The following is a 56253-nucleotide window of genomic DNA, read 5'->3' as shown; positions in this document are numbered from 1 at the left end:
CGTCGCGTTCCGCGATCCAGAACTCCTGGATGTCCTCGTAAAGCGTGACGGTCGCTTTGTCGAGCAGGATGCCTTCGCGTACGTAGCCGTCGAGGAGGCGGCGGACCGATGCCACATCGCTGGTCCTGGCACGTCGGACGGTGACGGCGGTGTTTATGGCCGGCGGTTCGGTGCGGGAATCGGCGTGCGGGAGCTCTGAGGACATACCCCGACGCTATCGCCCGGCCCCCGGGCCCGTCCCATCGGCCGGATCTCCGGCACGATCTCCGGCCGGGCCCCCGGCTTCTTCTCCGGCCGGTTCTCCGGTCACCGCTCCGGCCCGTTCCGCGGCCCCTTCGATGGGCTGTTCCCCGGCCTGTTCGGCGGGCGGGGTCTCGGCGGACCCGGACAGCTTGGGCTGAACGACCCGCATGGCATCCTGGAGCGCTTCGCGCTGCTCCGCGGACATCATGCCGAAGAAGGCGACAAGTGCGGCCGCGGGGTTGTCGCTGCGCGACCATGCTTCGTTCATCAGTGCGGCCGAGTAGGCGGCGCGGGTGGAGACCGCCGTATATCTATATGCGCGGCCGTCGACTTCCCTGCGCACCCAGCCCTTCTGATGGAGATTGTCCATTACCGTCATGACGGTGGTGTAGGCGATGGAGCGTTCCTGCTGAAGGTCCTCAAGGACTTCCCGCACGGTCACCGGACGGTTCCATTGCCAGACCCGTGTCATCACGGCGTCTTCCAGATCTCCCAATGGGCGGGGCACAATGTCACTTTAGTGCCAGATGCCTGGAATGACCGGCTTATTCGAGCGACAAAAGGGCGTACGGCTCCGGGGAGCCGTACGCCCTTCGTGTGCGGTGGGTGCCGGGGTCAGGCGCCGTCGGTCCGCGGCGACTGCTGGACCGACTCGGCGCGGCCGATCGCCAGGTCCACGGCCGCGTCCTCCTTGGCCTTGTTGGGACCGCCCTGGCTCTTGACGATCGTCACGACGAGGCCGATGAAGAAGGCGGCCATCACCACGGGGGGCACGAGCGCGGATACGTAGTCCATGGCGTCCAGAGTAGCGAGGCCGGTGCGGACTTCCGCGTTGCCCCTCCGCTATCCGGCGGCGCGCTGCTGCGGCGGGGGCACCGGGCGCCGACGGGGCGGGAAGACCTCCGAGGGCTTCGGCGCGGGGCGCCCGGACGGGCGGCCGGGCCGGGCGGGCGCCGGCGGGGTCCTGGGCTGTTCGGGTTCCTCGTCCGCGGCGGCCCGGCCGCCTGGCAGGGCCAGGAGGCGGCTGCGCGGCGCGGGGGCCTTCGCCGACGCGGCGCGTCCGGCGAGGCGGGCCCGTACCGACCGTTCCGCGAGCATCCGACAGCGCTCCAGCAGCGCCGCGGCCACCGGTCTGTGGCGTAGGGCGCGCAGCGCCGCGAGGTCGTCGGGGCCGGGGTCGTATCCGCCCGCCAGGGCGTCCTGGAGCAGTTCCAGGTAGCCGGCGACGGAGCCGGGGAGGGCGTTGCGGTAGCGGACGAGGTCGGCGAGGAGGAACGCGCGCAGCCGTCCCGCCTCGCCGACCGCCTCGTCCACGGCGCCGGCCAGTCGCAGGCAGTCCTGGACGTCCTCGTCCGGCAGGGGCATCGGGTGAAGGGCGATGGCGAGGGCGCGTCGGAGCACACGCAGCTCGTCCGCGCTGAAAGCCATACCGCCGCGTGATCCGTAAGGCGTGGGCATGACGCGACAATACGTGCTAAATGGACAAAATCGGCTTAACTGGCCGTCGGCGGCGCGGCGGCGGGCGGCCTCCCCGGGGGCCGTTCCCGCAGGTACGCCGCCTGTCCGCTACAGCCGGGACACGTTCCGCTCGTACACCAGGCGCAGCCCGATGAGGGTCAGCCAGGGCTCGTGCTCGTCGATGACGGAGGACTCCCCCAACACCATCGGCGCAAGGCCGCCCGTCGCGATGACGGTGACGTCGTCGGGGTCGGCCGCCAGCTCCCGCTTCATCCGCGCGACGACGCCGTCGACCTGGCCCGCGAAGCCGTAGATGATGCCCGACTGCATCGCCTCGACCGTGTTCTTGCCGATCACGCTGCGCGGCCGGGCCAGCTCGATCTTGCGGAGCTGGGCGCCCTTGACGCCGAGCGCCTCGACCGAGATCTCGATGCCGGGCGCGATGACCCCGCCGGTGTACTCGCCGCGCGCGGAGACCGCGTCGAAGGTGGTGGCCGTGCCGAAGTCGACGACGATCGCCGGGCCCCCGTACAGCTCGGCGGCGGCGGCCGCGTTGATGATGCGGTCCGTGCCGACCTCCTTCGGGTTGTCCATCAGGATCGGCACGCCGGTCTTGATGCCCGGCTCGACGAGGACGGCGGGGACGTCGCCGTAGTAGCGGCGGGTCACCTCGCGCAGCTCGTGCAGGACGGCCGGGACCGTGGAGCAGATCGCGATGCCCTCGATGCCGTCGCCCAGCTCCATGCCCAGCAGCGGGTGCATGCCCATCAGGCCCTGGAGCAGCACGGCGAGTTCGTCGGCGGTGCGGCGGGCGTCGGTGGAGATCCGCCAGTGCTCGACGATCTCCTCGCCGTCGAACAGGCCGAGGACGGTGTGGGTGTTTCCGACGTCGATGGTGAGCAGCATCAGACGTCGGCCCCGTCGGTGTCGCGGAAGTCCAGGCCGATGTCGAGGATCGGCGAGGAGTGGGTGAGCGCGCCGACGGCCAGGTAGTCGACGCCCGCCTCGGCGTAGGCGCGGGCGGTGTCGAGGGAGAGCCGGCCGGAGGACTCCAGGACCGCGCGGCCGCCGACCAGGGCGACCGCCTCGGCCGTCTGCATCGGGGTGAAGTTGTCCAGCAGGATCAGGTCGGCGCCCGCGTCGATCACCTCGCGGACCTGCTGGAGGGTGTCGACCTCGACCTCGATCGGTACGTCCGGGAACGCGTCGCGCACCCGCTCGAAGGCCTCGGCCACCCCGCCCGCCGCGATCACGTGGTTGTCCTTGACCAGCGCCGCGTCCGACAGCGACATGCGGTGGTTGACGCCGCCGCCGCAGCGCACCGCGTACTTCTCCATGGCGCGCAGGCCCGGGGTGGTCTTGCGGGTGTCGCGGACCTTGGCCTTCGTGCCTTCGAGCACATCGGCCCAGGCGCGGGTGGCGGTCGCGATGCCGGAGAGCCTGCACAGCAGGTTGAGCGCGCTGCGCTCGCCGGTGAGCAGGTCGCGGGTGCGGGTGGTGACGGTCAGCAGCTTCTGGCCGGGGGCGACCCGGTCGCCGTCCTCCACATGGCGCTCGACCTCGAACTCGTCCGTGCAGACGATGGACAGGACGGCCTCGGCGATGCGGAGACCGGCCACGACGCCCGCCTCGCGCGCGGTGAAGTCACCGGTGGCCACGGCGTCCTCGGCGACGGTCGCGACCGTGGTGACGTCGACCCCGCCGTCGAGATCCTCCTCGATGGCGACGTGCGCGACGTCCTCGACCTGGACCGGGTCCAGGCCCGCCTCGGCGAGGAGCTGGGCCAGGGCGGGGTCGAGGCCGCACTCCAGCGCGTCGGCGTCGTAGAAGTCGTCGCCACCGCAGCCGCAGCCGTCCCCGCAGCCGCCCGCGGACGGTGCGGGCGCGCCGATCTGGATCAGCGGTACGTCCACGGGTGTGGGGCGCGGATTCTCTTCGGGCGTGCTCACGGTTACGGCTCCTCGGTGACGTCGGCGGGGTGGGTCGGGGGTGCTGCTGCGCAGTCTGGCGCCTGCGCGGGGCGTACGGGCCCGAATGCCTCGGTCTCCGTCCGACGGAGGACCGGTCGGCGCTCCGGGGTGAGCCGGACGACGAGGTGGCGGCGCCAGTTCTCGTCGTCGCGCTCGGGCCGGTCCTCGCGCCAGTGGCAGCCGCGGGTCTCCTCGCGCCGACGGGCCGCGGCGACCAGGACGCGCGAGACGAGCAGCAGGTTGGTGACCTCCCACGCCTCGACGCCGGGCACCGCGACCTTGGGCTCGTCCGCCTCGACGGCCAGGGCGGCGCTGTTGTGCAGGGCCTCCAGCGCGTCGGCGGCGGTGGCCAGGGACTCGGCGGAGCGGAGCACCCCGGCGCCCCGGGTCATGATGCGCTGGATCGTGGACCGGGCCTCCGGGGCGATCAGCGGGGAGGGCTCGCCCGGGGCGCCGGCCTCCGCCGCGAGCCGGGGGGAGTGCGTATGCGGGGCGCCGGCCTCCGCGGCGAGCAGCGGAGAAGACGCGCCCGAGGCACCGGCCTCCGGGTCCCCCGCGCGCGGGCGGTCCTCGACGATGTCCGCCGCGATGCGCTCGGCGAAGACGAGGCCCTCCAGGAGGGAGTTGGACGCCAGCCGGTTCGCGCCGTGCACGCCGGTGCAGGCGGCCTCGCCGCAGGCGTACAGGCCGGGCACCGTCGTGCGCCCGCGCAGGTCGGTGCGGATGCCGCCGGAGGCGTAGTGCGCGGCGGGGGCGACCGGGATCGGTTCGGTGACCGGGTCGATGTCGTGGGCGCGGCAGGCCGCCAGGATCGTGGGGAAGCGCTGCTCCCACATCTCGGCGCCGAAGTGGCGGGCGTCGAGGTACATGTGCTCGGTGCCGTGCAGTTCCATCTGCCGGGTGATGGCCTTGGCGACGATGTCGCGCGGGGCCAGCTCGGCCAGCTCGTGCTGCCCGACCATGAAGCGGGTGCCGGAGGCGTCGACGAGGTGGGCGCCCTCGCCCCGTACCGCTTCCGAGACCAGGGGCTGCTGGCCCTCGGCGCCCGCGCCCAGGAAGAGGACCGTCGGGTGGAACTGGACGAACTCCAGGTCGGAGACCTCCGCTCCGGCCCGCAGCGCCAGCGCCACGCCGTCGCCGGTGGAGACGGCGGGGTTGGTGGTGGCGGAGAAGACCTGGCCCATGCCGCCGGTGGCGAGGACCACCGCGGGGGCGCGGACCGCGCCGACCCCGTCGTGCTGGCCCTCGCCCATGACGTGCAGGGTGACGCCCGCGGTACGTCCCTCGGCGTCGGTGAGGAGGTCCAGGACCAGCGCGTTCTCGATGGTGTGCAGGGCGGCCTCGCGGACCGCCCCGACCAGGGCGCGGGAGATCTCGGCGCCGGTGGCGTCGCCGCCCGCGTGGGCGATGCGGCGGCGGTGGTGGCCGCCCTCGCGGGTCAGCGCGATGTCGCCGCTCTCCGTGGTGTCGAAGTGGGCGCCGGTCCCGATCAGCCGGCGCACCGCGTCGGGGCCCTCGGTCACCAGCGTCCGGACCGCGGCCTCGTCGCAGAGACCGGCGCCCGCGACCAGGGTGTCGTCGAGGTGCTGCTCGGGGGTGTCGCCCTCGCCCAGCGCGGCCGCGATGCCGCCCTGCGCCCAGCGGGTGGAGCCGTCGTCGAGACGGGCCTTGGTGACGACGACGGTGGCGAGGCCCGCCGCCGCGCAGCGCAGTGCGGTGGTGAGACCGGCCACGCCGGAGCCGACCACCACGACGTCGGCGTCGAGGGACCAGCCGGGGGCGGGGGCGGTCAGCCGTATTCCGGTCACGTGGTGGCTCCGAAGGTCAGCGGGATGTTGTCGATGAGGCGGGTCCTGCCGACCCTCGCGGCGACGGCGAGGACCGCCTCGCCGGTGGTGCGGTCGTCAGGGATCTCGGTGAAGTCGGCCGGGTCCACGAGCGCGAGGTAGTCCAGGGCGAGCGGGGGCTGTCCGGCCGCCGCGTCGTCGAGGACCAGGAGCGCGGCGGCGCGGACCGCCGAGGGCCCGTCGACCGGCCGGGCCAGGGCCACCGCCTGGGTGTCGGCGGCCGCGCGGGCCTCGCCGAGCGCGGTGAGCGCGGCGGCCCGGCCGGTGGTGGCCGCGGTGGTCCGTGCGCGGGCGTGCAGCGCCTGCTGGGCGGCGAGCCGGTCGCGGGCGGCGAACAGGGCCCTGGACAGGGCGAGGGCGGTGTGCCGCTCCTCCGCGTCCAGGAAGCGGTTGCGGCTGGAGAGCGCCAGGCCGTCCGGCTCACGGACCGTCTCCACGCCGACGATCTCCACGGGGAAGTTCAGATCGCGCACCATGCGGCGGATCAGCGCCAGCTGCTGGGCGTCCTTCTGCCCGAAGAACGCGGCGTCGGGGCGGGTGAGGTGGAGGAGCTTGGCGACGACGGTGAGCATGCCGTCGAAATGCCCGGGGCGCGAGGCGCCTTCGAGCCGCTCGCCCATGGGGCCCGCGGAGATCCGGACCTGCGGCTCGCCGCCGGGGTAGACCTCGTCGACGGACGGCGCGAAGACCGCGTCCGCCCCGGCGGCGCCCGCCACGGCGAGGTCGGCGTCGAGCGTACGGGGGTAGCGCTCCAGGTCGGCGGCCTCGCCGAACTGGAGCGGGTTGACGAAGAGGGTGACGACGACCTGGCCACCGGGGCCCGCGGCCGCGCGCGCGGCGCGGATCAGGGTGGCGTGGCCCTCGTGCAGGGCACCCATGGTCATGACGACGGCCCGCGCCCCGTCGAACGGAGCGAACGCGGCGAGCGCGGCGGCGGTACGGAGCAGGGGGGCGACGGGGGTGGGGGCGGGGGCCGTGGGGGCGGGGGCGGCCGTTACGGCGCCGGTCGGGCCGGTTGCGCCGTCGGCCGGGTTGGTTGCGCTGGTCGGGGCGGGTGAGGCGGACGGGGCGGTTGCGGCGCTGGTCGGGCCGGTTGCGCTGGTCGGGGCGGGTGAGGCGGACGGGGCGGCAGCGGCGCCGGTCGGGCCGGTTGCGCCGAACGAGGCAGCAGCAGCGCCGGTCGGGCCGGTTGCGCCGACCGGGCTGCTTGCGTCGTTCGTCCTGGCCGTGGTGCCGACGTCGTTCGCGTTGCCCACGTTGCCCGCACCCTTCGCGTTGCCCGCACCCTTCGCGTCGTTCGCGTTGCCCGCGTCGTTCACCTCGGTCATGTCGCCCGCGTCGTTCGCCTCGGTCATGGAGTCGACGTCGTTCGCGTGGCCCGCGTCGTCCACACCGTTCGTGTCGGTCATCGGGGCTCCTGCGATCCGGTGCCGCCGATGCCCGTGCCGCCGGTGCCCGTGCCGTCGGCCAGGACGCCGAGCAGGGCCTCGGCCGGCTCCGGCTTGAGCATGCCGTGGGCGAGGGCGCGGTCGGCGGTGGCGCGGGCCATCGCGAGGTAACCGGCCACCGTCTGCGGGGCGTGCCTGCGCAGCTCGTCGATGTGCGCGGCGACCGTACCGGCGTCGCCGCGGGCCACTGGGCCGGTGAGCGCGGCGTCTCCGGAGCGCAGGGCGTTGTCGAGCGCGGCGCCGAGGAGGGGGCCCAGCATCCGGTCCGGGGCGGTGACCCCGGCCGTGCGCAGCAGCTCCATCGACTGGGCGACCAGGGTGACCAGGTGGTTCGCGCCGAGGGCGAGCGCCGCGTGGTAGAGCGGGCGGGACTCCTCCGCGATCCATTCGGGCTCGCCGCCCATCTCGATGACCAGCGCCTCGGCGGCGAGCCGCAGCTCCTCGGGGGCGGTCACGCCGAAGGAGCAGCCGGCCAGCCGCTGGACGTCGACCGTGGTGCCGGTGAACGTCATCGCCGGGTGCAGGGCGAGCGGCAGCGCGCCGGCCCGCAGCGCCGGGTCCAGGACCTTCGTCCCGTACCGCCCGGAGGTGTGGACGATCAGCTGTCCCGGCCGCACCGCGCCGGTCTCGGCGAGGCCCTCGACCAGGCCGGGCAGGGTGTCGTCGGGGACGGTCAGGAGCACCAGCTCGGCGCGCGCCAGGACCTCGGCGGGCTCCACCAGCGGTACGTCGGGCAGCAGTGCGGCAGCCCGGCGCACGGAGGCGTCGGACACACCCGACACGGCGACCGGACGGTGCCCGGCGAGCTGGAGGGACGCCGCCAGCGCGGGGCCGACGCGGCCCGCGCCCACGACGCCGACCGTGAGGCGGGCGGGGCGGTCCCTCACGTCGAGGGGATCATGGGGGGCTGTTGCATTCACGGGCGATGGCCTTCCGTTCCAGTCCGCGGGGGGTACCGGACGACTTCTCTGCATGCTACGCCAGCGTTTCGCACACACTCCCGGCCGTCCACAGCCTGTGGGAAAAGTCCGGGTGGTGGCGCGGCCCGGAGCCGGGGCGGCCCGGAAAACCCCTGCGGGCCGAGCCGCGCGCCGGGCGATGATCGTCCCATGACAGACAGCACAGGCACGGACCAGCAGACGCGGGACGCGGACGGGACGAACGGGCCGCAGCCGCCCGAGGACGCGCAACGACTGCGCAGGATCAACGCCTGGCGCGCGGCCGAACGGGTTCTGATCAGGCCGCCCATGAACCTCTCGCTCGGGGAGCGGCTGGCCGCCCTGACGGCCGGGGCGGGTTCCGTCACCGACCTCGACCAGCCCGCGGACATCTACGGCGACGGCGTCGTCGCCGAGCTGGAGGAGCGGATCGCGGGCCTGCTGGGCATGGAGGCCGCCGTGTTCTTCCCGACCGGGACGATGGCGCAGCAGGTCGCGCTGCGCTGCTGGGCCGGGCGGACCGGAAACACCACCGTGGCGCTGCATCCCCTCGCCCACCCCGAGGTGCACGAGCGGGGCGCGCTGGGGGCGCTGAGCGGGCTGCGTACCGTCCACCCGACGCACGGCCCCCGGCTGCCCACGGCGCAGGAGGTCCGCGACTTCGACGAGCCGTTCGGCACGCTGATGCTGGAACTTCCGTTGCGCGACGCCGGTTTCGTCCTGCCGACGTGGGAGGAGCTGGAGGACGTGGTGGCGGCCGCGCGGGAACGCGATGCGGTGGTGCACATCGACGGCGCGCGGCTGTGGGAGTGCGCCCCTCACTTCGGGCGGGAGCTGCCGGAGATCGCGGCGCTCGCGGACAGCGTGTACGTGTCGTTCTACAAGACCCTGGGCGGGATCTCGGGGGCCGCGCTGGCCGGTCCCGCCTCGCTGATGGAGGAGGCCCGCACCTGGCGCCACCGGTACGGCGGACAGGTCTTCCAGCAGTTCCCGGCCGCGCTCGCCGCCCTGATCGGCCTCGACGAGGAGCTGCCGCGGCTCCCGTCGTACGTGGCGCAGGCGAGGGTGGTGGCCCGTGCGATGACCGAGGGCTTCGCGGCGGCCGGCACCGGCTGGTTCCGGGTGCACCCGGAGCCGCCGCACACGCACCAGTTCCAGGTGTGGCTGCCGTACGGGCCGGACGAGCTGACGGAGGCGGCGGTGCGGCAGGCGGAGGAGACGGGCGTGTCCCTCTTCCGCAAGTGGTACCCCGCGGCCGCCGGACCGCCCGGGGTGTCGTTGACCGAGGTGACGGTGGGGCGCGAAGGGCTGGAGTGGACCGCCGGAGACGTACGGGATGCCGTACGGGAGTTCGTGGCGCGGCTGGGCTAGGCCCTGTCTTCGAACTGCGGTCGTCCGGCCGGAGGCCGGGCCGTGCGGCGTCCGGCGCGTGCGATCGCAAGGCGGAGGGTCGCCTCGATACTGGATGTATCGGGGCGATCCCAGCATCGCGGCGAGCGTGCGTGCCGGACGTCGCACGGCAGACGGCCGTTCGAAGACGGGGCCTAGGGCGCCCGCGCCCTCCCGTCGTACGCCGGGGGGCCCGCAAGTCGGAGAACGACCACCCTCGTACGTCCCGTACGCGGGTGGTCCGACAGCACCGCGCACCGGTCCGGACCCTGCGGACACCACCCCGGGCCCTACGCCCGGACCAGGCCCTTGCGCCCGGACCGGGCGGGGAGCCGGACCGGCGGGGAGCCGGACCGGCGGGGCAGGGGCCGGACCAGGTAGGCCGCACCAGGAAGCGGGGCGGTCCTGCCCGACGCCGTGCACGCGGGACGGAGGAAGGGCCCGGCGAGCCATGGCGGCCGGCGGCACTGCGCCACAGGACGAGGCCCCGTCACGGAACGAGGCCGGAGCCCGGCGGTCGGCGGCTGTCGTCGTCCGCCCTGGGGCACGGGACCAGTCCTCAGCAGGCCCCCACGGGCGGGCCGGACTCCTCGCACCGGCCGGTGCCGGGGCTCCGGGTGAACCGGGACCGCAACACCGACCGCCACCGGCCGGACCGCAGCGCCGACCGCCACCGGCCGCGTGCCGGGCGGCCCGCGATCACCGCGTCGAAGCGGCGGCGGTCACGCACCTCGCGCACCGCCGCCCAGTCGTGGCGGCCGGGCAGCGGCGGTGGCAGTTCGCCCCGCTGCGCCGAGCGGTAGCTGTCGATCATGTGCTGCTGGAAGGCGTCCATGGCCTCAGCGTGGGCCGGGGTCGGCCGCCCGGCCCGTCGATTGACGACCACCGTCAAATGGGGCGCTGCCGTCCGCGGGCACCCCGCACTATGGAAGGGTGAGCGTGCACATCGACATCGCCGGGCTGACCCCCGACCGCATCGTCTTCGAGACCTCCCCCCTCGCCGAGCTGGGGCTGGCGCTGCACGCCCTCTCGGAGCCGGGACACCACCCCGGACTGCACGGCTGGGCGACGGCGACCGCCAGCGCACTTGACCCGGACCTCGCCGACCGGCTGCACGAGGCCGACTTCCTGTGGCGGCACACGTTCTCGGACGTCTTCATGCCGTTCGCCGGTGTTCGCGGCGGCAACGGCCGGACCGGCGCGAACCTCGCCGAGGACCTGGACATCCTCGACCGGCTGGACGACGAGCGGTTCGTCGCCGCCGCCCTGGAGTTCACCTGCACCAGCCTGTACGGGGTCGGCGCGCCCTCTCCGCTCGGCGACCCGACGATGCGCGCCCGCGCCCTGGACATGGCGGCGGCGCGCGGGCCCCGGCAGGTGGAGTTCGCCCAGCAGCTGCTGGCCGATCCGGCGCCGCTGCGCCGCTGGGTGCGGCGCCTGTTCGAGGACTGCGACCGGGCGTTCTTCGCGGACACCTGGCGCCGGGTCCAGGTCCAGCTGGTCGCCGACGCCCGGCACAAGACCGACCTGCTGCGGCGCAAGGGGGTCGGCGAGGCGATGGGCGCGGTGTCCACGGCGCTGAGCGTCGACGAGGCCGGGACCCGGATCAGCGCCGACAAGCTGACCGAGGGCCGCACCAGCGCCACCGGCTCCGGGCTCACCCTCATCCCGTCCACCTTCGGCTGGCCGCACCTCAACCTGCTGCACGCGGCGGGCTGGCGTCCGGTGATCCACTACCCGGTCCACCAGCCGGAGCTGCCCTCCCCCGCCTCCGTGGAACTGCTCCAGCTGCGCATGGAGGCGCTGGCCCACCCGATGCGGATGCGTCTCTGCCGCCACCTCGCCCGTTCCCCGCACACGACCGGTCAGCTCGCCGATACGCACGGCATCACGGCGCCCGAGGTCTCCCGGCACCTCGCGGTCCTGAAGAAGGCGGGCCTGGTCGCCACCCGGCGGCGCGGCCGGTACGTGCTGCACCAGCTCGACCTGACCTCGGTGGCCCGGCTCGGCAGCGACTTCCTGGAAGGCATCCTGCGCTGAACGGGACCGCCCCGCACCCGGCCCCCACGCTCCTGCGCCGAACGGGACCGCCCCGCGCGCGGACCCGCCCGCCCCGCCCGCCCCTGTCGGCTCAGCCGGAGCGGCGGTGTCCGGCGCCCATCCGGACTCCCGTCGGGTCCGGCGCCGGTCCGGACTCCCGTCGCGGTCGGTCCGGGTCCGGACGGGCCCATCGGTCGGTCGTCAGACCGCCCCGCCACCGGCCCGGACCAGCCCCGTCTCGTACGCGAGGACCACGACCTGCACCCGGTCGCGCAGGCTCAGCTTGGTGAGGATGCGGCCCACGTGCGTCTTCACGGTCGCCTCGGAGAGCACCAGGCGGGCCGCGATCTCGCCGTTCGACAGGCCCTGGGCGACCAGCAGCATCACCTCGCGCTCGCGTTCGGTGAGCTTGGCGATGTCCTTGTGCTGCGGTTCCCCGGTGCCGCTCGGCAGCATGGGGGAGAAGCGGTCGAGCAGCCGCCGGGTGGTGGACGGGGCGACGACGGCGTCGCCGCTGTGCACGGAGCGGATCGCGGCGAGCAGCTCGGCGGGCGGCACGTCCTTGAGCATGAAGCCGCTGGCCCCGGCCTTCAGCCCGGAGAAGGCGTACTCGTCGAGGTCGAACGTGGTCAGGATGAGCACCTTGGGCGCGTTCGGCTGCGCGCAGATGCGCCGGGTGGCCTCGACCCCGTCCAGCCTCGGCATCCGCACGTCCATCAGCACCACGTCGACGGCGGTGGCACGGAGGATCTCGATCGCCTCGGCGCCGTCACCGGCCTCGGCCACGACCTCCATGTCCGGCTGGGCGGCGAGCACCATCCGGAAGCCGGTGCGCAGCAGCACCTGGTCGTCGACGAGCATCACGCGGATCGCCATGAGGGTCCTGTCTCCTGTCCGAAACGTCTGGTGGCCCGAACATCTGGTGGGCTCGAACATCTGGTGGGCTCGAACATCTGGTGCGCCTGAACTTCTGGTGCGCCTGATCACCTGATCACCTGTGCGCCCGAACGGCTAATGGGCGGCCTTGAGCGGCAGCAGCGCGCTGATCCGGAAGCCGCCGCCTGGACGCGGCCCGGCGTCCAGCGTGCCGCCGACCATGCCGACACGCTCCCGCATACCGATCATCCCGTGGCCCGCGCCGTCGGCGCCGCCGTCCTCGTACAGCTCGTGCGCGGCGCCCCGCCCGTCGTCCTCGACGAGCAGCCCGAGCCCGTCGTCGAAGTAGACCAGACGCACGCTGGCCCCCGCGTCCGGGCCGCCGTGCTTGCGGGTGTTGGTCAGGGCCTCCTGCACGATGCGGTACGCGGTCAGCTCGACCCCGCTGGGCAGCGGGCGCGGGGTTCCCTCGATCTTGAAGTCGACGGCCAGACCGGTCTGCCTGACCTGTTCGATCAGGTCCTCGATCTGGCCCACATCGGGCTGCGGGACGTACTCCCCGCTCTCCTGCGCGTCGCCCGTGCGCAGCACCCCGAGCAGCCGCCGCATCTCGGCGAGCGCCTGCCGGCCGGTGCTGGAGATGGTCTCCAGGGCCTGCTTGGCCTGGTCGGGCGCCGCGTCCATGACGTACGCCGCGCCATCGGCCTGCACCACCATCACCGACACGTTGTGCGCGACGACGTCGTGCAGCTCACGGGCGATACGGGCGCGCTCGGCCGCCACCGCGACCTTCGACTGCGCCTCGCGCTCCCGCTCCAGCCGGGCGGCCCGTTCCTCCAGCTGGCTGAAGTAGGCCCGCCGGGTCCGCATCGAGTCGCCGAGCACCCAGGCCAGTACGAACGGCACCGTGAGCACGACGACGATGAAGATCTCCTCGGCCCAGCCGGACCGCGGTGCCTCCGCCGGCCAGCGCAGCTTGGACAGACTTGCCGCGCACAGGCTGCAGATCAGCGCGAGCCGGGACGCCCAGCGCTCCCCGACGGTGGCCACGGTGAAGACGATCACCAGCATGGCGAAGTTCATGACGCCGGGGCCCACCCCGGTGACCAGCTGCGCCACCCCCATCGCGATGGTGAGCAGCAGCATCTTCTCCGGCGCGCGCCGCCGCAGGGCGACGACGAGACAGAAGCCGAGGATGATCAGAGCGGCAGCGAGCCGCCGCAGGCCGCTCTCCGGGACATCCGCCATGGACACGCCGGAGAGCCCGAGGAGTACGACGGCCCAGAAGCTGTCGACGCCCGTCGGGTGTCTGCGGAGGAAGTCGTAGAGACGCTGCACGTGACCCAGCGTAGGGACAGGCGAGGGGCGGTCGGGTCAGCCGAAGGGCCGATCCGGCCTCGGGGGCCGTACTCCCCAAGGTGGAGACTTGGGGATGTGGCGGATGAGTGGCGTGGGTGGCGGGAGGCGGCGGAGACCGCTTTGTACGGGGACGGGGGGTTCTACCGGAGCCCCGAGGGACCGGCGGGCCACTTCCGTACCTCCGTGCACGCCTCCCCGCTCTTCGCCGCCGCCGTCGCCCGGCTGCTGGTCGGGACGGCACGGGAGCTGGGGACCGGTTCGGTCGACCTGGTGGATCTGGGGGCCGGCCGGGGCGAGCTGCTGACGGGGGTGCTGGCGGCGCTGCCGGCCGCGGGCGCCGACGGTCTCGACGTACGGGCGTACGCCGTGGAGCTGGCCGACCGGCCGCCCGGCCTGGATCCCCGGATCGAGTGGTGCGCCGAACCGCCGCCGCGCACGCACGGGCTGCTGTTCGCCAACGAGTGGCTGGACAACGTCCCGGCCGAGGTCGCCGAGACCGACGCGGACGGCGTGGACCGGTACGTCCTGGTCCGGACGGCGGACGGTGCGGAACGGCTCGGCGAGCCGGTGACCGGGGCGGACGCCGCATGGCTGCGCCGCTGGTGGCCGTCGGCCGGGCCGGGCGGCCGCGCGGAGATCGGGCGCCCCCGCGACGAGGCCTGGGCACGGGCGGTGGCCACGCTGGCCGGGGGGCTCGCCGTGGCGGTGGACTACGCCCATGTGCGGGGGGCCCGGCCGCCCTTCGGCACCCTGACCGGTTTCCGGGCCGGACGCGAGGTCCGGCCGGTCCCGGACGGCAGCTGCGACCTCACCGCGCACGTGGCGCTGGACGCGTGCGCGGCGGCCGGGGCGACGGCGGGCGCGCCGCCGCCCGAACTGCTGAGCCAGCGCGAGGCGCTGGGCCGCCTCGGCGTCAGCGGCGGACGCCCGCCGCTGGCCCTGGCGTCCACCGACCCGGCGGGCTACGTACGGGCGCTCGCCTCGGCGGGCGAGGCGGCGGAACTGACGGCCCGGGGCGGCCTCGGCGATTTCGGCTGGCTGACGCAGCGCAGGGGCTGAGGCCGACTGGCACAGCACAAGGGCTCAGAACCAGCGCCCTGGGCTCCGGTCCCCGGCGCGTTCACGCGATACTGGCCGCATGACGGAGACGACGGTCGGTATCGGCGGCGCGGCGGAGAGCACCGACATGGTGCTCAACATCGGCCCCCAGCACCCCTCCACCCACGGTGTGCTCCGACTGCGCATCGTGCTGGACGGCGAGCGCGTCCAGCACGCCGAACCGGTCATCGGCTACATGCACCGCGGCGCGGAGAAGCTGTTCGAGGCCCGTGACTACCGGCAGATCGTGATGCTCGCCAACCGCCACGACTGGCTGTCGGCGTTCTCCAACGAGCTGGGCGTCGTGATGGCCGTGGAGCGCATGCTCGGCATGGAGGTCCCGGAGCGCGCGGTCTGGACCCGCACCCTGCTCGCCGAGCTGAACCGGGTCCTGAACCACCTGATGTTCCTCGGCTCGTACCCGCTCGAACTCGGCGGGATCACCCCGGTCTTCCACGCCTTCCGCGAGCGCGAGGAGCTCCAGGCCGTGATGGAGGAGGTCTCCGGCGGCCGGATGCACTACATGTTCAACCGGGTCGGCGGCCTCAAGGAGGACCTTCCCGCCGGCTGGCTGGGCCGGGTCCGGGACGCCATCGCCTCGGTCCGCTCCCGGATGGACGTCTACGACGACCTGGTGCTCGGCAACGAGATCTTCCGGGGCCGCACCCGCGGGGTGGGCGTGCTCTCCGCCGGGGCCGTGCACGCGTACGGGGTGTCCGGGCCGATCGCCCGCGCCTCGGGCGTCGACTTCGACCTGCGGCGCGACGAGCCGTACCTCGCGTACGGGGAGCTCCAGGACACCCTGAAGGTGGTCACCCGCACCGAGGGGGACTGCCTGGCCCGCTTCGAGTGCCTGCTGGAACAGACGCACAACGCGCTGGACCTCGCGGACGCCTGCCTGGACCGTACGGCCGCCCTGGCACCCGGTCCGATCAACCAGCGGCTGCCCAAGGTACTGAAGGCCCCCGAGGGCCACACCTACGCCTGGACCGAGAACCCGCTCGGCATCAACGGCTACTACCTGGTGTCCAAGGGCGAGAAGACCCCGTACCGGCTCAAGCTCCGCTCCGCCTCGTACAACAACATCCAGGCGCTCACCGAACTGCTGCCGGGCACGCTGGTGGCGGACATGGTGGCGATCCTGGGCTCGCTCTTCTTCGTCGTCGGCGACATCGACAAGTAGCGGCCCCACGTCGGCAACCGCACCCGCACCCGCATACGAGGACCGGCGCCGGCGCCGACGCGCACCGCGTCGGCGGGTGCGGGCCGCGGCGCCCGCGATCGACGGCTGCGGGCCGTCCCCGGGGCGGGACGGCCCGCCCCGGGCGGGTGGCTACGAGATCGCGCTGCGCAGCTCCACCACGTCCAGCTGCTCGGTCTCGTCGTGCGCGGTCAGGTCGATGACCGCGCCGACGGCCCGGTTCCCGGCCGTGCCCGTACGGTGTGCGGCCAGCGCCTCCTCGCCCACCACATCGGCGAGGTCCTCGTCCTGCACGGACTCGATCGCGGCGCGCGCCTTCTGCGTACCGAAGAAGTCGAAGCTGCCCTGCGGCACCAGATGGCGGCGGGACGCCGCGTACGGGGCGACGGCGGTGGCGGCCGGTGCGGTGCGTGCCGGGGGAAGCGCGGCGGACTGCCGGGTCGGCGGCAGGGCGGCCGGCGGGCGCAGATGGTGCGCGCCGGTCCGGTCCTCGTCGGCGGCGTGCCTGCCCTGGCGCTCCTCCGCCTCCCGGGACCGCTCCGCGAGATCGCGCTTCCTGGCCTGCTCGGCGGTGCGGCGCGCCTCCTGGAGCGCCCCGTTGCGCGCGAGGTCCTCCAGCGCCTGGGCGGCCCGCAGATAGGCGGCCGGCGTCGGCGTGCTGCGCGCGGCGGGCAGCTCCCGGGGTGCGGCGGCTTCGAGCGCGAGCTGTCTGCGGCCCTCCAGCGCGCTGGCCCGTCCGGTCTCGGCGGTGGCGTACCGGCGCAGCAGCGCGGCGTGCTCCCCGCGGAGGTTGGCGAGCTCCACGCGCTTGCGGCGCAGCTTCGTCTCCAGCCGGGTGCGCAGCTCCCGCGACTCCTCCAGGTCGGCCTCCAGCTCGGCGAGGCGTTCCTCGGCCCGCCACTCGTCACCGGCGCGGGCCCGGGTCAGCTCCGCGACCCGGCGGCCGGCCTCCCGGTCCCAGCTGCGCATCAGATACGCGCCGGTCACGGCGGCGACCGCCGATGCGGTCACCAGACCGCGCAGGACCAGGGGCTCGGCGAGCAGCCAGGCGCCCGAGGCGCAGAGAACCGAGACTCCGACGACTGCCGACGACGGAAGGATTCTGTGCAGAGGTGGCGAATGGCGATGACGTCCACGTGGCATGGCCTGAAATTTACCGTGTGTGCGGGGCCCTTGGGGGGCCGCCCGCCAATCTGTTCCCTCCCGGTTACCTGACGGCCCCTTTTCCCCCCGATTCCTACTTCTCGACGAGGCCCTTCGTCCGGAGATAGTCCTTGGCCACATCGGCGGGCTTTGCGCGCTCGGCGTCGACCTTGCGGTTCAGTTCCGCGAGATCCTCGGTGGTGAGCGCCTCGGTGAGCTTGCCGAGTGCGTCGGCAATGTCCTGGGAACCGGCGTCCTTGGCATTGAGGACCGGCAGTACGTTGTCGGCGTTCTGGAGCTTCTTGTCGTCCTCCAGGAACACCAGGCCGTAGCTGTCCAGGACCGCGTCGGTGGTGGTCGTGAGGACCAGTTGGTCCTTCCCGTCCTTGACCGCCTGCTTGGACTGCGGCGTGCCGACTCCCTTGGGGTCGATTCCGGTGACGTCGATGCCGTACGTCTTCTTCAGACCGGGTGCGCAGAACGGCCGCACCTCGCACTCGTCTCCCGCCGCGATCTTCACTCCGACCTTCGACCTGCCGAGGTCCGAAAGGGTCTTGAGCTTGTTCTTCGCGGCGAATTCCTTGGTCACCGCGAAGGCGTTCTGGTCGACGGCCCGGCCGACCGGGAGGATCTTCAGTCCGCGCGGGGCGGCGAGCTTCTCCAGCGCGGCGACCGTGGCCGCCGCGTCCCCGGAGGCGACCGGCGCCTTCGCGGCCTTCTTCGCTCCGTTGACCTTGGCATTGAGGAATTCGGCGATCGTCGCGGCATATTCGGGGACGACGTCGATCTCGCCCTTCTCCAGGGACGGCTCGTACAGCTCCCGGTTCGCCACCGTGGTGACGGAGGTGCGGTATCCGGCGCCGGCCAGGGTCTGGGCGTACAGCTCCGCGAGCACCTTGGACTCGGTGAAGGAGGCCGCGCCGACGACCAGCGAGCCCTTCTTCCCGGAGCCCGCGGCGCCGCCGGAGGACGCCGAGCCCTCCTTGTCCTTCTCCAGGCTGTCGCCGCCGCAGGCGGCGAGCGAGCCGCCCAGCGCGATCATGCCGATGACCGCGCCGGCTATGCGCGAGGTCTTGCTCATGGGTGTTCTCCGTCCACAGCAACAGGGTCTGTACGAGATGCGATCCGGGGATGGCGGACCGGATGGATCCGGGGTGGCGGACCGGTGGGTCCAGGGACGGCGGACCGGAATTCATGTGGGCCTCATGTCGCCGTCGCGCCGTCCGGTGCCGCGCGGCGGCGGCGCAGCGGCGACAGCAGCCGGTCCAGCCCCACCAGCACCGCCTCCACCAGCAGTGCGAGCACGGCGACCAGCACCGCTCCCGCGACCACCTGCGGGGTGTTGTACGTGTTGAACCCGGCGGTGATGATCCGGCCGAGGCCGCCCTGGCCGACCATCGCGGCGATCGTGGCGGTGGCGACCACCTGGACCGCGGCGGAGCGCAGCCCGGTCATGATCATCGGGTAGGCGAGCGGGAGCTCCACCCGGAGGAAGAGCTGCCGCCCGGACATCCCCATGCCCCGGGCCGCCTCCGTCACCGACCGGTCGACCTCCGTCATCCCGACGTAGGCGTTGGTCAGCAACGGCGGCACGGCGAACAGCACCAGCGCGATGACCGTCGGCACATATCCGGCGTTGCGCAGCGGCGAGACCATGAAGAGCGCCAGCACCGCGAAGACCGGGACCGCCCGCCCCACGTTGGAGAGGTTGACGGCCAGCGCGCCGCCCTTCCCGATGTGCCCGAGGAACAGCGCCACCGGCAGCGCGATCGCGCACGCGAGGGCCAGCGCCACGCCGCTGACGTACAGGTGCTCACCGAGCCGGTGGGCCGCCCCGCTCTCCCCCGACCAGTTGGCGCCGGTGGTGAGCCAGGTCCAGGCCTCGCCGAGAACTCCCATGGGTCAGACCGCCTTTGCCACGGTGTCCGCGTCCGCGTGCGCGGCGCGTATGCGGGTCCAGGGGGTCAGCAGCCGCTGCACGCCGAGCAGCAGCAGGTCCGCGACGACCGCGAGCAGGACGCACAGCACCGAGGCGGTGAGCACCTGGGCCTTGAAGAAGCTGGGCAGCGCGTCGCCTATGAGATTGCCGAGGCCGCCCCGGCCGATGATCGAACCGACCGTCGTCAGCGCGATCGTCGACACCGTGGCGATCCGCACACCGGCCATCAGCGCGGGCATGGCCAACGGCAGTTCGACCTCCCAGAGCAGCCGCACCGGCCCGTATCCCATGCCCCGCGCGGCTTCCTTCGCCTCCTGAGGGACGGCTTCGAGACCGGCCAGGATGTTCCGCACCAGGATGGTCAGCGAATACAGCACCAGGCCGGTGACCACCAGCGCGGCGGAGAGCCCGAACAACGGCAGCAGCAGCGAGAACATGGCGAGCGAGGGCACGGTGTAGAGGACCGTCGTCAGCCCGAGCACCGGTCCGGCGAAACGGCGGCCGCGGCGCGCGAGCAGCGCCAGCGGAAAAGCCACCAGGAGCCCGATCACCACCGAGACCGCGGTGATCCAGATGTGCTGGACCGTCGCATCGGTCAACTCCTGGCTGCGGGTGCGGAGGTACTCCCCGCAGATCCAGTCGTTCGTCACCAGGCAGTTCTGTCCCGCGGCCATCCGTCCCCCCACCTCCCGGTCACCGCTTCGTACGTATGTCTGGCGACCCTATCCTCGACCACTGACAATCGCCGGAGCCGTTGTATTTCAGCAACATGTCCTTCACAGAACACGCGCCACAATGGGGAACCATGATCCGTTTCGAGCACGTCACCAAGCGGTACGCGGACGGCACCACCGCCGTCGACGGCCTTTCCTTCGAGGTCGCCGAGGGTGAACTGGTCACGCTCGTCGGACCGTCGGGCTGTGGCAAGACGACGACCATGAAGATGGTGAACCGGCTGATCGAACCGACCGAGGGCCGGATATTCGTCGACGGGGACGACATATCCACCATCGACCCCGTCCGGCTGCGCCGCCGTATCGGTTATGTGATCCAGCAGGTGGGACTCTTCCCGCACCGCACGATCCTGGAGAACACCGCGACCGTCCCCCATCTCCTGGGCTGGAAACGGGGAAAGGGCCGGGAACGCGCGGCCGAACTCCTCGACCTCGTCGGACTCGACCCTTCCGTTTATGGCGACCGCTATCCGGAACAGCTCTCCGGCGGCCAGCGCCAACGCGTCGGCGTGGCAAGGGCACTGGCCGCGGACCCGCCGGTGCTGCTGATGGACGAGCCTTTCGGCGCGGTCGACCCGGTCGTACGGGAACGGCTGCAGAACGAATTCCTGAAACTTCAGGAACAGGTCCGTAAAACCGTCCTGTTCGTCACGCACGACATCGAGGAAGCGGTCCGGCTCGGCGACCGGATCGCCGTCTACGGACAGGGCTCCATCGAGCAGTTCGACTCCCCGGCCACCGTGCTCGGCGCACCCGCCACGCCCTATGTCGCGGACTTCGTCGGCGCCGACCGCGGCCTCAAGCGGCTCTCCGTGACCCCCATCGAGGAGGGCGACCTCGACCAGCCGCCGGTCGTCCACCTCGACGACTCCCTGGCGCGCGCGACCGAACGGCTGCGGGCCGAAGGGGCGCGCTGGGCCGTCGTGCTGGACGGCCAGGACAATCTGCACGGCTGGATCCCGGCCGACGGGGCCGGGGGCTCCGGTACCGGCGACACGGTGCGCGCGCACGCCCGCCGGATGGAGGCGTGGCTGCCCGTCGGCGCCCCGCTCAAGCAGGCCTTCGCCACCATGCTCCAGCACGACGCGGGCTGGATCGCCGTCATCGACGAGGAGAGCGCCGGCCGGTTCCTCGGCGTGCTCACCCCGGCCCGGCTGCACGAGGCGCTGCGCCGCTCGATCGACGCGGACGCCCAGGCCGTCCCGCGCGCCGAGGTGGCGGTCGAGACCGTGGAGAGCGTCGCGCGGTGAGCCGGCCGGCCCGCGCACGGTACGGCGGCGGGACGGGAGCAGCCCGCACACGGCAGCGCCGAGCCGACAACCCGCGCACAGTACGGCGGCAGGACGACAACGGCCCGCACGCGGTGCGACGCCGAGCCGACAACCCGCGCACGCTACGGCGGCGGAACGAGAACGGCCCGCGCACGGTACGGCGGCGAGCCCCTCACGCACCGCCGCCCGACCGTCCCGGTCAGTTCTCGCTGAGCCGGCTGCTCAGCCAGTCCAGTGCCGAGGGGATCTCCCGCCGCCAGGTGTTGAAGTTGTGCCCGCCGCTGTCGAGCACGATCGACGAGACCTGGGCGGGCGACTTCACCTTGGAGATGAACTGCCGCGTGGTGCGGTAGTTCCCCTCGCCGTGCCGGGAGGTCGTGACGAGGAAGGACGAGTCCGGCTGCTTGGGCATGTGGTCCAGGCTCCACATCAGGTCCGCGCGGTTCCGCGCGCTCTGGTCGCCCTGGAAGAGGTCCCCGGTCGTCGGGTCCTCGGCCGCCTTGTAGTACGCGGAGAGCCCGACGCTGGCCGCGAACCGGTCCGGGTGGTGCAGCCCGATCTTCAGTGCGCAGTACCCGCCGGTCGAGTTGCCGATGATGCCCCAGTTACGGGCCACCCTCCCGACCCGGTACGACTCGGAGATCGCCTGCGGCACGTCCTCGGCGAGATAGGTCTCGGTCTGCGGCCCGCCCTTGATGTCCACGCACTCGGTGTCCCTCGGCGGCGCGACCGTGGGCCGGAGCATCACCAGGATCATCGGCTGCGCCCGGCCCGCTTTCACTCGTTCGTGTGCCGTCCGGGGGTACTGGAGGCCCTTCAGGAGGTTCTCCGAGACGCCCGGGTAGCCGGTGAGCACGACGGCCGCGGGGAACTTGCGGCGGGCGAAGGCCGGCTGGAAGTACTCGGGCGGCAGGTACACGTACGCCGAGCTCTCGATCTTCGACCGGTGACCGGCGATGACGACCTTGTCGATCCGGCCGCCCATCTCGGGCAGCGCGCTGCCCGGCACATCGGGCCGCTGGATGCCGACCCGGACGATGTTCTTGGAGGCCAGCGCCCCGGCCGCGTTGTCCGTGACGACCCCGAGGTCCTGCTTCTGGCCGAACAGATCGGCCCACGATCCGTAGAAGAGGAAGGAGTTGTTCGCCACCAGGGCCACCGTGACGAAGACCGTCACCTGGGTCGCCAGCAGCAGGCCGACCCTGCCGAACACCGCGGGAACGCTGCGCCGGGCCAGCCGGGGCCAGAGCCAGATGGTGACCGCGAAGAACACCACGGCCATCGCGATGGCCAGAACCAGAAATGTTTTGCTGGTAAGACCCATGGAGGTGAGCTTTCTTGTCTGGAAATTTCCGTACGGCGGGTGAACCCACGGCCCGGAAGCCTCGTCCTACAGGTCGCACATCGTCCGGAGGGCTACGACCGAAGGACTCAAGAATCTCTCGCGGAACCACGGGAAGCGATGTCTGTCACGCTAGATGGGGATAAATCGGGATCGGTTCCGAGTCCCGTACGCAAGTTCGTACGTGGCCCGCGCCCCGAGTCCGTACCGACGCTGGTCGGTACCGCCTGCACCGCCGTCGGCCTGATCGATGTCGCCGCGGGCGTCTTTCCACGTTTCCGGCACAGCCGGATGCACACGCTCGCCGAGGTACTGCCCGGCGCCCTGGGGCCGTTCGCCGCCGCGCTCTCGCTGAGCGCGGGCGTCCTGCTGCTGCTGCTCGCGCACGGCCTCAAGCGGCGCAAGCGGCGGGCCTGGCGGGCCGCCGTCGTGCTGCTGCCCGCCGGGGCGCTGGCGCAGTTCATCTACCGGCACTCGGTCATCGGCACGCTCGTCTCGCTGGCGCTCTGCCTGCTGCTGGTCCGCAACCGCGGCGAGTTCGCCGCCCTCCCCGACCCCCGGAGCCGCTGGCGGGCCCTGGCCAACTTCGTCCTCCTCGGAGCGGGTTCGCTGGGCCTCGGGCTGATCGTCGTCAGCGCCCACCCCGGCCGGGTCGTGGGCAGCCCCAGCGTCGCCGACCGGCTCCAGCACGTGCTGTACGGGATGCTCGGCTTCGAGGGCCCCGTCAAGTACGCCGGTGACACCTCCTGGACCGTGGGGTACTCCCTCGGGGCCCTCGGCCTGCTGACCGCCGTCACCACCATCTACCTCGCCTTCCGCCCCGAACACCCGGCCGCCCGGCTCACCGAGGACGACGAGGCCCGGCTGCGCGCCCTGCTGGAGAAGCACGGCGGCCGCGACTCGCTCGGCCACTTCGCGCTCCGCCGCGACAAGGCCGTCGTCTTCTCCCCCAGCGGCAAGGCCGCCGTCTGCTACCGGGTGGTGTCCGGGGTGATGCTCGCCAGCGGCGACCCGATCGGCGACGTGGAGGCCTGGCCCGGCGCCATCGAGCGGTTCATGGACGAGGCCAGGGCCCACTCCTGGACCCCGGCCGTGATGGGGTGCAGCGAGACCGGCGGCGAGGTCTGGACCCGCGAGACCGGACTCGACGCCCTGGAACTCGGCGACGAGGCGGTGGTGGACGTCGCGGATTTCTCGCTCGCCGGGCGCGCGATGCGCAACGTACGCCAGATGGTGAAGCGCATTGAACGCCTCGGCTACGAGACCCGGGTCCGTCGCGTGAGCGACATCGGCGAGGCCGAACTGGCCCGCATCCGCCGCGCCGCCGCCGACTGGCGCGGCACCGACACCGAGCGCGGCTTCTCCATGGCACTCGGCCGGATCGGCGACCCGGCCGACGGCGACTGCGTCGTCGCCACCGCCCACAAGGCCGACGAGGACACCGACGAATCCCCCTACGGCGACCTGAAGGCCGTGCTCCACTTCGTCCCGTGGGGCCGTGACGGCATGTCCCTCGACCTGATGCGCCGCGACCGCTCCGCCGACCCCGGCATGAACGAACTGCTGATCGTCGCCGCCCTCCAGGCCTCCACCCGGCTGAAAGTCGGGCGCGTCTCGCTGAATTTCGCGATGTTCCGCTCGGCGCTCGCCCGGGGCGAGAAGCTGGGCGCCGGACCGGTGCTGCGGATCTGGCGCGGACTGCTGATCTTTCTCTCGCGCTGGTTCCAGATCGAGTCGCTGTACAAGTTCAACGCCAAGTTCCGGCCACGCTGGGAGCCGCGCTTCGTCGTCTACCGCACCGCCCGCGACCTTCCCCGCATCTCCCTCGCCGCCATGCAGGCGGAGGGTTTCGTGAACCTCGCCCTCCCCCGCCCCTTCGCCCGCCGCTTCCCGGCCCGTCGGCGCCGCCCCTGCGCCCACACCCAGGAGCAGCACGCGCGCGCGGCGTAACACCGCTCCGTACGGGGCCTACGCTGGTCGCATGAGTACGTTGCGTGGACGAGGCACGGTCCAGGGCCTGCCGGAGTGGGACCGCTGCGCGGTCATGGGCGTCGTGAACGTGACCCCGGACTCCTTCTCCGACGGGGGCCGCTGGTTCGACACCACGGCCGCGATCAAGCACGGCCTCGACCTGGTCGCCCAGGGCGCCGACCTGATCGACGTCGGCGGCGAGTCGACCCGCCCCGGCGCCAGCCGGGTGGACGCGTCGGAGGAGCTGCGCCGCGTGGTCCCGGTCGTCCGGGGCCTGGCCTCCGAAGGGGTCACGGTCTCCGTGGACACCATGCGCGCCCGGGTCGCCGGGGAGGCCATCGCGTCCGGAGCCGCCCTGGTCAACGATGTGAGCGGCGGCCTCGCCGACCCGGACATGGTGCCGGTCGTCGCCGCGGCCGACGCCCCCTTCGTCGTGATGCACTGGCGCGGCTTCAGCGAGTCCATGAACAGCCGGGCGGTGTACGGGGACGTCGTCGCCGAGGTCGCCCGGGAGCTGCGGGACCGGATGGACGCCGTGGTGGCGGGCGGCGTCGCCCCGGAACGGATCGTCATCGACCCCGGCCTCGGCTTCGCCAAGGAGGCCGGCCACGACCTCTCCCTGGTCGCCCACCTCGACGAGCTGCGCGCCCTGGGCCGCCCGCTGCTGGTCGCCGCCTCCCGCAAGCGCTTCCTCGGCCATGTGCTGGCCGGTGACGGGGCGGCGCCGCCGCCCGCCCGGGAACGCGACGCCGCCACCGCGGCGATCTCCGCGCTCTCCGCCCAGGCGGGCGCCTGGGCCGTCCGGGTCCACGAGGTGCGGGCCACGGCCGATGCCGTCCGGGTGGCCCGCGCCGTCGAGGGAGCCGCGTGACCGGGCGCGACGAGCACGCGGAGGCCGCCGCCGACATCGCGGCCGTCGAGCAGGCCAACACCGCCTTCTACGAGGCGATGGAGCGCGGTGACTTCGAGGAGCTCTCCGGGCTCTGGCTGCCGGGCGAGGACCTCACCGTCTCCTGCGTCCACCCGGGCTGGCCGGTGCTGACCGGCCGCGGCGAGGTGCTGCGCAGCTACGCCCTGATCATGGCGAACACCGAGTACATCCAGTTCTTCCTGACCGACGTCGGGGTCTCCATGACCGGCGACACCGCCCTGGTGACCTGTACGGAGAACATCCTCAGCGGCGGCCCCGCGGAGGAGGGCAACGCCCTCGGACCGCTGGTCGGCCAACTCGTCGTGGCCACCAATGTGTTCCGGCGCACACCGGACGGCTGGAAGCTCTGGTCCCACCACGGCTCGCCCGTGCTGACCGAATCCGGCGACGAAGAGGACGAAGAGTCCCCTTCCTGAGCAGGTGGCCGAGCGGTCGTACCCCCGGAAGGGGGTTGGATCCGGGCAGCGCGGGTATACGCGGCTACCAGTCCGTGAGGCGGGGTCCGAGGCCCCCGCAGGCGAGCACTGTCGGTGCCCGCAGGTAGATTCGAATGAGGGCACCTCGCCGTCCGCACGCGGCCCCGTGTCCCTACGACCAACGACAGCAGGAGTGATTCGCGTGGATCGTGTCGCGCTGCGCGGCCTCAAGGCCCGTGGGCACCATGGCGTCTTCCCCCGGGAACGGGAAGAGGGCCAGACCTTCATCGTGGACCTGGTGCTGGGCCTGGACACCCGCCCCGCGGCGGCCGCCGACGACCTGACGAAGACCGTGCACTACGGCGTCGTCGCGGAGGAGGTCGTCGAGGTGGTGCAGGGAGACCCCGTCGATCTGATCGAGACGCTGGCGGAGCGCATCGCCCAGCAGTGCCTCAAGCACGAAGGAGTCGAGGAGGTGGAGGTCGTGGTGCACAAGCCGGACGCGCCGATCACCGTCCCCTTCGACGACGTGACCATCACCATCACCCGGAGCCGAGTATGACCGCGTTTTCCACCGATGGGCAGAGCGACCCGACCGTACAGCCGGTGCCCGCCTCCGTGGTCGAGCAGGTGGACGCGGCGGACATCACCCTCTCCAACCCCAAGCGCGCCGTGATCTCCCTGGGCTCCAACCTCGGCAACCGCCTGGAGACCCTCCAGGGCGCCATCGACGCCCTGGAGGACACCCCGGGCCTGCGGGTCAAGGCCGTCTCCCCGGTGTACGAGACGGAGCCCTGGGGCGTCGACCCCGGCTCCCAGCCCTCGTACTTCAACGCGGTGATCGTCGTGAAGACGACGCTCCCCCCGTCCTCCCTCCTGGAGCGCGGCCAGGCCGTCGAGGAGGCCTTCGACCGGGTCCGCGACGAGCGCTGGGGCCCGCGCACCATCGATGTCGACATCGTGGCGTACGCGGATGTCGTCTCCGACGACCCGGCGCTGACCCTCCCCCACCCCAGGGCCCATGAGCGGGCCTTCGTGCTGGCCCCGTGGCACGACATCGACCCGGCGGCCCAGCTGCCCGGCGCCGGGCCCGTCACGGAGCTGCTGGCCGGGGTCGGCCGTGACGGCGTGCTGCCCCGGGCCGATCTGGAACTCCGTCTGCCCGAGTAGTCGTTAGGCTCAGCGGAAACGGATCACCGGCGACGGCGACCGAGGACGACACGGATCACCGGCGACGGCGACCACGGACGGCACGGACCACTGGCGGCGAAGGGCGGACCACGCGGTGAAGCAACTCAGGCTCGGGGTACTGGTCGGCCTCTTCGCCGGGGCCGGGGTGCTCTCCTGGGGCGGCGCCCGCCTCTGGGACTCCCGGGGCAGCCTGCCGAGTGTCCCGCTCGCCGCGCCGATCGTGCTCGCCGTGATCGCCGTGATCCTGCTGGCGACGGCGCTCTCCATCCGTTCCCGGCTGCGCGCCCAGCGCGAGCGCCGGCCGGGAGCCAAGGGCGTCGAGCCCCTGATGGCCGCCCGCGCCGTCGTCTTCGGCCAGGCCAGTGCCCTGGTGGTCTCCCTGGTCGCCGGCATGTACGGCGGCACCGGCGTCTTCCTGCTGGGCTCCCTGGACATCCCGGCCCGCCGCGACCAAGCGATCTACGCGGGCTTCTCGGTCCTGGCGGGCATCGCGGTGGTCGCCGCCGCCCTCTGGCTGGAGCGCATCTGCAAGCTCCCGGAGGACGAGGACAAGGACAAGAGCTCGGCGGCCGCGTAGGTCCCGGGACCGCCCGCAGCATCCGGCCGGCCCGATGCGGACCGAAGGCCCCGGGACCTTTCGTCCGGGTCACCACATCTGCCCGGCCAGGTGCCCGTGGACCAGGAAGGTCGGATGCGGGTCGAGGTGACAGCCGTAGAAGTCGAGGTGATAGCCGTAGAAGGTGAACGGCTTGCTTCCGGCACGGCATTTCCGCACCGCGGTGACCTCGGCCCATGCCGACTCGACCGGTTGTACCGGGTGGCGCTCGGGCCGGAAGGTTCCGCGTGCCGCCCAGTCGTCGACGACGTGCGTACTTGGCCGCGAACGCCTCGTCCGGCGTGCGTCCAGGCCAGGACCGTGCCGGACACATCCCGCGCGTGGGGCCCAGCCGTCCGGCGTGCTCAGTGACTGACCGGGGGAGACGGTGAACGTCGCATGCACCACGTTCACGGTCTGCTTGCTCGGAAGCCCCTGCCCCACGGCATTCCTCCTGAACCAGATGATCAGTCACTGATCCAGGAGAGTGCGGACGGACACTGACAATTCCGCTACCGCGCCATTATCAGGCTCATCGCCTCGGCACGCGTGGAGGCGTCACGCAGCTGACCGCGCACCGCCGAGGTCGTCGTCTTCGCCCCGGGCTTCCGGATGCCCCGGACCGACATGCACATGTGTTCGGCCTCGATCACCACGATCGCGCCGCGCGCTTCGAGGATGCGCATGAGCGAGTCCGCGACCTGCGTGGTCAGCCGTTCCTGTACCTGCGGCCGACGGGCGTAGACGTCGACCAGCCGGGCAAGCTTGGACAAGCCAGTGATCTTGCCGCTCTCCGCCGGGATGTAGCCGACGTGCGCGACACCGTGGAACGGAAGGAGATGGTGCTCGCAGAGGCTGACGATCTCGATGTCCTTCACCAGGACCATCTCGTCGTGCCCCAGGTCGAACGTCGTGGTGAGCACGTCCTCGGGTTCCTGCCGCAGACCGGCCAGGATCTCCTTGTACGCCCGCGCCACCCGCCCCGGCGTCTCGCGCAGCCCCTCGCGGTCCGGGTCCTCGCCCACCGCGATGAGGAGTTCGCGTACGGCGGCCTCGGCCCTCTTCTCGTCGAACTCGCCGATCGAGCCCTGGCCGTCCAACGTCACCGGGTCGGTCATCTGTGCCTCGTTCCTCTGAGCAGTCGCCTGCGCATGCCTCCGCACGGGCGTACGAAAGAGCCGCGCCCCCACAGGCTAGAACCTGTGGGGGCACGGCTTCCATTCCGGGGCCGGTGGGACGCCCGTGAAAGGGGCCACACCGAGGAACGGGGTCAGCTCTCGGGCCGGTCCTCCGGGACGACCTCGGTGGCGGGCACGTTGTCCGTGGGGACGGTCGAGCCGTTCGCCGTGGTGGCGCCGTTGGTGAGGGCGAGCTCCTTGGGCGAGAGCACCGGCGGGCGCGTGGACGGGGTGCGCCGGGCGGAACCGGTCCACGCCGGACGGGCCGGGCGCTTCACGATCGGGGCGAAGATCTCGGCGATCTCCTCCTTGCCCAGCGTCTCCTTCTCCAGGAGCTGGAGAACGAGGTTGTCCAGCACGTCGCGGTTCTCGACGAGGATCTCCCACGCGTCGTTGTGGGCGGTCTCGATGAGCTTCTTGACCTCCTCGTCGACGAGGGCCGCGACCTCTTCCGAGTAGTCGCGCTGGTGGCCCATCTCCCGGCCCACGAAGGGCTCGGTGTTGTCGCCGCCGAACTTGATCGCGCCGAGCCGCTCCGTCATGCCGTACTGCGTGACCATCGCGCGGGCCGTTGCGGTGGCCTTCTCGATGTCGTTCGCGGCGCCGGTGGTCGGGTCGTGAAAGACCAGCTCCTCGGCCGCGCGCCCGCCCAGCATGTACGCCAGCTGGTCGAGCATCTCGTTGCGCGTCGTGGAGTACTTGTCCTCCTCCGGGAGCACCATCGTGTAACCGAGGGCGCGGCCGCGGGAGAGGATCGTGATCTTGTGGACCGGGTCCGCCTGGGGGGAAGCCGCCGCGACCAGGGCGTGTCCGCCCTCGTGGTACGCGGTGATCTTCTTCTCCTTCTCGGACATGATCCGGGTCCGCTTCTGCGGGCCCGCCACGACGCGGTCGATGGCCTCGTCGAGCATCTTGTTGTCGATCAGCTTCTGATCGGCGCGCGCCGTGAGGAGCGCCGCTTCGTTCAGCACGTTCGACAGGTCGGCACCGGTGAAGCCGGGCGTGCGGCGGGCGACGGCGCCGAGGTCGACGTCCTTCGCTACCGGCTTGCCCTTCTGGTGCACCTTGAGGATCTCCAGGCGGCCCTGCATGTCCGGCCGGTCGACCGCGATCTGCCGGTCGAAGCGGCCCGGACGCAGCAGCGCCGGGTCGAGGATGTCCGGCCGGTTCGTGGCGGCGATCAGGATGACGCCGCCCTTCACGTCGAAGCCGTCCATCTCGACGAGGAGCTGGTTCAGCGTCTGCTCGCGCTCGTCGTGCCCGCCGCCCATACCGGCACCGCGGTGCCGGCCGACGGCGTCGATCTCGTCGACGAAGACGATCGCCGGGGCGTTCGCCTTGGCCTGCTCGAAGAGGTCACGGACCCGGCTGGCACCGACACCGACGAACATCTCGACGAAGTCGGAACCCGAGATCGAGTAGAACGGGACGCCCGCCTCGCCGGCGACGGCGCGCGCGAGCAGGGTCTTGCCCGTACCGGGAGGCCCGTAGAGCAGGACGCCCTTGGGGATCTTGGCACCGACGGCCTGGAACTTCGCCGGCTCCTGGAGGAACTCCTTGATCTCCTGGAGCTCCTCGACGGCCTCGTCCGACCCCGCCACATCGGCGAACGTCGTCTTCGGGGTGTCCTTGGTGATCAGCTTGGCCTTGGACTTCCCGAACTGCATGACCCGGGAGCCGCCGCCCTGCATCTGATTCATCAGGAACAGGAAGACGACCACGATCAGGACGAAGGGCAGCAGCGAGAGGAGGATCGAGATGAACGGGGACTGCTTCGACGGCGAGACCGTGTAGCCGTCGCCGATCTTGCCGCTCTCGAACTTCTGCTGGAGCGTGTCCGCGAGCTGGACACCCTGGTCCCCGATGTAGCTCGCCTGGAACTTGGTGCCGGACTCGCCCGAGAGCTTCTGGCCCTTCTTCAACTCGATCTTGATGATCTGTTCGTCACCGGTGGTCAGCTTGGCCTGCGCCACCTGGTCCTTGCTGATCGCCTGGATCACCTTGCCGGTGTCCACCGATTTGTAGCCGCCCGACGAGCCGACGACTGTCATCAACACGACCACGGCGAGGACGGCCAGCACGATCCACATGACCGGCCCACGGAAGTATCGCTTCACGTCCATCCATACGGGGCGAAGCCGCCCCGTCCCTCCTGCCCGTAGGTAAATGCTGCTGTGAGAAAAGACTGTTCTTCGGACGGTACCCCAGCATTGTCACCCGCGACCGCCGGGGACGTCTGTCAAAACCCGCCTTCGAGGGCTCAACGGCGGGAATCCCGTGAAAGGTTCCCCGCCGCCGGCCCCGGTCGGTCGGGACACCCCGGAAGGCCGGGCGAAGGGCTCCGGGTGGAGGTCAGCCCCCGTAGACGTGCGGGGCGAGCGTGCCGACGAAGGGGAGGTTGCGGTACTTCTCGGCGTAGTCGAGGCCGTAGCCCACGACGAATTCGTTGGGGATGTCGAAACCGACCCACTTGCAGTCGAGCGCGACCTTGGCCGCGTCCGGCTTGCGGAGCAGGGTGCAGATCTCCAGGGAGGCGGGCTCGCGCGAGCCGAGGTTCGACATCAGCCACGACAGCGTCAGGCCCGAGTCGATGATGTCCTCGACGATCAGGACGTGCTTGCCCTTGATGTCGGTGTCCAGGTCCTTGAGGATCCGGACCACTCCGGAGGACTGGGTGCCCGCGCCGTACGACGAGACGGCCATCCAGTCCATGGTGACGGGGGTGGACAGCGCGCGCGCCAGGTCCGCCATCACCATCACTGCGCCCTTGAGGACGCCAACGATGAGCAGGTCCTTGCCCGCGTACTCCGCGTCGATCTTCGCGGCCAGCTCGACGAGCTTCGCGTCGATCTCTTCCTTGGTGAGGAGCACCGACTGAAGGTCGGTGCCCATGTCCTTCTCGTTCACCCGCGTCTCTTTCTCTGCCTGCCGGGTCCGGGGTGTCGCCCCGCACCTGCGCGGCCGCTCGCCTGCATGTCAGCCGCTTGTGCTTCAGCTCTGCCGAATGACCAGTCTGCCACCCTGCCGCATGGCTTCGACGCGGCCCGGCAGGTTGATGGCCCGCTGGCCGCGCCAGCCGGTGATCAGACGGTCGACTTCTTCGATGTGCCGGGCGAAGAGCGAACCGGCCGGGGAACCCGCCGCCATGGCGGCCCGGCGCAGGACCCGGCGGCGTACGGCGGGCGGCAGCGCGTACAGCTTGGCGCACTCCAGGCGGCCCGCGTCGTCCCGCACCGCGCTGTCGGCCTCGGCGGCCCAGGTGTCCAGCGCGTCGGCGTCGTCGCGGGAGAGCTGGGCGGTCCGGGCGAGGGCCTCGACGACCCCTTTGCCCAGCGCCTTCTCCAGGGCGGGCAGTCCCTCGTGGCGCAGCCGGGAGCGGGTGTAGGCGGGGTCGATGTTGTGCGGGTCGTCCCAGACGGGCAGGGACTGGACCAGGCAGGCCTTGCGGGCGGTCTGCCGGTCGAGCTGGAGGAAGGGGCGGCGGTAGCGGCCGGCCGGTCCGGACGCGGCGGCCATGCCGGAGAGCGAGCGGATGCCGGAGCCGCGGGCGAGGCCGAGCAGCACCGTCTCCGCCTGGTCGTCGCGGGTGTGCCCGAGCAGGACGGCGGCGGCGCCGTGTCGTTCGGCCGCCGCGTCCAGGGCGGCGTAGCGGGCGTCGCGGGCGGCGGCCTCGGGGCCGCCTTCGTGGCCGACCCGGACGGCGACGGCCTCGACCGGGTCCAGGCGCATGGCGGCGAGGCGGTCGGCGACCTCGGCGGCCCGGGTGTCGGAGCCGTCCTGGAGGCCGTGGTCGACGGTGATCCCACCGGCGCGGACGGCGAGTCTGGGGGCCTCGAAGGCGAGGGCGGAGGCGAGGGCCATGGAGTCGGCGCCGCCGGAGCAGGCCACCAGCACCAGCGGGGTGTCGGGACGCTCGGGAAGTGCGGCGCGCTGCCTGCCCGCACCGGCTTCGGCGAGTTCGGGGCGCGGGGTGCGCCGGGAGTGGTCGGCGCTTCGGTCGTGTTCGGTGAGTACGTCGTGGAGTACGCGGCGGACCGCCAGGCGTATCGCCGCGACCGCAGGATGGGGACCCATGTCCGGTGCCCTTCGTGGAGTTCGGTGAGGTGCCTCGAAGTGCCGGACGGGTAACGTGCCGTCACTCAGAGTGCGTCGATGGTGACAGAGGCAAGCCGTCCATCGAGCATTGCACGCCTTCCCATGCCCCAACGGTCCCTCGGATGGGTGATTACCGGCGCGTTCTCATCCTGTCGCCCGCCGTCGGGGCGGCCGCGGTCAGGACTCTGCCTTACGGTGCACCCTCGCGATCCAGTCCGCGGGCTTCTCGATCTCCGCCTTGGTGGGCAGGGTGTTCGGCGAGGTCCAGACCCGGTTGAAGCCGTCCATGCCGACCTCGTCGACCACGGCCCGGACGAATCGTTCGCCGTCGCGGTACTGGCGCAGCTTGGCGTCGAGCCCGAGGAGCTTGCGCAGCGCCTGGTCGAGGCGGCCCGCCCCGCGGGCCCTGCGCTGCTGGAACTTCTCCCGGATCTCGCCGACGGAGGAGACGACCTCGGGGCCGACGCCGTCCATCACGTAGTCGGCGTGGCCTTCGAGCAGGGACATCACGGCGGTGAGCCGGCCGAGGATCTCGCGCTGGGCGGGCGTCTGGACGAGCTCGACCAGGCTGCGGCCGCCCTCCTCGCCGTCCTCGCCCTCGGGGCGGCCTCCGGCCAGGGTCTGGGCGGCCTCGCGGAGCCGTTCCAGCAGGGTCATCGGGTCGACGTCGGTCTCGTCGAGGAATGACTGGATCTCGCCCTGGAGGTGGTCGCGGAGCCAGGGCACTCCGGTGAACTGGGTGCGGTGGGTCTCCTCGTGGAGCGCGACCCAGAGCCGGAAGTCGTGCGGGTCGACCTCCAGTTCGCGCTCGACGTGCACGATGTTCGGGGCGACGAGCAGGAGCCTGCCGCCGCCGTCGGCCGAGCCGGGGAGCTCGCGGGTGGCCGGGGCGAAGGTCTCGTACTGGCCGAGGACCCGGGAGGCGAGGAACGACAGCAGCATCCCCACCTCGACGCCGGTCACCTTGCCGCCGACCGCGCCGAGCACCGCGCCGCCGGGTCCGCCGGGGCGCCGGTCCTGCATCTTGCCGAGCAGCGGGCGGAGCAGTTCGCGGAAGCCCGCGACATTGGCCCTGATCCAGCCCGCCCGGTCCACGACCAGGACCGGGGTGTCCTCCGGTTCGGTCCCCTCCGGGATCATCCGGGTGAAGGAACGGACGTGCTCCTCCGCGGCCTTGGCGTGCCGGCGCAGCTCGGCGACGACCTCACGGGCCTCCTCGCGGCTGATCTCCGGCCCCGGCCGTACAAGTCGGGTCGCGGTCGCGACCGCGAGATTCCAGTCGACCATCTCGGCACCACCGATGCTCGTCATGCGTCAACCGTACGTGCTCGGGTCCGTCCGCGGTGTGGTGTTGACCGGCTCGGTGGCGGCGGGCGGCGGGGCCGGCCGCCGGGGGTCAGCGGACGGTGCCGAGGGTGGTGGCGGCGGTGTCGAGGGCGGACTGGGCCTCGGACGGGTCGGTCGTGCCGGACGCCAGGAAGGCGAAGGCGAGCAGTCGGCCCTTCCGGTCGACGACCGTGCCCGCGAGGGTGTTCACCCCGGTGAGGGTGCCGGTCTTGGCCCGGATCAGGCCGGTGCCCGCGGACTTCCCGCGGTAGCGGTCGCTGAGCGTGCCGCTGAATCCGGCCACGGGGAGGCCGGTGATGACGGGGCGCAGTTCGGGGTGGCCTGGATCGGCCGCACGGGCGAGGAGACCGGCCAGCAGTCCGGCGGTGACCTTGTCCTTGCGGTTCAGCCCGCTGCCGTCGGCGAAGTTCGCGCCGGTCAGCGGCAGGCGCAGGGCGCGGAGCCGGGCGGTGACGGCCCGTCGGCCGCCGTCGAAGTCGGCCGGTTCGCCCGCGGCGACGGCGGTCTGCCGGGCGAGCGCCTCGGCGATGTCGTTGTCGCTGTTGGTCAGGGCCCGTTCGACCAGGGCGGAGAGCGGGACCGAGCGGTGTTCGGCGATCTTCCGGGACCCGGCGGCCGGGCGGCCGGGCTTCGGGTCCTGCCCGGTGGCGATCCCGGCGTCGTCGAGGAACTTCGCGAAGGTGCGGGCGGTGTCTCCGGCCGGGTCGTCGCTGCGCGGGGCGGGTCCGCTGTCGGTGCCGTCGAGCCTGCCCTCGTCGGTCATCAGGGCGCTGACGGGGGCGATGTTCTCGTTGGGGCCGATCGGGTGGCGGGCCGGTCCGGAGTAGCGGGAGGTGTCGTACCCGAGGCGGACCTTGTCGACGCCGCCTTCCTTCAGCGCGCGGGCGGTGCCGGTGGCCAGCCCGCGCAGGGCGGCCTTGTCGAGGGTGGGGTCGCCGCCGCCGACCAGGACGATGCGGCGGAGGTCCGCGGACGCCCGGACGGTCGTGGGGATGCGGTGGTCGGGGCCGAGGGCGCTCAGGGCGGCGACCGCGGTGGCGATCTTGACGGTCGAGGCGGGCGTCATGGGCGCACCGGCGCCCTGGCCGTACAGCCGCTCGCCGGTTCCGGTGTCGATGACGACCGCGGCGGGCCGGGGGCCGAGGGCGGGGTCCTTCAGCAGCGGGCCGAGGGCGGCGCGCAGGGCGGCGGCCGCGCCGTCCGGGGCGCTGCGGGCGTCCGGGGCCGCGTTGTCGACGGCGGCGGAGAGCGCGGCGAGCACGGCCGGGGCGCTGGGCGCCGCATCCGGCCCGGCGGGTTCGTGATGTGCGCCACCTGTGCGGCTCCGGGCGGCGGCCCAGTCCGTCTCGGCCTTACGCTGACCCGAGTCCCAGGGGCCGGCGGCAAGGACGACGCCGGCCGCGAGCACCAGTCCGAGGCCGGCGGAGACGGCGGTGAACTGTCGGTCGTTCAGTCCCTTCAACCTGATCGTGCCGCCCCTGCGGGCGAACCCGATCAGCTTGTCCAGCGGGTTGACCGACGGTCTCTTCCCCGGCTCGTCCACCGTTGACCAGCCCCTTTCGCGAGCACACATCTGCGTGGGGGACACTTAATCACCAGTCGTATGTGTTGATCATGGAGGAGCCACCCGTGGAGTTCGACGTCGTTATCGAGATCCCGAAGGGTTCGCGGAACAAGTACGAGGTGGATCACGAGACCGGCCGGATCCGTCTGGACCGTCGACTCTTCACCTCGACCAGCTACCCGGCGGACTACGGCTTCGTCGAGAACACCCTCGGCGAGGACGGCGACCCGCTGGACGCGCTGGTCATCCTGGAGGAGCCGACCTTCCCGGGCTGCCTCATCAAGTGCCGCGCCATCGGCATGTTCCGGATGACCGACGAGGCCGGCGGCGACGACAAGCTGCTGTGCGTGCCCGCCTCCGACCCCCGGGTGGAGCACCTGCGCGACATCCACCACGTGTCGGAGTTCGACCGTCTGGAGATCCAGCACTTCTTCGAGGTCTACAAGGACCTGGAGCCCGGCAAGTCCGTCGAGGGCGCCGACTGGGTCGGCCGCGCCGAGGCCGAGGCCGAGATCGAGGCCTCCTACAAGCGCCTTGAGGCGCAGGGCGGCGCGCACTGACCCGAGGGTCGTGATCCGGTTCCGTTTGCACGGTTCCGGGCGCAGAACGGGCGGTACTCCTTCCAGGGAGTGCCGCCCGTTCGGCATGTTCGCCCGGCCCGCGGGCAGGCCTCCTCGCATCCGTGCCCATACTGGGCACGAGCGCGGCCGACGGCGCGCGGACGACAAGGAGCGAGGTCGAGTGGTGGCGGAACAGGGCGGTCCTGAGGACCAGAAGCCCCAGTCCGACGAGGCGCGCAGCGCCTTCGTCCCGCCGGCCGGGGTGGAACGGCACGCGGCCGCGCCCGAGGACGACCACCCGACGTCGGAATTCGCCATTCCGGCCGGTCTGTCGCATGAGTCCCAGGGGCCGGGAGCGGATTCCGCTTCGGGGCCGGGAACGGGCTCGGACACGATCGGTTCCGCCTTCGCGCCGCCGCGCACGTACAGCGCCCAGCACTCGCCGCCCGCCTTCACCCCGGCCCATGGCAGCCCGATGATCCGGCTGACCAAGGAGGCTCCCTGGCAGGACCGGATGCGCACGATGCTGCGGATGCCGGTCGCCGAGCGTCCGGCGCCCGAGCCGGTGCAGAAGCCGGACGAGACGGGGCCCGCGGTGCCGCGCGTGCTCGACCTGACGCTGCGTATCGGGGAGCTGCTGCTGGCCGGCGGCGAGGGTGCCGAGGACGTCGAGGCGGCCATGTTCGCCGTGACCCGCAGCTACGGCCTGGACCGCTGCGAGCCGACCGTCACCTTCACCCTGCTGTCGATCTCGCACCAGCCGTCGCTGGTCGACGATCCGGTGACGGCGAGCCGTACCGTACGCCGCCGTGCCACCGACTACACCCGACTGGCCGCCGTCTTCCGGCTGATCGACGACATCACCACCGAGGATGTCGAGGTCTCGCTGGAGGAGGCGTACCGGCGGCTGGCGGAGATCCGGCGCAACCGGCACCCGTACTCCGGCTGGGTGCTGACGCTGGCCGCGGGCGGTCTCGCGGGGGCGGCGTCGGTGCTGCTCGGCGGCGGGCCGCTGGTGTTCCTGGTGGCGGCGGCCGGCGCGATGCTCGGTGACCGGCTCGCCTGGCTGTGTGCCGGGCGGGGGCTGCCGGAGTTCTACCAGTTCGTGGCGGCGGCGATGCCGCCGGCCGCGATGGGCGTGGCGCTGACCCTGACCCACTGGTCGGACGTCCGGCCCTCCGCGGTCATCACCGGTGGGCTGTTCGCGCTGCTGCCGGGGCGGGCCCTGGTGGCGGGTGTGCAGGACGGGCTGACCGGTTTCTACATCACCGCGGCGGCACGGCTGCTGGAAGTCATGTACCTGTTCATCGGAATCGTCGTCGGGGTGCTGCTGGTGCTCTATCTGGGGCTCCAGCTGGGCGCCCAGCTGAACCCCGAGGCCAGGTTCGTCGCCCACGACCGGCCGGTGGTGCAGATCCTGGCGTCGATGGCGCTCTGTTTCGCCTTCGCGATCCTGCTCCAGCAGGACCGGTCGACGGTGCTGGCGGTGACCCTGAACGGCGGTGTCGCCTGGGTGATCTACGGTGCGATGGCCCGTACCGGCCATATCTCGCCGGTCGCGGCGACCGCGACGGCGGCCGGTCTGGTGGGGCTGTTCGGGCAGCTGTTCTCGCGCTACCGGTACACCTCGTCGCTGCCGTTCATCACGGCGGCGATCGGGCCGCTGCTGCCCGGTTCGGCCACGTACTTCGGTCTGCTGGCCGTGGCACAGGGCAGGGTGAACGCCGGGCTCGCCTCGCTGTCGACCGCGGTGGCCACGGCGCTGGCCATCGCGATCGGGGTGAATCTGGGGAGCGAGATCTCCCGGCTCTTCATGCGGGTGCCGGGAGCGGTCGGCGGGGCCAACCGCCGCGCGGCCAAGCGGACGCGCGGCTTCTGACCCCGCGGCGCGTCAGCGCTTGGCGTGCCGGCCGCGCTGGCCCGAGGCCGGGCCGGGGTTGGCGGCCGGGCCGGAGGTGCCCTCGCCGCCGGCGGCGGCCGCCTCCTTCTTCGACTTGGAGCGGGCCCGCAGGAACTCGATCCCGATCGGCACCACGGAGATGAGCACGATCAGGACGAGCATCGCCTCGATGTTCTCGTGGACGAAGTCGATCTTGCCGAGGGCCGAGCCGAGCAGGGTGACGCCGACGCCCCAGAGCACCCCGCCGATGATGTTGAAGACGATGAACGAGCGGTAGTTCATCCGGCTCACACCGGCGACGATCGGGGTGAACGTACGCACCACGGGCACGAAGCGGGCCAGGATCAGCGACTTCGGTCCGTACTTCTCGAAGAACTCGTGCGCCTTCTCGACGTTCTCCTGCTTGAAGAGGCGGGAGTCCGGGCGGTTGAAGAGCGAGGGGCCGACCTTGCGGCCGAAGAGATAGCCGACCTGGTCACCGATGATCGCGGCCAGCCCCACCAGGAGGCAGACCAGCCAGAGCGGGGTGTCCAGCTGGTTCGTGGTCACCAGGAGGCCCGTGGTGAACAGGAGCGAGTCGCCGGGGAGGAAGAAGCCGATCAGCAGTCCGGACTCGGCGAACACGATGAGGAGTACGCCGGGGAGTCCGAAGGTGTTGATCAGATAGTCCGGGTCCAGCCAGCTCGGGCCGAGCGCAAGCGTATTCAAGGGTCCGGGGCTCCTGGATCGATCGATGGCGGCTGCGTGGCCGCCCAAAGCTATCAACGCGGGATGACGCCCCCGGGTTCCAGATGGCGCCCGCGAGGAAGCGCGCACGGCCGACCGGGGATGGACTCAGGACCAACCGGGACAAAGCTTTCTCCAGAAGGTGCCGCACGATGGGCATTGAGGATTGTGGCGGCGGACAGACGGGCCGGTCGGACGTCCTGGTCATCACGACGAACGACGTACCGGGCTACCAGGCGACCCAGGTGATCGGGGAGGTGTTCGGCCTCACGGTCCCTCCCCGAGCTCTCGGCCGCGCTCGAACATGGGAGACCCCGTTCGCCATCCGGGCAGCCAGATCGGCGCCGGGCCGAAGTCCATGATCGGCGGCGAGCCGAAGGGGCCGACCAGGACCCTCGTCGAAACCCGGAACCAGGCGATGGAACAGCTCATCGAGCAGGCGCGGGCCGGGGCGCCGACGCGGTGCTGATGATGCGCTTCGACGTGACCGAGGCGGCCGACGTGGGTACGGAGGTGTGCGCGTACGGCACCGCGGCCGTGACCAGCAGGGGCTGAGCGGGCGTGTGCGCGGGTGGGGACGGCGGGGCGCCCCCCACCGCCCCCACCCGCGGCGGTCACGCCAGACGCCGGGCGTTCGCCTCGATCGCGTCCCGCAGATGCTCGGCCAGGCCCGGCCGCATCGACTCGTAGTACGCCCGGAAACGGGGATCAGCCACATACATCTCGCCGAGCCCCCGGTGGATCTCGGCGGTGCACTCGTAGAACCACGTGCCGATGTGGAGCCGGTGGGCCTCGGCCAGCTCCATCGCCCGCTCGCCGGTGGGCGGCTCCCCGTCCGCCATCAGCGCGTCGTAGGCGGCGCCCCATTCGGCGACCTCCGCCTGCATCCGCTTCCAGTCGTCCTTGGTGTACCGGGCCGCCCGGCGCTGCGACTCGGCGTACGCGGCGGTGCCGCCCCAGCGGCGCTCGGCCTCCTCCGCGTGCTCCTCGGGATCCTTGCCCCCGAAGACCTCGAACCTCTCCTCGGGTGTGAGATCGATGCCCATCTTCCGTGCCTCCATGGCTGTCTCGACGGCTTCGGCCATCCTTCGCAGCTCGGCGATCCGGTCGGACAACAGCCGGTGCTGGCGCCGCAGGTGCTCCTGCGGATCCGCCCGTGGATCGTCGAGCAGTACCGCGATCTCGTCGAGCGGGAAGCCGAGCTCCCGGTAGAACAGGATCTGCTGGAGCCGGTCGAGGTCACCGTCGTCGTAGCGGCGGTGCCCGGCCCGGCTGCGCCCGCTGGGCGAGAGCAGTCCGATGCCGTCGTAGTGGTGCAGGGTGCGCACCGTGACTCCGGCGAATCCGGCGACCCGTCCCACGGAATACTCCATGACTCCCCGCTCCCTTCCGCGATCTCCCGCGGCCTCCCGCGGCCTCCCGCGACCTCCCGCGATCTCCCGCGGCCTCCCGCGACCTCCCGCGATCGGGTACGTCCCGAGTCTGGGTCCTGACGCGACGTGAGGTGCAAGCCCGGATGACCGCCGCTCCCGGCACCGCCCGAGGGTTATGTCGGTTTTACGCCCTTATGGTGAGCCGGTGGCCACCGAATCCTCCGCCCTCGCCGGACCCGCCCCCGAGCCCACCCCCGTACGCCGGCTGCTGCCCGTCATCGTGCCCGCGCTGGTCGTCGGGGTCCTCTGCGCCCTCCTCCTGCTCGGCATCAGCCTGCTCGCCGAGCGGCTCCAGGACGTGCTCTGGGAGACGCTCCCCGACGCGCTCTCCATCGGCCGGTACTCCTCGCTCTGGATGATCGTGATGCTCACCGCGAGCGGGCTGGTGGTCGGGCTGCTGATCCGGGCGGTGCCCGGTCACGCCGGCCCCGACCCGGCGACCACCGGGCTGGTCGATCCGCCGCTGCCGCCGGGCGTGGTGCCGGGGCTGCTGCTCGTCACGGTCCTCACTCTGGCGGGCGGGGTCAGCCTCGGTCCGGAGAACCCGATCACGGCCGTCAACATCGCGCTGGCCTTCTGGCTCGGGCGCCGCTTCCTGCCCGGCACCCCGGCGGTGCTCTGGCTCCCCCTCGCCGCGGCCGGCACCATCGGGGCGCTCTTCGGCACCCCGGTCGCCGCCGCCCTGATCTTCTCCGAGATGCTCGCCTCCCAGCCCGGACCGGGCGCGCTCTGGGACCGCCTCTTCGGCCCGCTCGCGGCGGGCACCGCGGGTGCGCTCACCATGTCGCTGCTGGCCCACCCCAGCTTCGACCTGTCGCTACCCGCCTACACCCACCCGCACTGGGGCGACCTGCTCTCCTCGGTCGTGATCGCCCTGGCGGGGGCGGTGCTCGGCATGCTGGCGGTGTACGCCTTTCCCCATGCGCACCGGCTCTTCCGGGGTCTGAAGCACCCGGTCCCGGCCCTGACGGCGGGCGGGTTGCTGCTCGGTCTGCTGGGCGCGCTGGGCGGCCACCTCACCCTGTTCAAGGGACTCGCCGAGGTGAAGGAGCTGGCCGCCGACCCGGGCGGCTGGTCGGCTGGGCAGTTCGCCGTCATGGCCGTGGTGAAGACGGCCGCCCTGGTGATCGCGGCGAGCTGCGGCTTCCGGGGCGGGCGGATCTTCCCCGCCGTCTTCGTGGGGGTCGCGCTGGGGCTCTGCGCCCACGCCCTGGTCCCGTCGGTCCCGGTGGCACTGGCGGTGACCTGCGGGGTGCTCGGCATCCTGCTGGCCGTCACCCGGCAGGGCTGGCTGAGCCTGTTCACCGCGGCGGTGCTGGTCGGCGACGCGGCCGTGCTCCCGCTGCTGTGCGTCGCCTCGCTCCCCGCCTGGCTGCTGGTGACCGGGCGGCCGCAGATGGAGCTGAGCGCGGACGGTACGCCGCTGAGGTGAGCCGCGGCCGGTCCCGCCGCCCGACGAGCCGGATGCCCGGTGCTTCCGTATCGTCGCATTCATATGCATATGTCCCCACCCTGTCCACCACCCTGCCCGCCACCCCTTCGCCGGAGGCCCCGCCGTGCCCACGCCCGTCAACGTCGCCGTCATCTACTACTCGTCGACCGGAACCGTCGCCACGATCGCCAAGGCCATGGCGCAGTACGCCGAGAAGGCCGGCGCTGAGGTGCGGCTGCGCAAGGCGCGCGAACTCGCCCCGCAGGCGGCCATCGACTCCAACCTGGCGTGGGCGGCCAACGCGAAGGCCACCGCCGACATCGCCGAGGCGTCCCCCGACGACATGATCTGGGCGGACGCCGTGATCCTCGGGACTCCGACCCGGTTCGGCAACGTCACCGCCCAGCTCAAGCAGTTCCTCGACACCCTCGGCGGCCTCTGGCAGGCGGGCCACCTCGCGGACAAGGTCTACAGCGGCTTCACCTCCACCAGCACCGCGCACGGCGGCCAGGAGTCCACGCTGCTCGCGCTCTACCAGACGGTCCACCACTTCGGCGGCATCCTGGTCGCCCCCGGCTACACCGACCCGTCGAAGTTCGCCGACGGCAATCCGTACGGCACCTCGCACGTGGCCGGCCAGGGCGACATCCCGGTCGGCGAGCAGACCCTGACCGCGGCCCGGGTCCAGGCCGAGCGGGTCGTGAAGTTCACCCGGGCCATCAAGGACGGGCTGGCCGCCGAGGGCTGACGCGCCCCCGCCCGAACCGCCGCACCCTCCCCACCCCGCGGACCGCCGCACGCCGCGCACGACCGCCGAGAGCCGAGAAGGGCCGACCGCCGATGCCTCTCCACAAAGGCCAGTCCCCGAACGCGGAACCGTCCACCGCCCGCCGGAAGCTCGCCCTCAACCCCTTCTACGGGGAGGCGAACCCGGCCGCGGGCATGGAGTCGGCGCCGCCCCGGCACCGGCTGCCCGACGGACCGATGCCGCCGTCGACCGCGTACGGACTGGTCCATGACGAGCTGATGCTCGACGGCAACTCCCGGCTCAACCTCGCCACCTTCGTCACCACCTGGATGGAGCCCCAGGCCGGGGTGCTGATGGGTGAGTGCCGGGACAAGAACATGATCGACAAGGACGAGTACCCGCGTACGGCCGAGCTGGAGCGGCGCTGTGTGGCGATGCTCGCCGACCTCTGGAACGCCCCCGACCCCGCGGCCGTCGTGGGCTGTTCGACGACCGGTTCCAGCGAGGCGTGCATGCTCGCGGGGCTGGCGCTGAAACGCCGCTGGGCCGCCAGGAACGCCGACCGCTACCCGGGGGCCCGGCCGAACCTGGTCATGGGCATCAACGTGCAGGTCTGCTGGGACAAGTTCTGCAACTTCTGGGAGGTCGAGCCGAGGCTGATCCCGATGGAGGGCGAGCGCTTCCACCTCGATCCGCAGGCCGCGGCCGACCTCTGCGACGAGAACACCATCGGTGTCGTCGGGATCCTCGGCTCCACCTTCGACGGCTCGTACGAACCGGTCGCCGAGCTCTGCTCCGCCCTCGACGCCCTCCAGGAGCGCACCGGCCTCGACATCCCCGTCCATGTCGACGGGGCCTCCGGGGCGATGGTGGCGCCGTTCCTGGACGAGGACCTGGTCTGGGACTTCCGGCTGCCGAGGGTCTCCTCCATCAACACCTCGGGGCACAAGTACGGCCTGGTCTACCCGGGCGTCGGCTGGGTGCTGTGGCGCACGCACGCCGAGCTGCCCGAGGACCTGGTGTTCCGGGTCAACTACCTGGGCGGCGACATGCCGACCTTCGCGCTGAACTTCTCCCGGCCCGGCGCCCAGGTGGTGGCGCAGTACTACACCTTCCTGCGGCTGGGCCGGGACGGCTACCGGGCCGTCCAGCAGGCGTCCCGGGACGTGGCCCGCGGGCTCGCGGAACGGATCGAGGCGATCGGCGACTTCCGGCTCCTCACCCGGGGCGACCAGCTGCCCGTCTTCGCCCTGACGACCGGGCCGGACGTGACGGCGTACGACGTCTTCGACCTGTCGCTGCGGCTGCGCGAACAGGGCTGGCGCGTACCGGCGTACACCTTCCCGGCCAACCGGCAGGATCTGGCGGTGCTGCGGGTGGTGTGCCGCAACGGCTTCTCGTGGGACCTCGCCGAACTGCTGCTGGAGGACATCGGGCTGATCCTGCCCGACCTGCGCCGCCAGCCCCACCCGCTGAGCCGCGACCGGCAGGCGGCCACGGCGTTCCACCACTGAGCGGGGCCGGCGCCCGCGAGGGCCCCGCTCCGGCGGGCCGTGCGCGGGTGCCCGGTCACTCCGTGTCGCCGGGGTCCGGGACGCCCGTCGCGTACGGGTTCTCCTGTCCCTCGGCGAGCACGCCGACGAAGGGTTCGCCCTCCCCCGCGAAGGTGTACGCCCCGCCCTCGATACGGGCGATCAGCCCGCGCGTCCACTCGGCCCCGGCGTCCGCCGAGTGGACCCACAGGTTCATGATCTCGCCGATGTGGCCGACCGACTCGGGCCCGGCCTCCGGGACGTAGTGCTCGGTGACCGTGGCCCGCCAGGCCGCGAGACCGGCGACCCGCTCCCTGAGCAGCGCGACCGCCTCGGACCGCTCCAGGTCGACGATGCCGCCGAGGGCCGCCGACAGCACGTCCGGCTTCTGGTCGTAGGAGGTCAGCGCCGCGCGCAGCAGCGTGAAGTACTCCTCGTCGCCCCGCCCGGTGATCTCGTACTCGGTACGGGGCGGGCCGCCCGCGGTGCTCGGCGCGGTCTCGTGGGCGACCAGCAGGCCCTGCTTCGCCATCTGCTTCAGTGCGTGGTAGACCGAGCCCGGCTTGGCGTTGGACCACTCGTGCGCACCCCAGTACTCCAGGTCGTTGCGGACCTGATAGCCGTGCGCCCGGCCGTGCTGACGCACGGCGCAGAGGACCAGCAGCCGGATCGCGGACATGACACGCACCCTTTCTATTCAACTTTGATTAGAGTAGCCCCCCGCCTCGGCGACCAGCTCGAACGCGGTCCGCCCGTCCAGGGACTCCCGGATGATGTCGGCGTGCCCGGCGTGCCGGGCGTGTTCCTCGACGAGATGGGCCAGCAGCCACCTCATCGAGACCCGCTCGCCCTCCGGGAACCAGGGCTTGTCCGGCAGCGGGAAGGTGTCGTCCAGGCTGGGCACCGCGTGGATGAACTCCGCCAGCTCGGCCGCGACCCCCTCCCAGAACTTCACCATCGCCTCGACGCTCTCGCCGTCGACGAGCCGGAAGCTGTCCGCCCAGTTGCTTTCGTCCCGGGCGATCTCGCAGGGCTGCTGCTGGGCCATCCGCAGCCAGTTCAGCTCGGTCTCCGCGACGTGCTTGAGGAGTCCGGAGAGGGAGAGTTCGCTGCTGCTGGGCCGGCTCGCCGCCTGCTCCTCGGTCAGTCCGAGGAGCGAGCGCCTGATCGCGCCGCGCTGCGCCTCGACGAAGGAGAGGAACATGCCGCGCTCGTCGCCGGGGGTTTCCGAGGGAACGTGGGTGACCATGGTGTCCGCCTTGATGATCCGTGCCGGTTCTTCCTGACACCGATCAAGCTACGGACCCTTGCGGTCAGCTTCGGTCCTCGACTCGGGCGGGGCCCGGGGCGGAACTCGGGCGGGGCCCGGGGGCCGGTTTTCCTGGTTCGGATTGGGGGGCCGGATCCTTGGTCCGGGCCCGGGGGCCGGTTTCCTCGTCCGTACCCGGGGGCCGGACCAGGAGGCCGGACATGCGGAGACGACTCCGGGCGGGCCTCGGAAATCGGACCTGAGCGTACGGCTCCGGGGCCGGTCTCGGGAATCGGCCCAGGGAATCGGCCCCGGAAATCGGCCCCGGAAATCGGCCCCGGGCGTCAGAAGGGGAACTCGCTCCGGCCGTGCTGGATGGAGATCCACCGCTGGGTGGTGAACGCGTCCACCGTCGCCTCGCCGTTCAGCCGGCCGATCCCGGAGGACTTCTCGCCGCCGAAGGCCACCAGCGGATCGTCCTGGACGGTGGAGTCGTTGACGTGGAACATCCCGCTGACCACGCGCCGCGCGAACCGCACCCCGCGTTCGACGCTGCGGGTGTGCACGGCGCCGCTCAGCCCGTACGGGGTGTCGTTGGCGATCCGTACGGCGTCGTCCTCGCCGTCGAAGGTCACCAGCAGCGCCACCGGCCCGAATATCTCCTGGGACAGCAGCGGGGAGTCCTCGGGGAGCCCGGAAAGCACGGTCGGTTCCACGAGGTTGCCGCGGGTCCGGCCGTGGACGAGCGCGGTGGCGCCCTCGGCGATCGCCTGGTCGACCAGGGCGGTCAGGGCGTCGGCCTGGAAGGTGTTGATGACCGGCCCGATGCGGGTCTCCGGGTCGCGCGGGTCGCCCGTCCTCAGCGCGGCCACCCGGGCGGTGAACTTCTCGGTGAACTCCCGCTCCACACGGCGGTCCACCAGGATGCGGTTGGCGGCCATGCAGACCTGCCCCTGGTAGACGAAGCGGCTGAAGACGGCCGCGTCGACCGCGTAGTCGACGTCCGCGTCCTCCAGCACCACCAGGGCGCTGTTGCCGCTGAGTTCGAGGACCGTCCGCTTGAAGTGCCCGGCCGCGACGGCCCCGACCCGGCGGCCGACCCGGTCCGAGCCCGCGAACGAGATCACCCGGGGGACCGGGTGCTCGATGAACGCGTCCCCGATCTCGGCGACATCGGTGATCAGGACGTTGAGCAGTCCGGCGGGCAGCCCGGCGTCCTCGAAGATCTTCGCGATCAGCGCGCCGCCGACGATCGGGGCGTTCTGATTGGGCTTGACGACGACCGCGTTGCCGAGCGCCAGGGCCGGCGCGATGGACTTCATCGCCACCAGGAAGGGGAAGTTGAAGGGGCTGATCACCCCGATGACACCGACGGGCAGCCGGTAGAGGCGGTTCTCCTTGCCGTCCACCGGGGAGGGCAGGATGCTGCCCGGCGGGCGCAGCGCCCGGTGGATCGCGTCGCGCAGGAACTCCTCGGCGACCCGGACCTCGTACTCCGCCTTGACCCGGGTGCCGCCCAGCTCGTCGATGATCGCGTCGACGATGTCGTCGTGCAGTTCCCCGGTGACGCGCAGCGCGCGTTCCAGGACGGCGCGGCGCTCGAACGCCCCGGTGGCCGCCCAGGCCCGCTGGGCGCGCTCGGCGGCTCGGTAGGCCAGATCGACCTCCTGCGCGGTCGCGATGGTGATCGCGGCGAGTTTCTCCCCGTTGTAGGGGTTGAAATCGATGATGTCCCACGAGCCGGTTCCGGTCCGCCACTCACCGTCGATGTATTGGTCGGCCAGCTCGTAGAAGAAGGACATGCGATCCCTTAACTCAGGTGCAGACTCCGTCGAACCGTCATCGTACTGACGATTCAGATGAGTTGGAGTAGACCACGGAGCAGATCGCGGCTCTCCTCGGCTCCGGGGCTGTCCTCGTGCAGTCGCGTCATGGCCTTTTCGTACTGAGCGACTTCTTCTGCCTTGTCCAGATAGAGCGCACTTGTCAGCTGCTCCAAATAGACAATGTCCGACAGATCGGATTCCGGGAAACGCAGCATCGTAAAGGAACCGCCCTCCCCGGCATGACCGCCAAAACTGAAGGGCATGACTTGGAGGGTGACGTTGGGCTGTTCCGACATTTCGATCAGATGCCGCAATTGGGCGCGCATCACTTCGCGGTCGCCGTACGGCCGCCGGAGTGCCGCCTCGTCCAGCACGGCGTGGAGGTGGGGTGCGCGTTCGGAGACCAGGGCCTTCTGCCGCTCCAGCCGGAGCGCCACCCGGCGGTCGATCTCCACGGCGGGCGCCGCGCCCATGCCCCGGGTGACGACCGCGTGCGCGTACGCCTCGGTCTGCAACAGGCCGTGGATGAACTGGACTTCGTACACCCGGATGAGCGATGCCGCCCCCTCCAGCCCGATGTACGTCTGGAACCAGCCGGGCAGCACATCGCCGTAACTGTGCCACCAGCCCGCCACGTTGGCCTCCCGGGCCAGGCCGAGCAGGGCGTCGCGCTCCGCCTCGTCCGTGACTCCGTAGAGCGTGAGCAGGTCCTCGACGTCCCTGGCCTTGAAGCTCACCCGTCCCAACTCCATGCGGCTGATCTTCGATTCGGAGGCCCGGATGGAGTAGCCGGCCGCCTCACGGGTGATGCCGCGCGCGTCACGCAGCCTCCTGAGCTGCGAGCCCAGCAGGATGCGCCGCACCACCGATCCACTCGACTCGCCTGCCGCCACTGGTCCGGTCCTCCCCTTCGCTTCCTGGGCACCGGGGCTCCCCCCGAACCCCAAGTGCCGGATTCTGCCATCAAAACGCTTCAGCCCGTACTCATTCGATTACGGAAATGAGAAGCCTCCCAGAAGGCCTCGAAAATACACACAGGAAGAAATGACCAAGAACCGGCACGGTATCGGACAGGTCCGGCGCGTGCACGTGCATCTGCCCTTGCATCTGCCCCACGCATTGGGAACCATGGGGCTCGCGCACCTGCGTGCTCGTTCGTGTTGTGCCGCTGTACCCCCCGCAGTACCGATACAGCCGCGAATCCCGGGAGTGCCTCGCATGGGGACGAATGGATCGACGATGCTCGCGCCGTTACGGCAGGGGCTTCCACCCATCGATCCCTCAGCCGTCTCCGGCTCGGCGACCTGCACCTTGCCCGCCCGTTACGAAGCAGTGGGCGGAGCACGGCGGTTCACCCGGACGACGCTGGACGGATGGGGTCTGGCCGAGCGCTTCGACGACGTCGCACTGGTGGTCTCCGAACTCGTCACCAACGCCCTGCGGCATGCCATGCCCTCGGACGGGGCCGCTCCGGCGCCCCAGGACCCGCCCGTGCGGCTGCACTTGATGCGCTGGAGCTCGCGCCTGGTGTGCGCCGTGCGCGACCCCAGCCAGGAGAGCCCGATCGCCTCCGAGGCACCGGACTGCGCCGAATCCGGCCGCGGCCTCTTCCTCGTGGAGTCCTTCAGCGACTCGTGGGGCTGGCACCCCACCCCGGAGGCCGAGAACCCCGGCGCTCCGTCGGCCTCGCGCGGCAAGGTGGTCTGGGCGCTGTTCCGCCTCTCCGACGCCCGGTGATCCGCACGGCCGCGACAGGCGCGACAGGCGCGACGAGTACGACGAGGCGGTCGGCGGCGCGGTGCGGGGGGCTGCAACCCGCGGCAGCGGCTGAACGCGGGGCTGCGACGCGCGGGAACGGCGACGCCCGGGAACGGCGACCTCCGGGAACGGTGACGCCCGGGAACGGTGACGCCCGGGAACGGTGACGCCCGGGAACGGTGACCTCCGGGAACGGTGACACCCGGCGACCGGATCAGCCGCCCGCTACGAGGTGGTCGAACTCGCCGTCCTTCACCCCGAGCAGCAACGCCTCTATCTCGGCCGGCGTATAGACCAGCGCCGGCCCGTCGGGGTGGCGCGAATTCCGCATCGCCACATCACCGTCGGGCAGTTTCGCGAACTCCACACAGGAACCCTGGGAGTTGCTGTGTCTGCTCTTCTGCCAGACGACTCCGCGAAGCTCTGTGGCCGCCATGCCGTTGTACACGTGGTGCACAGGACGCTCCCCGAGTTGCAAGGTGCAAGTGTCAACTGTCTCGGATCATAGCTCTGTTCAAATATCCCTGCATGCGCAGATGCATGCGCGGATGCACGTGCACGCGGGGTGTTCTCACGATTACAGCTTTACTCCGTAAGAACAGACGCAGCGGAGGCCGTTTTGGCTCCGTCTACCCCCGGTCGAGCTCTCCATCCCGTTGTATCGCGCTGATAACTTGGCCCGGTCTTTCGATGACAAGGGGGAATTACCGATGCACAGACTCACGCATACCGGCGCCGTGATCGCCACCGGAATCCTCACCGCGGCAGCACTGACCGGCTGCAGCAGTGACAGCGGGAAGAGCGACACCCCGGACAAGGGCTCCGGCGCGCAACGGTCCGCCCCGGCCTCCGGCGGCGACAGCAGCTCGGGGGCCAACGCGGCTGCGCTGGAGGGCGGTTGGGCAGGAAAGACCGGTGGCAAGGCGGTAGTCCTGTCCGTGGCGTCGGGGAAGGCGGTGCTCATCACCGAGCAGCACGCCTGCACGGGCACCGTACAGGACACGGGCAAGGTGACGCTCACGCTGAAGTGCGTCGACGGCGGCGACGACCGCACCTCGGGGTCCGTCGAGTCCAACGACGGCAAGACCGTCGTGGTGTCCTGGGGCAGCGGGGTCAAGGACACCCTGGCCAAGACCGAACCCGGCGCACTGCCGTCCGGACTGCCGGACCTGGGGAGCCTGCCGACTCCCTGACCATCGCACGAAGATACGACGGACCGTCACCCGCCTTGATTCCCAGGCTCGTTGGGCTTCGGCCGCGATGTCGCTTTCGACTCCGGCCCCGACTCCGAATCAGGCTTTGAATCCCGCTTCGGCTTCGGCTTCGGCTTCTGCGTCGACTTCGACTCCGGCTTTCCGTCCAGCCCTCGGGAGAACTCTTCCAGGGCGTCGAGGAGGAGGTGGGCCCCTTCCCATACATAGGGGTCCGCCTCCCGCTCAGCCGTACCGCCCTCCCGCTCGCCCCTATCGCCTTCCCGCTCGCCCGTATCTTCCTTGCCCTCGGCCTTGCCCGTATCGCCCTTGCCTTCCCCCTCGCCCGCCCCTTCGCTCATCCCTTCGCTCGTCTCTTCACCCGCCCCTTCGCTCATCTCTTCGTTCTCCGCCCCGTTCTCCTCCTTCTCCCGCGCGCGCTGCCGCGCGTCCCACTCCGCCAGGGCCTCGCGCACCTCGGTCCAGTCCGGTACGCGCCGTTCCCGTACCGCCTTCGCGCCCTGTTCGGTGGCCCGGCGCAGCGCGTCGGCCAGGCGTGCCGCGTCCGGTACGGGGGTGGCGCCGCCACCCGGCAGATGGGCCTCCAGCAGCATCGCGGCCCGGCCCAGCTGGGCGAGCGCGTGCTGGGTGTCGTCGGCGGCGGCACGGGAGAGGCCGCGGTTGCGTACGGGTTCGTGCTGGGCGGTGGCCAGCGCCTCCTGCCAGGCGACGCGGGCCTCACGGGTGTCGAGGAGGGCGGACCGCACGTCGTCGTGGCCGCGGTCGGCCGGTTCGGCGTACTGGTCGACGACGGAGGCGGCGTACCGCCCGTCCGCCTTGAGCCAGTCGCCGAGCCTGCCGCGGAGCCTCGGTGTCTCCCAGGCCGGGTAGAGGGCGTACGAGATCATCGCGAGGAGACCGCCCGCGAGGGTGAGCACGACCCGTTCGAGCACGGTCTGTGACCAGTCGTCGCCCGCCATGCCGAGCAGGAAGACCACATACGCCGAGACGCAGGCCTGCCCGACCACGTACCCGGTGCGCATCAGCAGGTACATCAGCAGGGCGCAGAGCACGGCGAGCATCGCGGCCGGGGTCACCCCGGGGTGGGCGGTCTGGACGATCGCGGTGGCGAGCGAGACGCCGACGATGGTGCCGCCGAAGCGGGCCACCGACCGCGCGTACGTCTGGGAGAACTCCGGCCGCATCACCATGACGGCGGCCATGGGCGCCCAGTAGCCGTGGCCGAACGGCAGCGCGGTGCCGATGAGATAGCCGCCGGCCGCGACGACGGAGACCCGGACGGCGTGCCGCAGGATCGGGGAGCCCGGACGCAGCTCCACGCGCATCGCCTGTACGACGACGGGGACCAGCCGCAACAGGGTGGGGCGGCGGCGGTGCGCGGCGGGGGGCGTCCCGCCCGCTGGGGTCTTGATGGCCTCGGCGGCCTCCTCGGCCCTGGCGTCCTGCTCCTTCGTGCCCTCGCCCTCGGCCGTCTCGATGACGTCGGAGAGCAGGGCGCCGAGCCGGTCGGCGGCGCGCAGCGGCGGGCCGGTGAGCAGGGTTCCGGTGTCCGGGGTCTTCAGCGTGGCCACGGCGGACGGGGCGAGCTCGACCGGGTCGCCGTGCCGGATCGCGCGGGCGGCCGAGTCGAGCACCGATCCGGCGGCGGCGAGCAGCTCGCGGACCCGTTCCCGCTCCGGCCCTTCGGCCGGCACGCCCAGCGAGGGATCGGCGAGCGAGGCGAGCACCGGTCTGATCCGTTCGGCGACGCCTCGGGAGCCGCGCAGTTCGGGCGGGCGGCGGCGGGCCTGGCGCGGGGTGATCGCGGCCGCGCTGCGGGCCGTCATCAACGGCACCGGGTCGAAGGGGGCCAGCGGGTCGTGGCGCAGCCGCCGGGCGTAGTCGGCCTCGGCGGCCAGCGCATCGGCGAGGGCGTCGCGCTGGGCGCCCCATCTGCGCACCGGGAACAGGACGATCAGCCCGGCCTGCACCACCCCGCCGAACAGGATCATTCCGGCATGCACGGCCGAGTTCGCGACGGAGGTGGGCAGGGTGACCGTGACCAGCATGATCGCGACGTTCGACGCCGCGATGATCCCGGCGGTCGGCCCCGCCGCCCACGCCAGGCCCGCGACGAACGTCCAGAGCACCAGCAGGGCGAGGAAGAGCGGCAGCCGGGATCCGGTGAGATAGCCGAGGAACGTCGACACGGCGAGGCTCGCGCCGGAGACCAGGGCGAGCACGGGCCGGGGGCGCCAGCTGCGCTGGAAGGTGGCGATCGCCGCCTGGAACGCGCCGAACGCGGAACTCGCGGCGACCACGGGCCCGAAGAACGCGAGGCTGATCCCGAGGACGAGTGCGAGACCGGCCGCGCCACGGATCGCGATGAGCGGTTCGAGACGCCGCCGCTCGATCGAGAGCCCCGAGCGGGCGGTCTCCTTCAGCGCCCGGAGCCAGCTCATGCCCTGAGCCTAACCGGAAGAAATACCGATTCGCCCGACTTGCCGGATACCTTCCTCCGCGAGCGGCGCCCGGCGCCTGCCACGTGACTCCTCGATGGCGGCGCTGCTGGTGATCGCCGCATGGGCCCTCGGCGGCGGCGATCACCGGCAGCGCAGCGCAGCACAAGCCCAGCACACCGCACCGCACCGCACTGCACTGCACTGCATGGCTCGGCGGCTACCTCAGCGGTTACCGCGTCGGCCGCGGAGTTCCGGGCCGTTGCGGCCGTTGCGGCCGTCGCGGTCTTTGCCGCCCATCCGCGCACGGTCCGCCGCGGCCGTTCCATGGGTCCAGCCGTCCAGGTCCGTGGCGCCCCGGACCCGGGTGGTCGTGGTCTGGGGGAACATCCGCTCGGCGGTGTCCGTGACGGCCATGTCGCGGGCCGCGAGTACCGGGAGCAGATCGGGGGTACCGGTCCCGCCCCGTCCGGACCCCGGGCCGCCGCCGGGACCGGCCTCGGCCGCCGCGGTGACGCGGGCGGTGTCGGCGGCCAGTCGGCTGCCCAGCCGCTGGGCGTACGCCATCAGGAAGGACTGTCGGAACGTCTTGGTCCGCTTGCGCCCGCCGGCCCGCTGACCCGCCTCCGCCTTCGTCATCGCCACCGTGCCCTGGACCAGCAGGGAGGTGTACAGGAGCTCCACGGCGTCCAGGTCCGGTTCGAAGCCGACCACCGTGGAGAAGCCGAGGTCGCTGTTCCACACCGCACGGCAGCGGTTGGCGCCTGCGACCGCGTCGAGCAGGATCGCCTTCGCCGTCTCGTACGGTGCGTCGACCCCGATCCGGCATGCGCCCGGGGCCTCCTCGCTGTGGGTACGGGCGGCGAGCAGGGCCTCGTCGATGGAGTGCCGGGCCATCAGCTCCTGCGCCTTGGTGGTGAGGGCCTCCGCCTCCTCGGGGAATCCGGTCGCCTCCGCCTTGGCGAGCAGGGCACGGATCCGGGTCAGCATCCGGGGTTCGTCGTGCGCGGGCGGCAGCCGGAGCCCGTGCGGAAGGGCGCCGGGCGGGGGCCCGACCGGTTCGATGGTGGGGAGCCGGAGCAGCAGCCGGTACAGACCGAGGACGGCACAGGCGTAGGAGAAACGGTCCGGCCGGTTCCGGGGCGGCGCGGCGGGAAGCCCGTCGATCTGGGACCGCCAGCGGTGCGGAAGCCGCTCGTACCGCGCGGTCTCCGAAGCGATCAGCCCGGCGGCCAGGCAGGCCGCGGTCTCGTCCAGCTCGCGGCGGACGAGGCGTACGACGTCGGCGGGCTGCCAACCGCGCTCCCAGGCGCGCCGGACGAACTCCTCGCCGCGCCGGAACAGCTCCGCGTCCGACCCCGGGTCGGCGGCGAGCAGGGAGGCCCCGGTGTCGATACCGGCGTCGCCGTCCGTGTAGAGGGCTGCCGCGAATGCCTGGTCGATCACCGGTTCCATGAGGTCAGGGTATGCAGGGTGGCGCAGCGCGCCGCAGGCCGTCCACCACGGGCGTGGACCGGGCACGGCAGCCCTCACCGCCGCTCGCGGCGGCTGCGAAGTCGTGCGGCCGTTCGATATCCACAGGGTGTGGACAAGCGGGGCGGCGTGACGGCGGGGCACGCCCCTGGCCGACGCAGGGGCGGTGGGCGGCTGACGGCGGCGCCGGTCCCGGCGCACCCATGGGCCGGGACAACGGACCCGGCGCGCCCATGGGGCGGAAGAGCGGGCCCGGCACACCCACGGGCGGAAGAGCGGGCCCGGCCGCCCGCACCACACGGCCACCACCGCACCGCACCGCACAGCCGCCGCCGGGCCGGACCGTACGCGTACCCCACCGGGCCGTACGCGCCTCCGGGCCGGACGGTACGCGCCCCCGGGCCGGACCGTACGTGACCCCCGCCGCACCGCACTCCGACCCCCACCGGGCCATGCGCGCGCCAACCGTACGTGGCCCCCGCCGGACCAGCACGGGTTCCGGCGGACCAGCACGGCCCCTGCGGGACCAGCGTGAGTCCCGGCGGACCACGCGTTCGGTCCACCCGGTAACCCATCCAGCCCCACCCGCTGACGATGTATCCGCTTTCATTCTTTTGTCAGGTTTTCGCGTGCTTTCATCTCGCCATGGAGGCGATCACATGGTGACCGAGAACCGACAACAGGACACAAGCGCACGGCCGATCACATCGCGGCGCCGCGTACTGACCGCCGCCGCGCTCGCTCCGGTACTGACCTCGGCGGCCCCCGCAGTCGCCCGGCCACAACCCCGGCCCCGGCCCCGCCCCCGACCCGCCGCAGCAGCCGGGCCGGCCGGAATGGCGGGGATGGCCGAGGCGGCGCACGGGAGGCGGGTCGAGCCGGTGGCGACCACCCCGGCGGACTGGGCGGAAGTGACGAAGGCGCTGGGCCGCCGCGGCAACATGCTGCGCGACACGACGTACCACACGGGCTTTCCCCGGCGGGATCTCCACGTGGTCTCCGACGGCGTGGTCGTCACGGCGGGACTCGCGCTGGGCACGCACGTGGGGTTCGTCCGCTACGCCGACGGCTCCACGATGGTCATGGGCGACGTGGTGGTCACCGAGCACGAGCTCCAGCACGTGATCGACGCATGGCAGGCGCACGGCCTCGAACAGACCGCGCTCCACAAGCACCTGCTCGCCCAGACGCCCGACCTCTGGTGGACCCATGTCCACGGCCACAGCCATGACGCGGTGGCCCTGGCCCGGGGGCTGATGGCGGGGTTCGACCGCACCGGCACCCCGCCCCCGGTGCCGCCGCAGCGCTCCGACCCGGTCGATCTGGACATCGCCGGGATGGAGGCGGCGCTGGGCGCCCGGGGGACCACCGAGGACGGGCTCTACAAGGTCCTCTTCGTCCGCCGCGAGACCATCACGGACGGCCGTCTGATCCTGCCTCCCGGCCTGGGGGCGTCCAGCGCCTTCAACTTCCAGCCCCTGGGCGGTGGCCGGGCCGCGCTCAGCGGGGACTGCGTCATGCGCGCCGAGGAGGTCCCGCACGTGCTGAGCGCGCTGCGGCGCGGCGGGATCCAGCTCGTCGAGCTGCACAACCACCATCTGACGGAGGAACCCCGCCTGTTCTTCACCCACTTCTGGGCCGTGGGCGACGGCGTCCGGCTCGCCCGCGCGCTGCGCCCCGCGGTGGACGCGACCGACGTCGTACCGAACGGCTGAGGGGGTCCGCACCGGCCGCACCGGCCGTACGGGCCGCACCGGCCGTACGGGCCATCGGGCCCGCGCCGGTCACCGGGCCGAATTGCGCCGGTCCAGCGACCGGCGCCGCCGAATCCGTTCTGCATATGGACCAATCGGCCCGGACCGGCGCGTGGCCCCGGGAGCGATCGGGCACCCATGTCCCGTCCAGCCCGCACCTTCCAGGAACCCCCCATCCGATCCTCATCTGGAGCTCCGCATGGAACCAGTCGCCGGCGCACGGCTCTGCCCGTTCGACTACGCCGAGGCCCTCGAATTCGACCCGGTGCTCAGGCACTTGATGAACGAAGCGCCCGTCTCCCGCATCCGCCTCCCGCACGGCGACGGTGAGGCATGGCTCGTCACCGGTTACGACGACGTGCGTACGGTGACCACCGACCGGCGCTTCAGCCGCAGCGCCATCATCGGCCGCAACTTCCCGCGCATGACCCCCGAACCGATCGTTCAGGACGAAGCGATCAACGTGATGGACCCGCCGGGCAGCAGCCGACTGCGCAGCCTGATCTCCAAGGGCTTCGCCCCCCGCCACATGGAGCGCATGCGGGTCCGCACCCAGCATGTGGTCGATGAGCTGCTGGACCGGATGGAGGAGCGTGGTGCCCCCGCCGACCTGTTCGAGCATCTGGCGG

At 72.1% G+C, this 56253-nt stretch carries 53 protein-coding genes and 1 pseudogene (2 of these 54 only partly in view); 21 read left to right on the top strand and 33 right to left on the bottom strand.

Annotated features, from left to right (window positions below; genetic code table 11):
* From ACFVFH_RS13165 to ACFVFH_RS13125, 9 genes are all read right to left on the bottom strand, one after another.
* On the bottom strand, window positions 1-205 hold the 5' end (the start) of the coding sequence (locus ACFVFH_RS13165) for an amino-acid N-acetyltransferase (RefSeq protein ID WP_383766661.1). Its footprint begins 353 nt before the window's first position; only the first 205 of its 558 coding nucleotides appear in the window; it begins with the start codon at window positions 203-205; the stop codon falls past the left edge of the window.
* A gap of 9 nt (window positions 206-214) precedes the next feature.
* Window positions 215-751: a BlaI/MecI/CopY family transcriptional regulator gene (locus tag ACFVFH_RS13160; RefSeq protein WP_383766658.1), complete on the bottom strand. Its 537-nt coding sequence runs from the start codon at window positions 749-751 to the stop codon at window positions 215-217.
* 107 nt (window positions 752-858) lie between these two features.
* Window positions 859-1038 (bottom strand): hypothetical protein, encoded by a 180-nt coding sequence (locus ACFVFH_RS13155; protein WP_383766656.1) that lies wholly within the window; start codon window positions 1036-1038, stop codon window positions 859-861.
* 48 nt (window positions 1039-1086) lie between these two features.
* Entirely contained in the window at window positions 1087-1671 is a 585-nt protein-coding gene (locus ACFVFH_RS13150) for a hypothetical protein (RefSeq protein WP_383766653.1), read from the bottom strand.
* Between the two features lie 138 nt (window positions 1672-1809).
* The gene (locus tag ACFVFH_RS13145) at window positions 1810-2607 is read right to left on the bottom strand and encodes a type III pantothenate kinase (protein WP_093547422.1); all 798 of its coding nucleotides are present in this window, start codon (window positions 2605-2607) and stop codon (window positions 1810-1812) included.
* Window positions 2607-3650 (bottom strand): carboxylating nicotinate-nucleotide diphosphorylase, encoded by a 1044-nt coding sequence (gene nadC, locus ACFVFH_RS13140; protein ID WP_383766651.1) that lies wholly within the window; start codon window positions 3648-3650, stop codon window positions 2607-2609. The genes ACFVFH_RS13145 and nadC overlap by 1 nt, the downstream gene beginning before the upstream one ends.
* Window positions 3651-3652: 2 nt before the next feature.
* The gene (locus ACFVFH_RS13135; RefSeq protein WP_383766648.1) at window positions 3653-5479 is read right to left on the bottom strand and encodes an L-aspartate oxidase; all 1827 of its coding nucleotides are present in this window, start codon (window positions 5477-5479) and stop codon (window positions 3653-3655) included.
* The gene (panC, locus tag ACFVFH_RS13130) at window positions 5476-6465 is read right to left on the bottom strand and encodes a pantoate--beta-alanine ligase (protein ID WP_383766822.1); all 990 of its coding nucleotides are present in this window, start codon (window positions 6463-6465) and stop codon (window positions 5476-5478) included. The genes ACFVFH_RS13135 and panC overlap by 4 nt, the downstream gene beginning before the upstream one ends.
* A gap of 458 nt (window positions 6466-6923) precedes the next feature.
* Complete coding sequence (locus ACFVFH_RS13125) at window positions 6924-7886, bottom strand: Rossmann-like and DUF2520 domain-containing protein (RefSeq protein ID WP_383766646.1); 963 nt, start codon at window positions 7884-7886, stop codon at window positions 6924-6926.
* Window positions 7887-8075: 189 nt separating this feature from the next.
* Here ACFVFH_RS13125 and ACFVFH_RS13120 point away from each other — a divergent pair, with 189 nt between their 5' ends.
* Window positions 8076-9275, top strand: coding sequence for a threonine aldolase family protein (locus ACFVFH_RS13120; RefSeq protein ID WP_383766644.1), 1200 nt, complete (start codon window positions 8076-8078; stop codon window positions 9273-9275).
* Window positions 9276-9852: 577 nt separating this feature from the next.
* Here ACFVFH_RS13120 and ACFVFH_RS13115 read toward each other — a convergent pair.
* Window positions 9853-10128 (bottom strand): hypothetical protein, encoded by a 276-nt coding sequence (locus ACFVFH_RS13115; protein ID WP_383766642.1) that lies wholly within the window; start codon window positions 10126-10128, stop codon window positions 9853-9855.
* A 104-nt stretch (window positions 10129-10232) separates the two neighbouring features.
* Between ACFVFH_RS13115 and ACFVFH_RS13110 the strand changes: the two genes are divergently transcribed.
* Window positions 10233-11333, top strand: a complete 1101-nt coding sequence (locus tag ACFVFH_RS13110) for a DUF5937 family protein (protein WP_383766819.1) — start codon at window positions 10233-10235, stop codon at window positions 11331-11333.
* 201 nt (window positions 11334-11534) lie between these two features.
* On the opposite strand, the gene ACFVFH_RS13105 is transcribed toward ACFVFH_RS13110, so the two are convergent.
* Together ACFVFH_RS13105 and ACFVFH_RS13100 are read right to left on the bottom strand one after the other, a co-directional pair.
* Window positions 11535-12209 carry a response regulator gene (locus ACFVFH_RS13105; protein WP_383766640.1) on the bottom strand — a complete coding sequence of 225 codons (675 nt, stop codon included), beginning with the start codon at window positions 12207-12209 and terminating at the stop codon, window positions 11535-11537.
* Window positions 12210-12344: 135 nt separating this feature from the next.
* Window positions 12345-13547 carry a sensor histidine kinase gene (locus tag ACFVFH_RS13100; protein WP_383766637.1) on the bottom strand — a complete coding sequence of 401 codons (1203 nt, stop codon included), beginning with the start codon at window positions 13545-13547 and terminating at the stop codon, window positions 12345-12347.
* A gap of 96 nt (window positions 13548-13643) precedes the next feature.
* Here ACFVFH_RS13100 and ACFVFH_RS13095 point away from each other — a divergent pair, with 96 nt between their 5' ends.
* Together ACFVFH_RS13095 and ACFVFH_RS13090 are read left to right on the top strand one after the other, a co-directional pair.
* Window positions 13644-14627, top strand: coding sequence for an SAM-dependent methyltransferase (locus tag ACFVFH_RS13095; protein WP_383766634.1), 984 nt, complete (start codon window positions 13644-13646; stop codon window positions 14625-14627).
* Window positions 14628-14706: 79 nt separating this feature from the next.
* Window positions 14707-15849 (top strand): NADH-quinone oxidoreductase subunit D, encoded by a 1143-nt coding sequence (locus ACFVFH_RS13090; RefSeq protein ID WP_383766631.1) that lies wholly within the window; start codon window positions 14707-14709, stop codon window positions 15847-15849.
* A 150-nt stretch (window positions 15850-15999) separates the two neighbouring features.
* Here the strand turns inward: ACFVFH_RS13090 and ACFVFH_RS13085 are convergent, their stop codons facing one another.
* From ACFVFH_RS13085 to ACFVFH_RS13070, 4 genes are all read right to left on the bottom strand, one after another.
* On the bottom strand, window positions 16000-17010 hold the full coding sequence (locus ACFVFH_RS13085) for a hypothetical protein (protein WP_383766628.1): 1011 nt from the start codon (window positions 17008-17010) through the stop codon (window positions 16000-16002).
* 94 nt (window positions 17011-17104) lie between these two features.
* Entirely contained in the window at window positions 17105-18091 is a 987-nt protein-coding gene (locus ACFVFH_RS13080) for an ABC transporter substrate-binding protein (RefSeq protein WP_383766625.1), read from the bottom strand.
* A 122-nt stretch (window positions 18092-18213) separates the two neighbouring features.
* Window positions 18214-18909, bottom strand: a complete 696-nt coding sequence (locus ACFVFH_RS13075) for an ABC transporter permease (protein WP_383766622.1) — start codon at window positions 18907-18909, stop codon at window positions 18214-18216.
* 3 nt (window positions 18910-18912) lie between these two features.
* A complete protein-coding gene (locus tag ACFVFH_RS13070) occupies window positions 18913-19623 on the bottom strand; it encodes an ABC transporter permease (RefSeq protein WP_383766619.1) in 711 nt (236 codons plus the stop codon).
* Window positions 19624-19754: 131 nt separating this feature from the next.
* Between ACFVFH_RS13070 and ACFVFH_RS13065 the strand changes: the two genes are divergently transcribed.
* A complete protein-coding gene (locus ACFVFH_RS13065) occupies window positions 19755-20933 on the top strand; it encodes an ABC transporter ATP-binding protein (RefSeq protein ID WP_383766616.1) in 1179 nt (392 codons plus the stop codon).
* 220 nt (window positions 20934-21153) lie between these two features.
* Here the strand turns inward: ACFVFH_RS13065 and ACFVFH_RS13060 are convergent, their stop codons facing one another.
* Window positions 21154-22278 (bottom strand): alpha/beta hydrolase, encoded by a 1125-nt coding sequence (locus ACFVFH_RS13060; RefSeq protein WP_383766613.1) that lies wholly within the window; start codon window positions 22276-22278, stop codon window positions 21154-21156.
* Window positions 22279-22416: 138 nt separating this feature from the next.
* On the opposite strand from ACFVFH_RS13060, the gene ACFVFH_RS13055 reads away from it, so the two are divergent.
* The 6 genes from ACFVFH_RS13055 to ACFVFH_RS13030 all read left to right on the top strand — a co-directional run bounded on the left by ACFVFH_RS13055 (window position 22417) and on the right by ACFVFH_RS13030 (window position 27382).
* Window positions 22417-24246: a phosphatidylglycerol lysyltransferase domain-containing protein gene (locus ACFVFH_RS13055; RefSeq protein ID WP_383766610.1), complete on the top strand. Its 1830-nt coding sequence runs from the start codon at window positions 22417-22419 to the stop codon at window positions 24244-24246.
* Window positions 24247-24340: 94 nt separating this feature from the next.
* Complete coding sequence (gene folP, locus ACFVFH_RS13050) at window positions 24341-25138, top strand: dihydropteroate synthase (protein ID WP_383766816.1); 798 nt, start codon at window positions 24341-24343, stop codon at window positions 25136-25138.
* Window positions 25135-25614, top strand: coding sequence for a nuclear transport factor 2 family protein (locus ACFVFH_RS13045; RefSeq protein ID WP_383766607.1), 480 nt, complete (start codon window positions 25135-25137; stop codon window positions 25612-25614). Before folP ends, ACFVFH_RS13045 begins: the two co-directional genes overlap by 4 nt.
* A gap of 202 nt (window positions 25615-25816) precedes the next feature.
* On the top strand, window positions 25817-26176 hold the full coding sequence (gene folB, locus ACFVFH_RS13040; RefSeq protein ID WP_383766604.1) for a dihydroneopterin aldolase: 360 nt from the start codon (window positions 25817-25819) through the stop codon (window positions 26174-26176).
* On the top strand, window positions 26173-26784 hold the full coding sequence (gene folK, locus ACFVFH_RS13035; RefSeq protein WP_383766602.1) for a 2-amino-4-hydroxy-6-hydroxymethyldihydropteridine diphosphokinase: 612 nt from the start codon (window positions 26173-26175) through the stop codon (window positions 26782-26784). The genes folB and folK overlap by 4 nt, the downstream gene beginning before the upstream one ends.
* Before the next feature lie 115 nt (window positions 26785-26899).
* Window positions 26900-27382, top strand: a complete 483-nt coding sequence (locus tag ACFVFH_RS13030; protein WP_383766599.1) for a DUF3180 domain-containing protein — start codon at window positions 26900-26902, stop codon at window positions 27380-27382.
* A 69-nt stretch (window positions 27383-27451) separates the two neighbouring features.
* Here the strand turns inward: ACFVFH_RS13030 and ACFVFH_RS13025 are convergent, their stop codons facing one another.
* The 7 genes from ACFVFH_RS13025 to dacB form a co-directional block, all read right to left on the bottom strand.
* Window positions 27452-27580, bottom strand: coding sequence for a hypothetical protein (locus ACFVFH_RS13025; RefSeq protein ID WP_383766596.1), 129 nt, complete (start codon window positions 27578-27580; stop codon window positions 27452-27454).
* A 332-nt stretch (window positions 27581-27912) separates the two neighbouring features.
* Entirely contained in the window at window positions 27913-28518 is a 606-nt protein-coding gene (folE, locus tag ACFVFH_RS13020) for a GTP cyclohydrolase I FolE (protein ID WP_383766594.1), read from the bottom strand.
* A 152-nt stretch (window positions 28519-28670) separates the two neighbouring features.
* Window positions 28671-30701, bottom strand: a complete 2031-nt coding sequence (gene ftsH / locus ACFVFH_RS13015) for an ATP-dependent zinc metalloprotease FtsH (RefSeq protein ID WP_383766591.1) — start codon at window positions 30699-30701, stop codon at window positions 28671-28673.
* 229 nt (window positions 30702-30930) lie between these two features.
* The gene (gene hpt, locus ACFVFH_RS13010) at window positions 30931-31470 is read right to left on the bottom strand and encodes a hypoxanthine phosphoribosyltransferase (protein ID WP_072487175.1); all 540 of its coding nucleotides are present in this window, start codon (window positions 31468-31470) and stop codon (window positions 30931-30933) included.
* Window positions 31471-31569: 99 nt separating this feature from the next.
* Window positions 31570-32652 carry a tRNA lysidine(34) synthetase TilS gene (gene tilS / locus ACFVFH_RS13005; protein ID WP_383766588.1) on the bottom strand — a complete coding sequence of 361 codons (1083 nt, stop codon included), beginning with the start codon at window positions 32650-32652 and terminating at the stop codon, window positions 31570-31572.
* Between the two features lie 198 nt (window positions 32653-32850).
* Entirely contained in the window at window positions 32851-33984 is a 1134-nt protein-coding gene (locus ACFVFH_RS13000; protein ID WP_383766585.1) for a zinc-dependent metalloprotease, read from the bottom strand.
* Window positions 33985-34069: 85 nt separating this feature from the next.
* Window positions 34070-35563, bottom strand: a complete 1494-nt coding sequence (gene dacB, locus ACFVFH_RS12995; protein WP_383766582.1) for a D-alanyl-D-alanine carboxypeptidase/D-alanyl-D-alanine-endopeptidase — start codon at window positions 35561-35563, stop codon at window positions 34070-34072.
* An 86-nt stretch (window positions 35564-35649) separates the two neighbouring features.
* Between dacB and ACFVFH_RS12990 the strand changes: the two genes are divergently transcribed.
* Both ACFVFH_RS12990 and ACFVFH_RS12985 read left to right on the top strand, forming a co-directional pair.
* Window positions 35650-36144, top strand: a complete 495-nt coding sequence (locus ACFVFH_RS12990; RefSeq protein WP_031090989.1) for an inorganic diphosphatase — start codon at window positions 35650-35652, stop codon at window positions 36142-36144.
* A gap of 181 nt (window positions 36145-36325) precedes the next feature.
* The gene (locus tag ACFVFH_RS12985; protein WP_383766580.1) at window positions 36326-38023 is read left to right on the top strand and encodes a threonine/serine exporter ThrE family protein; all 1698 of its coding nucleotides are present in this window, start codon (window positions 36326-36328) and stop codon (window positions 38021-38023) included.
* Window positions 38024-38035: 12 nt separating this feature from the next.
* Here ACFVFH_RS12985 and ACFVFH_RS12980 read toward each other — a convergent pair whose 3' ends face one another.
* On the bottom strand, window positions 38036-38752 hold the full coding sequence (locus ACFVFH_RS12980; RefSeq protein WP_383766577.1) for a DedA family protein: 717 nt from the start codon (window positions 38750-38752) through the stop codon (window positions 38036-38038).
* Window positions 38753-38922: 170 nt separating this feature from the next.
* Here ACFVFH_RS12980 and ACFVFH_RS12975 point away from each other — a divergent pair.
* Window positions 38923-39325: pseudogene (locus tag ACFVFH_RS12975) on the top strand (YbjQ family protein).
* A 59-nt stretch (window positions 39326-39384) separates the two neighbouring features.
* On the opposite strand, the gene ACFVFH_RS12970 reads toward ACFVFH_RS12975, so the two are convergent.
* Window positions 39385-40143, bottom strand: coding sequence for a MerR family transcriptional regulator (locus ACFVFH_RS12970; RefSeq protein ID WP_383766574.1), 759 nt, complete (start codon window positions 40141-40143; stop codon window positions 39385-39387).
* Window positions 40144-40348: 205 nt separating this feature from the next.
* On the opposite strand from ACFVFH_RS12970, the gene ACFVFH_RS12965 reads away from it, so the two are divergent.
* From ACFVFH_RS12965 to ACFVFH_RS12955, 3 genes are all read left to right on the top strand, one after another.
* Entirely contained in the window at window positions 40349-41635 is a 1287-nt protein-coding gene (locus ACFVFH_RS12965; protein WP_383766571.1) for an ion channel protein, read from the top strand.
* A 124-nt stretch (window positions 41636-41759) separates the two neighbouring features.
* Complete coding sequence (gene wrbA, locus ACFVFH_RS12960) at window positions 41760-42383, top strand: NAD(P)H:quinone oxidoreductase (RefSeq protein ID WP_383766568.1); 624 nt, start codon at window positions 41760-41762, stop codon at window positions 42381-42383.
* Between the two features lie 92 nt (window positions 42384-42475).
* The gene (locus ACFVFH_RS12955) at window positions 42476-43897 is read left to right on the top strand and encodes a glutamate decarboxylase (protein ID WP_383766566.1); all 1422 of its coding nucleotides are present in this window, start codon (window positions 42476-42478) and stop codon (window positions 43895-43897) included.
* Window positions 43898-43952: 55 nt separating this feature from the next.
* Here the strand turns inward: ACFVFH_RS12955 and ACFVFH_RS12950 are convergent, their stop codons facing one another.
* The 4 genes from ACFVFH_RS12950 to ACFVFH_RS12935 all read right to left on the bottom strand — a co-directional run bounded on the left by ACFVFH_RS12950 (window position 43953) and on the right by ACFVFH_RS12935 (window position 47883).
* On the bottom strand, window positions 43953-44594 hold the full coding sequence (locus ACFVFH_RS12950; protein ID WP_383766563.1) for a PadR family transcriptional regulator: 642 nt from the start codon (window positions 44592-44594) through the stop codon (window positions 43953-43955).
* Between the two features lie 18 nt (window positions 44595-44612).
* A complete protein-coding gene (locus ACFVFH_RS12945; RefSeq protein WP_383766561.1) occupies window positions 44613-45164 on the bottom strand; it encodes a DinB family protein in 552 nt (183 codons plus the stop codon).
* A gap of 344 nt (window positions 45165-45508) precedes the next feature.
* Window positions 45509-46966: an aldehyde dehydrogenase family protein gene (locus ACFVFH_RS12940; RefSeq protein WP_383766559.1), complete on the bottom strand. Its 1458-nt coding sequence runs from the start codon at window positions 46964-46966 to the stop codon at window positions 45509-45511.
* A 53-nt stretch (window positions 46967-47019) separates the two neighbouring features.
* Window positions 47020-47883 carry a helix-turn-helix domain-containing protein gene (locus tag ACFVFH_RS12935; RefSeq protein WP_383766557.1) on the bottom strand — a complete coding sequence of 288 codons (864 nt, stop codon included), beginning with the start codon at window positions 47881-47883 and terminating at the stop codon, window positions 47020-47022.
* 325 nt (window positions 47884-48208) lie between these two features.
* Between ACFVFH_RS12935 and ACFVFH_RS12930 the strand changes: the two genes are divergently transcribed.
* Window positions 48209-48727 carry an ATP-binding protein gene (locus ACFVFH_RS12930; protein WP_383766555.1) on the top strand — a complete coding sequence of 173 codons (519 nt, stop codon included), beginning with the start codon at window positions 48209-48211 and terminating at the stop codon, window positions 48725-48727.
* 235 nt (window positions 48728-48962) lie between these two features.
* Here ACFVFH_RS12930 and ACFVFH_RS12925 read toward each other — a convergent pair whose 3' ends face one another.
* A complete protein-coding gene (locus ACFVFH_RS12925; protein ID WP_266690134.1) occupies window positions 48963-49205 on the bottom strand; it encodes a DUF397 domain-containing protein in 243 nt (80 codons plus the stop codon).
* 253 nt (window positions 49206-49458) lie between these two features.
* On the opposite strand from ACFVFH_RS12925, the gene ACFVFH_RS12920 reads away from it, so the two are divergent.
* Complete coding sequence (locus ACFVFH_RS12920) at window positions 49459-49941, top strand: hypothetical protein (RefSeq protein ID WP_383766552.1); 483 nt, start codon at window positions 49459-49461, stop codon at window positions 49939-49941.
* A 26-nt stretch (window positions 49942-49967) separates the two neighbouring features.
* On the opposite strand, the gene ACFVFH_RS12915 is transcribed toward ACFVFH_RS12920, so the two are convergent.
* Together ACFVFH_RS12915 and ACFVFH_RS12910 are read right to left on the bottom strand one after the other, a co-directional pair.
* Window positions 49968-52400 carry an FUSC family protein gene (locus tag ACFVFH_RS12915; RefSeq protein ID WP_383766549.1) on the bottom strand — a complete coding sequence of 811 codons (2433 nt, stop codon included), beginning with the start codon at window positions 52398-52400 and terminating at the stop codon, window positions 49968-49970.
* Between the two features lie 222 nt (window positions 52401-52622).
* Complete coding sequence (locus ACFVFH_RS12910; RefSeq protein ID WP_383766547.1) at window positions 52623-53852, bottom strand: DUF2786 domain-containing protein; 1230 nt, start codon at window positions 53850-53852, stop codon at window positions 52623-52625.
* 899 nt (window positions 53853-54751) lie between these two features.
* On the opposite strand from ACFVFH_RS12910, the gene ACFVFH_RS12905 reads away from it, so the two are divergent.
* Window positions 54752-55585: a DUF1259 domain-containing protein gene (locus tag ACFVFH_RS12905; RefSeq protein WP_383766546.1), complete on the top strand. Its 834-nt coding sequence runs from the start codon at window positions 54752-54754 to the stop codon at window positions 55583-55585.
* A gap of 238 nt (window positions 55586-55823) precedes the next feature.
* Window positions 55824-56253, top strand: partial view of a cytochrome P450 gene (locus ACFVFH_RS12900; RefSeq protein WP_383766543.1) — the start only. Its footprint extends 776 nt past the window's final position; only the first 430 of its 1206 coding nucleotides appear in the window; the start codon lies at window positions 55824-55826; its stop codon lies off the right edge, out of view.

Origin of the sequence: Streptomyces sp. NPDC057697 (assembly GCF_042799335.1) — a bacterium.
Classification (GTDB): domain Bacteria; phylum Actinomycetota; class Actinomycetes; order Streptomycetales; family Streptomycetaceae; genus Streptomyces.
The sequence above is the reverse complement of the archived record's forward strand: the minus strand, read 5'-3'. Positions and strand labels throughout refer to the sequence as shown.

What these genes read in the sequence shown, in the direction of transcription:
- ACFVFH_RS13120 (WP_383766644.1), top strand. Translation starts at nt 8,076, where the DNA reads ATGACAGACAGCACAGGCACGGACCAGCAGACGCGGGACGCGGACGGG.
- ACFVFH_RS12910 (WP_383766547.1), bottom strand. Translation starts at nt 53,852, where the DNA reads ATGGAACCGGTGATCGACCAGGCATTCGCGGCAGCCCTCTACACGGAC.
- ACFVFH_RS13080 (WP_383766625.1), bottom strand. Translation starts at nt 18,091, where the DNA reads ATGAGCAAGACCTCGCGCATAGCCGGCGCGGTCATCGGCATGATCGCG.
- ACFVFH_RS12930 (WP_383766555.1), top strand. Translation starts at nt 48,209, where the DNA reads ATGGGGACGAATGGATCGACGATGCTCGCGCCGTTACGGCAGGGGCTT.
- ACFVFH_RS13105 (WP_383766640.1), bottom strand. Translation starts at nt 12,209, where the DNA reads ATGGCGATCCGCGTGATGCTCGTCGACGACCAGGTGCTGCTGCGCACC.
- ftsH (WP_383766591.1), bottom strand. Translation starts at nt 30,701, where the DNA reads ATGGACGTGAAGCGATACTTCCGTGGGCCGGTCATGTGGATCGTGCTG.
- ACFVFH_RS13070 (WP_383766619.1), bottom strand. Translation starts at nt 19,623, where the DNA reads ATGGCCGCGGGACAGAACTGCCTGGTGACGAACGACTGGATCTGCGGG.
- ACFVFH_RS13055 (WP_383766610.1), top strand. Translation starts at nt 22,417, where the DNA reads ATGTCTGTCACGCTAGATGGGGATAAATCGGGATCGGTTCCGAGTCCC.
- ACFVFH_RS13000 (WP_383766585.1), bottom strand. Translation starts at nt 33,984, where the DNA reads ATGACGAGCATCGGTGGTGCCGAGATGGTCGACTGGAATCTCGCGGTC.
- ACFVFH_RS12945 (WP_383766561.1), bottom strand. Translation starts at nt 45,164, where the DNA reads ATGGTCACCCACGTTCCCTCGGAAACCCCCGGCGACGAGCGCGGCATG.
- ACFVFH_RS13085 (WP_383766628.1), bottom strand. Translation starts at nt 17,010, where the DNA reads ATGCCACGTGGACGTCATCGCCATTCGCCACCTCTGCACAGAATCCTT.
- ACFVFH_RS13060 (WP_383766613.1), bottom strand. Translation starts at nt 22,278, where the DNA reads ATGGGTCTTACCAGCAAAACATTTCTGGTTCTGGCCATCGCGATGGCC.
- ACFVFH_RS13065 (WP_383766616.1), top strand. Translation starts at nt 19,755, where the DNA reads ATGATCCGTTTCGAGCACGTCACCAAGCGGTACGCGGACGGCACCACC.
- ACFVFH_RS13155 (WP_383766656.1), bottom strand. Translation starts at nt 1,038, where the DNA reads ATGGACTACGTATCCGCGCTCGTGCCCCCCGTGGTGATGGCCGCCTTC.
- ACFVFH_RS12950 (WP_383766563.1), bottom strand. Translation starts at nt 44,594, where the DNA reads ATGTCCGCGATCCGGCTGCTGGTCCTCTGCGCCGTGCGTCAGCACGGC.
- tilS (WP_383766588.1), bottom strand. Translation starts at nt 32,652, where the DNA reads ATGGGTCCCCATCCTGCGGTCGCGGCGATACGCCTGGCGGTCCGCCGC.
- ACFVFH_RS13090 (WP_383766631.1), top strand. Translation starts at nt 14,707, where the DNA reads ATGACGGAGACGACGGTCGGTATCGGCGGCGCGGCGGAGAGCACCGAC.
- folE (WP_383766594.1), bottom strand. Translation starts at nt 28,518, where the DNA reads ATGACCGACCCGGTGACGTTGGACGGCCAGGGCTCGATCGGCGAGTTC.
- ACFVFH_RS13115 (WP_383766642.1), bottom strand. Translation starts at nt 10,128, where the DNA reads ATGGACGCCTTCCAGCAGCACATGATCGACAGCTACCGCTCGGCGCAG.
- ACFVFH_RS12915 (WP_383766549.1), bottom strand. Translation starts at nt 52,400, where the DNA reads ATGAGCTGGCTCCGGGCGCTGAAGGAGACCGCCCGCTCGGGGCTCTCG.
- ACFVFH_RS12955 (WP_383766566.1), top strand. Translation starts at nt 42,476, where the DNA reads ATGCCTCTCCACAAAGGCCAGTCCCCGAACGCGGAACCGTCCACCGCC.
- ACFVFH_RS13150 (WP_383766653.1), bottom strand. Translation starts at nt 1,671, where the DNA reads ATGGCTTTCAGCGCGGACGAGCTGCGTGTGCTCCGACGCGCCCTCGCC.
- ACFVFH_RS12970 (WP_383766574.1), bottom strand. Translation starts at nt 40,143, where the DNA reads ATGGAGTATTCCGTGGGACGGGTCGCCGGATTCGCCGGAGTCACGGTG.
- ACFVFH_RS13075 (WP_383766622.1), bottom strand. Translation starts at nt 18,909, where the DNA reads ATGGGAGTTCTCGGCGAGGCCTGGACCTGGCTCACCACCGGCGCCAAC.
- folK (WP_383766602.1), top strand. Translation starts at nt 26,173, where the DNA reads ATGACCGCGTTTTCCACCGATGGGCAGAGCGACCCGACCGTACAGCCG.
- hpt (WP_072487175.1), bottom strand. Translation starts at nt 31,470, where the DNA reads ATGGGCACCGACCTTCAGTCGGTGCTCCTCACCAAGGAAGAGATCGAC.
- ACFVFH_RS12940 (WP_383766559.1), bottom strand. Translation starts at nt 46,966, where the DNA reads ATGTCCTTCTTCTACGAGCTGGCCGACCAATACATCGACGGTGAGTGG.
- ACFVFH_RS12920 (WP_383766552.1), top strand. Translation starts at nt 49,459, where the DNA reads ATGCACAGACTCACGCATACCGGCGCCGTGATCGCCACCGGAATCCTC.
- folP (WP_383766816.1), top strand. Translation starts at nt 24,341, where the DNA reads ATGGGCGTCGTGAACGTGACCCCGGACTCCTTCTCCGACGGGGGCCGC.
- ACFVFH_RS13145 (WP_093547422.1), bottom strand. Translation starts at nt 2,607, where the DNA reads ATGCTGCTCACCATCGACGTCGGAAACACCCACACCGTCCTCGGCCTG.